Below are 57,671 nucleotides of genomic sequence, written 5' to 3' on the forward strand. Positions count from 1 at the left end.
CAGGCATGATTGCACCACCACCAATAAGGACGATGCCACCAGGTAAATCTAGAAGACGACCACGTTCCAAATCTTGTTTAACACGATCTAAAATATGACGGATACGAGCAGAAATGATCTCTGATAAATAACGTTCTGTCACTTCAACTGGCTCATCACTTCCGACTACATCAACATTTACAGTCTCAGTCACGCTAGCTTCTTCTATATTGGCTTGCCCAAAATTAAATTTCAAGGCTTCGGCAATAGACATAGAGGTTTTCAAAACTTTTGAGATATCTTTGGTGATGTATTCACCACCTTCAGTATAAATGTTGGTATATTGAAGTTCTTGAGCTCTCATTGAAGCAACTGTAGTTTGTCCACCACCTAAGTCGATGACAGTTGCACCAAACTCTCTTTCGCCTTCATTTAATACTGATTTAGCCATGGCTAGTGGTAAAATAATAATGTTGTCCACTTTAATGCCAGCACGTTCAACTGTTTTACGAAGATTATGTAGAATAGTACTTGGACCAGTATAGATTAATCCACGCATTTCTAATCTAATTCCCATCATCCCACGTGGATCACGAATGCCTTGGAAACCATCAACAATAAATTCCTCTGGAACTAAAGAAATCACTTCACGCTCTGGGGTAATACTTTTTGTCAATGCTGATTTAACAACGCTATCAACATCTTCATCCTTGATTTCTTTTGACTCACTTGGTACAGGAATCATGCCTTGTGTAGGTTCAATTTGAAGAAGGTTTGCAGGTAAGCCAACATTGATTTTCTCAATGGTCATACCAGCCTTTTCTTCTGCTTGTTCAATAGCACTTTTAATTGCGGCTGCAGCTGCTTCTATATCAATAATTATTCCATCTTTTACGCCTGTACTAGGGACATTACTAACGCCAATAACATTCATTTCGCCTGAAATAAATTCTGCGACTAATACTTTTATTGAGCTAGTTCCTATATCCAAACCAGTAAAAAAGCCATTTCTAGCCATTCACTTGACCTCACTATCTTTCCAAACTTTTACTATTCTAAATACTGTCAAAAACAGAATTATTCAGTGAATATTATATCATAAAAAATCGTAAAATGTTATTATTTTACGATTTTTGTTATATAAACTTAATCTTTTTTGTCAATTTAATTTTCTCTATAAATAGCGATTTTTTAACCTATTTTTTAAGCTAAGAAAACCTTATTTATAGTCGATCAATCACTTTTTACTGATTATGTTGACCTTGTCCCAGAGTTTGACCAGCAGGAGCAGGCTGCTCTGTTGGATTTGCCGACTGAGCAGGGGTTTGAGCAGAGCTTGCTTGATTTTGAACTACTTCTTCTGTATTGGTTGCAGCTGCATTAGGATTAGCACTTTCTTGCTCAGTTTGATCCTCTTTTTTCTTCTCCTCTTTTTTAACAGGCTGTGCCTCAATTTCTGGGGTGGTTGAATAGATACCGACTTCCATATCCACAATAGACTTCCCTTCAAGTTGCTTCTTAATCTTTTGATAATAAGGCAACTTTTCTTCAATCTGGGACTGTGGAACACGAATGCTATTACCATCATGGAGTTCAATCATTAGCAAATCGCTTGTTGAAGCAGACTTGGTTGAAGAAACCGACTTGATGTTTTTTACTAAGGCATCTGGTAATTTGGTTAGTGATCTGACCAAATTCTGAACATCTTTTTCATTTTCTAAATTGATAATCAAATATGACTTTGGCAATTCCGCCTTCTTAACGATTGTTACTCGTCGCCCATTTTCAAGGATGGGCTGGAAGCCATCTTTAACCTGAGCATAGGCTATAATTTGAAATTCCTTAACATCAAATTGAAAACGATTAGGTAGGCTATAATGAATATTTACCTGCTTTATCCAGGGATTATTTGATTCAATGGCCTTTTCATAACGACTTTTAGAAAATAAAAGAGTGAAGAAATAGTCTGATTCTTTAATAGTGCTTTGATCAATCAACTGGGCCAAGCTTGTGTGGTCATTACCTTTTGAAGAATAAACCTTACTTTTACTGTAGGGTGTTAAGACAAAGATTGATAGAGTAAGTACGAGGACACTAACTACTAAGACAGGTAGGGCCTTGATAAAAGCTTTGTGTCTCTTGGTTTTTTCTTTTTTGACCTTAACTACTTTTAGAAGCTTTTCCTCCTGAGGACTTTCTTCTTCCTGGGCTGTCTGATCACTATCCTTGTCACTGTCACTATCCTTATCAACTTCATCCTTTTGGGACTGCAGTTCACTTCTTTTTTCAATCAGTAATTTTTCTTTTAGTTTTTTTTCTTCTTCCTCTTTGGCTTTTTTCTTTTCCAGAAACTCGATATTACGTTTCTGCCATTCCGTCAATACTATGGGTTTGTTGTCTTTTTCAGTTTCATTATTCTTATTTTTTGTCATTTATCCGCCCTTAATTTCTGAGTCAATATCAGTTCGTAATAAATCATAAAATAAATCAGGAGTTTTAACTTCTTTTGATTCAGTCATTGCTTTAATAAATGAGGACTTGTTTTCAAATAGGTAGTTGATTTCAGATAGCAGTTTCTCATAATTGAAATCAGCTTCTCTGATTTGTCTAGCATAATGATGCTGCTCAAAATAATCAGCATTTTCCAACTGATCTCCACGACTGGCATCCTTTCCAAGGGGAACAATCACATGGAGTTTTTTCATTGCCAAGAGTTCAAAAATGGTATTTGAGCCTCCTCTTGTGACAACTAAATCAGCCATATCCATAAGAGCTTGGTATTGATCTGTCACGTAATCAACACGGTACAGATTTTTCTCCAAGCAGTTCAGGCTAGAATCACCACTAATATTGATAATATTAAACGTGTCTCTTAAGGACTGATTGTCACTGACAAAATCATTAAAAACCTTGGCACCAGCTGAACCACCAATAAATAAAATGGTTTTAAATTCAGGATTAAAGTGTTCCTTGATTTGATTAATTTGTGCAATAGTGTTAGAACTAAGCTGTTTCTCATCAACTTTGGTGACAGCTCCCACATGCTTCATAAGAGCTGGCTGTTCTTTCTGATTAAAAGTGGTATACATTGTAGTCGCAAACTTTGAAGCAATCTTATTGGCAAGTCCCATGCTTAAATCAGACTCATGGACAAAAACAGGAAGGCCAAGTAGTTTAGCAGCTATTACCGGTGGAACTGAAACAAAACCGCCCTTTGAAAATAAGACCTTTGGACGAATTTTAAGAATCAGAACCAAAGATTGCAAGAGCCCTATTCCAACCTTAAAAATGTCTATAAGATTTTGCCAGGAAAAATAGCGTCTTAATTTACCTGTTTGAATACTGTGAAAAGAGACATCTAACTGTGATTTTTGGATTTCCTGAAATTCGATGCCCTTTTTATCACCTACATAATGCACTTCCCAACCGTCTTTTATAAAGAGCGGTATTAAAATCAGATTTAAAGTTATATGACCAACAGTCCCACCACCTGTAAAAAGAATTCGCTTAGTCATCAAGTTCTCCTTTTAAGTCTTGGAACGTCCTTAAAAATTCATCGCCACGTACTTCAAAGCTCTTGTACATGTCCCAGCTGGCATTTGCTGGACTCAATAAAATAGTATCTCCAGCTTCTGCGATAGAGTAAGCAATCCTTGTAGCCTCTGCAATATCATTAGCAGAAAGAAAAGAGACGTCAGCCTTCTTAGCTGCTCTTTTCATGCGTTCTGCGGATTGTCCCAAAATAACCATTTTTTTCAAGCCAATAAGATCTGGAACCAGTTCATCAAATTCATTGCCCCTATCTAAACCACCAGCTATAAGAATCACCTTATTCTTTTCAAATCCTGATAGAGCCTTTTGACAGGCCAGAATGTTAGTTGATTTACTGTCATTAAAAAATGTAATGCCATTAATTTTTCCAGCATTTTGCAAGCGATGTTTAACACCACCAAAGGCACTGAGGCTCTCTGCAATCAGACTATCTTCCACACCAGAAAGTTTAGCCACGATAATAGTAGCCAGTGCGTTTTCAATATTGTGGCTACCAGGAATACCGATCTGCTTTGCTTCCATGATATAGTGACCATTAAAATAGAGTTTGCCTTCTGATAGATAGGCACCATCTACTTCTTTTTCTCTTGAAAAATAAAGGACACGCGCCTTTGTCTTTAGAGCCAGTTCTGATGAAATTTCCTGATCAGCATTTAAAATTAAAAAATCAGCTTCTGTCATCTGCTTTTGGATATTCCATTTGGCCTGAACATAAGCTTCAAAGCTACCATGGTAATCAAGGTGGGTCGGCATTAGATTTGTAATAAGGGCAATATGTGGTTGGAATTCTCTGACACCCATCAATTGAAAGGATGATAACTCCATAACCAATTTATCATTCGCCTTTGCTTTCATCACCACATCAGAGGCTGGAAAGCCAATATTACCAGAAAGAAGGGCAGACTGACCCGCATGATTTAAGACATCAGCAATCATTGTAGTGGTTGTTGTCTTTCCATTTGAACCAGTAATGGCAATAATTGGAGCCTCTGAAACCAAGTAAGCCAGCTCTACTTCTGTTAAAATAGGCAATTTCTTTTCAATAGCTTTTTTAACCATTGGGTTACTATAGGGGATACCTGGGTTTTTAATAAGATATTGAAAGTCTTCATCTAATAATTCTAGAGGATGGCTGCCACAGATAACTTTGATGCCTTCTTCAAGTAAAGCTTGGGCAGCAGGGTTCTCCTCAAAGGTTTTACCGTCATTGACCGTCACAATAGCTCCAAGTCTCGCTAATAATTTCGCTGCCGCTTCACCTGATTTTGCTAAACCAAGGATTAAAACTTTTTTGTTTTTAAATGTCGCAATTTCTTTCATAAAGACCACTCTATCTATTCTAATTCCCTACTATTTTACCCTTAATTGCCTGCTTTTTCAAGATTTTATACATTTTGATGGCTTTTTGCTTACTGTCTTTTATTTCTTCTTTTGAAAAATAAACCTAAGAAATAAGCCTGGTTCCCCTGAACCAAGCTTATCATTAAACTATTATTTTTTAGGCATCCTGATAATATCTTTTAAGGCAAAATAAGCTAAAGAAATCATTGCAAGCCCAAGGAAAAATTCAGGTGGTGTGTTCATAATTCTGACAATACTCATTCCAGCCAGAACCATCAAAAGTGCCACCAGGGCCACCAACCCAATCATGCTAAGGGTGTTTTTAACGCTTGCCGGTGCCATAAAAAGATAATATGAAATAATAAGTATAGCAACAATTAAATAAAACAATACTATTCATCCTTTCTGGAAAGCACCTTTTTTCTCAACGCAAAAGGACTTTTAAAAAGGAATAACTTCTTAAAAATCCTTTTTGATTAAGAAAGCTTTTTTACACTTTATTCAGCTGATTTTTTCTTCTTATTAGCTTTATCACGAGCAGCCTTGTTCAAGATTTGTTTACGTAGACGGATAGATTCAGGTGTTACTTCCATGTACTCATCATCTGCTAAGAATTCTAAAGACTCTTCAAGTGTTAAAATACGTGGTGTTTTGATAACAGAAGTTTGGTCTTTGTTTGCTGAACGAACGTTGGTCATTTGTTTTGCAGTAGTGATGTTAACACCAAGGTCATTATCACGGGCATTTTCACCGACGATCATACCTTCATAAACCTCAGTACCTGGGTTTACAAAGATTGTTCCACGCTCTTCAATACGCATGATTGAGTATGTTGTAGCTTTACCTTGATCGATTGACACAAGAGCACCACGGTGACGTCCGCCGATTTCTCCACCAACAAGTGGTAGATATTGGTCGAAGGTATGGTTCATGATACCATATCCACGAGTCATTGAAAGGAATTCAGTGGAATATCCAATAAGTCCACGTGCAGGAATCAAGAAGATCAGGCGAGTTTGGCCATTACCAACCATTTGCATGTCTAACATGTCACCTTTACGTTCTGAAAGGGATTGGATGATAGCACCTTGGTATTCTTCAGGTGTATCAATTTGAACACGTTCAAATGGTTCACATTTGACACCATCAATTTCTTTAACGATAACCTCTGGACGTGACACTTGTAATTCATAACCTTCACGACGCATTGTTTCAATAAGGATGGACAAGTGCAACTCTCCACGACCTGAAACTGTCCATTTGTCTGGTGAATCAGTTGGGTCAACACGAAGTGAAACATCTGTTTGCAGCTCAGCTAAAAGACGTTCTTCAATCTTACGAGAAGTTACCCATTTACCTTCGCGACCTGCAAATGGTGAATTATTAACCAAGAAAGTCATTTGAAGGGTTGGCTCATCAATACGAAGAATTGGTAGTGGTTCAATAGCATCTGTCGGAGTGATTGTTTCTCCAACAAAGATATCTTCCATACCAGAAACAGCAATTAAATCACCTGCTTTTGCTTCTTGGATTTCTCTTCTTTCAAGTCCAAAGAAACCAAATAATTTAGTGACACGGAAGTTTTTGGTTGTTCCATCTAGTTTTGAAAGGGTAACACTGTCCCCAACTTTAACTGTTCCACGAAAGACACGACCAATACCAATACGACCAACGAAGTCATTATAGTCTAGTAGTGACACTTGAAATTGCAAAGGTTCTTCTGAATTATCAACTGGAGCTGGGATATGGTCAACGATGGTATCAAAAATAGGCACCATTGTGTGTTCTTGGTCAGCTGGATCGTCTGATAAAGAAGAGGTTCCGTTGATAGCTGATGCATAGACAACTGGGAAATCTAATTGTTCATCGTCAGCTCCTAGTTCAATAAAGAGTTCTAAAACTTCATCAACGACTTCTGCTGGGCGTGCCGATGGTTTATCAATTTTATTAACAACAACAATAGGAATAAGATTTTGTTCCAAAGCCTTTTTCAAAACAAAACGTGTTTGAGGCATGGTTCCTTCGTAGGCATCAACGACTAGCACAACACCATCAACCATTTTCATGATACGTTCAACTTCACCACCGAAGTCCACATGTCCAGGAGTGTCCATGATATTGATACGCGTATCATTGTATGCAACTGCCGTATTTTTAGCAAGGATAGTGATACCACGTTCTTTTTCAATATCGTTTGAATCCATCGCTCGTTCTTGAAGTTCTTTACGTTCATCAAGTGTATGTGATTGTTTTAAAAGTTCATCAACAAGTGTTGTTTTTCCGTGGTCAACGTGAGCGATGATGGCAACGTTACGGATATCTTTTCTAAATTGTGTCATTATTTCCTCTTGTAAGCTAATTATTTTTAACTAAACAAGTATAACAAACCACATTCGAAATGTCACGCATTTTTAGGAGACATCCCAAAATAAACGTTTTCAGAAACTGATCTTTAGCCCCTGACATACTTGCCTAAAGAAAAAAGAAACCAGCTTTTAACAAGTGATTTCTTTTGGTTTTTTAGCTACTATTTTGTTTTACCATCCCAAAAATCAAAGCCATCTCTCAAAAGATAAATGTCATTAAAACCAGCTTTTTTTAATTTTTTGACAGCACCGGGAGCAAAGCGTGTTTTTCCATTTTCATAAAGAAGAATTGCTTTATCCCTACGTAGAGAACTCATAGATGCTTCAAACTGCTGGTAGGGAAAATTTCTAGCCCCGAGAATATGTTTTTGGTGAAAGGCTGCTGGTTCTCTTAGATCAATAATCTGACTCTGAGGCATCATTTCTTTAAAGGTCTGATTATCAATTTGCTTTGCCATTTTCTTAAATGACAGGTATTTCCAAATATAATAAAGGATAAAAGCAATCAGTAAAATCCAACCAAGGATTGTTAAAGGTGACATATTATTCTCCTACTCCATTAATAAATTGTCTTGCCAAGCTAGCTGCACCTATTATGCCGGCATCATTTCCCAGTTGAGCGATTTTTATTTTTGTTGAATTTCGAACCTGAGGAAAGGTGAAGGTCATAAAGTATTTTTCAACACGTGAACGTAAGAATTCACCAGCTGCTGAAACCCCACCACCAATAACAAGGGAGTCTGGATTGAGAATGTTTGAAATATTAGCAGCAGCTAGACCTAAATAGAAGGAAACTTTCTCAACCACTGAATCTGCAAAGCTATCACCACTTTCTGCGGCTAAGAATATGTCCTTACTGCTTACGCTATCACCGTTATCAATGGCTGCTTTAATCTTAGAAACACCTTCATAGCTTTCTGCTAGAAGACGAGCTACTTTGACAACTCCTGTTGCTGAAGCCACTGTTTCTAGACAGCCCTGACTTCCACAGGTGCAAAGAAAGCCATTTTTAGGTTCAACAATCATGTGACCAATTTCGCCACCAGCACCTGCAACACCATGAATCAAGTTCCCGTCAGCGATGATACCACCACCAACTCCTGTTCCAAGTGTCATGAAAACAACATCTGGATTATTGTTCCCTGCACCAATCCAACCTTCGCCAAGCGCAGCCACATTGGCATCATTATCAATAGCAACTGGAATTCCAATTTCTTTTTCAATTAAAGAGCCGACTTCCTGGGTTCCTTTCCAGTTTAAATTAAAGGCTCCGGTAACCGTATTTGTGATGCGATTGACAGCTCCAGGAGAGCCCATACCGATCCCAACAAAATCCCTTTTCTCTAGACCGTAAAGTTGCAGACGATGTTTGATGGAAGCAATAATATCAGGTACGATGTGCTTACCCTCATCCAAGATGTTGGTATCTATAGCCCACTTTTCCTGTATTTCCCCTTCTAAAGTTAAGATGGCAAATTTAACAGTTGTACCACCCAGATCAATCCCCAATAATTTTTGAGTCATCCCTATGTCCTTCTTTTTCCAATTCTAGTCTATGTTCACGCCGTAAAATCAATTCTGCTTTCATATAATCAGTCTTTTCGATCAAACCATTATCATAGAGTTTTTCCAGTTCAATCTTCATTACCTCAATATCATAGAGGCGTTTGCCGATATAGATATAAATTCCAAAATTTTTTAACAACTGTTGCACATCATATAAGCTTTTCATACTTCCTGTATTTTAGCAAAAAAGCGACCTGATTTCAAGATAATTGTGCAATCGCTTTCTGAAAAAATAAAACTAAAAAAGCCTGGACGAAACCAGACTTTTTGCCTATTCAACTTCAGAAGCTGTGCCTAATTCGGCATTAATCATCCATATGGTTTTTTCAGTCTCTGTTTTGGCTGAAGTAAAGATGTCATTAGTTGGGTCATCTCCTTCTTCGGCAGTAACATCCAAGCCAACTTGGTAGAGCTGATCTAAGTAAGTATAAATCTCTTCCAAGCGTTTCAAATGTTCTTTCATTTTTTTATCAAAGGAACCAGGCTTTTCTTCCAAGTTAGAATGTTGATCAAATTCCTTTAAGGTAGAATAAGGAGCACCTCCAATTGTTATCAGTCTTTCACTCATAACATCTAAATCAGCATTCAAGCCGTCCATTAATTCATCCATTTTTGGATGAAGTGTAAAGAAACCAGGACCTCTCATATACCAATGTATTTGATGAACAATTGAAGCAGCTTTTGAGAGATCTGCAACAACTTGATTTAAGACAGCCTTTGTCTTTTTATATTTTGATTTATCAGATGTAGAAAGGGTATTTAAAATAGACTTCTGCAATTTAGTGATATCATCTTTAGCCATAATGTTTTACTCCTTTTCTCTAAAAATGGTTAAAACGTTAGAGGAATAAGGCTTTAAGCCTAAAACCACTTTCCTCTTACTAAACAAATTGTATCTCTATTAAAAAAAGTTTTCAATTATTTACTATGTTTTTCGAATAAAAAGATATGACTACTTTACTTATTTTTTTCCTAGGTGCTTCTCTTGGGTCTTTTATTGGCTTGGTTTGGAATAGATTCCCAGAAAAATCCATTGTTTTGCCAGCAAGTCATTGTGATCACTGTCTCAGACCCTTACGAATCCGAGATTTGATTCCCCTATTATCTCAGCTGGCAAATGCTTTTCGTTGTCCTTTTTGTCGGCAGAAAATTAGCCTTATCTATTTTGGGATTGAGCTTATTTGTGCTTGTATCACCTTATTAGCCTATCATCATTATTTAACTGGAACACAGCTTTTCCTACTGATGTTTTCACTCCTACTTAGTCTTTATGATTTAGACAGTCAATCATATCCTATCTTTTTGTGGTTTCTACTCAGTCTTCCCATGCTCTTTTTTTATCCCATTCACCTATCTACTCTTATCTTAGTCCTCTGTTCAGTTCTTTGTCATTGCTATCCATTGGGTATTGGTAGTGGGGACTTTTTATATTTTGCCACCTTATCCCTTGTTCTAAAAACAGAACAACTCCTATGGCTGATGCAAGTCAGCAGCCTCTTGGGAATACTATTTTGCCTGCTTTTTAAATGCAGAAAAATTCCCTTTTTGCCCTTTCTTAGCCTGACTTTTTTGGGACTTAGCCTCTATGAAAAACTAGCTGGCTTTTAGAGCTTTCTGTCAAAAAAAGATCAAGCTGACCACGGTAAAAATTGAATACGACCATTAGATACTAGCCTAGAGACTTTTCTTCCTTTAAAAATAAAAAAAGACTTGGTTCTCTATAAAACAGAGCCAAATCTATAAGAAACTTGCCTAAGAGTAAAAAGCTATTACCTTAAGTAATTATTTTCCATCATCCCTGCTTGGAGTTGGTACATTTTGTAATAGCTTCCCTCTTCTGCCAAGAGCTGCTCATGAGTTCCACTTTCCACAATTTTTCCCTTATCCAAAACATAGATACAATTTGCATCCTGTATGGTTGAGAGACGATGTGCAACAGCAATGGTTGTTCTGCCTTTTCTCATCTTTGCTAGAGAATTCTGAACAATCTGTTCAGTAGCAGAATCAATATTTGCAGTAGCTTCATCCAATATTAAAATCTTTGGCTGACTAGCAACTGTTCTAGCAAAAGCCAGAAGCTGTCTTTGCCCTGTTGAAAAGCTAGAGCCTCTCTCACTGACCTTGGCATCATATTTTTGAGCAAGCATTTCAATAAATTGGTCAGCGTCCACAAATTTTGCTGCCTCTTGAATATCTTGATCACTGATATCTTGATACATCCTGATATTAGAGGCAATGGTTCCATGGTATAAGAAAGGATCCTGTAGAACCAGGCCAATAGCTTGACGCAATTCTTTTTGAGAGTACTTTCTGATATCAATATCGTCTAATAAAACCTGTCCTTTTTGAAATTCATAAAAGCGCATCAAAACATTAATGATGGAGGACTTCCCCGAACCAGTTGAACCGACAAAGGCAATGGTCTCTCCTTTGTTAACTTTAAATGAAATATCATCCAGTATTTGATGCTTGCCATCATATGAAAAAGAAACATTCTTAAATTCTATCTTACCTTGACTGATCTGGATATCTACATTTTCTTGTTGAGGCTCATAGCCTTTTTCATCAATCAGTCTAAAGACTCTTCCTGCTGAAACCATTGAAGTCTGTAGTGTTGAAAAATTTTGGGTCACTTCAATTAAAGGATCAAAGAGACGGTTAACATACTGAATAAAAGCATACATCAAACCAGCAGTAAGTCCACTGTTTATCCCCTTAAAACCAAAATAGGTCATCAATAAAGCATAGGCTAAAAGTTTAAGTAAAGACATGGCTGGTCTTAAGAAAATACTATCTAAGGCTACTGATTTATTGGTGTAACGAACATAGTCCCCATTGATTTCTTCAAATTCTTTCTTTAGCCTCTCTTCTTGCCCAAAAGCCTGGATAATTATGATACCTTCAATACTCTCAGCCAGTTTTGAGTTAATATCACTGAGTAGGCTACGTGTTTTTGCTATAACCTCTACTGATTTCTTACGATACAGATTCACTAAAATAAAGATAAATGGTAAAAATAATGCGACCAGTCCAGTTAGCTTAGCATCAAGCATTAGCATTGTATAAAGGGTTACTGTAAAAATAAAGATTGCTGAAATAAAACTGGATAAGAGCCCTGAAAACATGTCACTAATAGCTTCTGTGTCATTGGTTATTCTGGATACTATTGCTCCGCCAGGAGTCTTATCAAAGTAAGACATTCCTTGCTTTTGCATATTCTCAAAGGCATCATAACGGATATCTCTGACAATGCTATAAGAGACCCTTGCAAAGAACAAATTTCCCAAATATTGGATAATACTTTGTAAAACATATAAGCCATAGTAGGCTATTAAAATAAGTGCTGCTGTTTGATTAACATTTGTCAAATAATGATCAATAAAATAGGAAGCAACTAAGGGAATAAAACTCTTAACAACTGTTGTCAAAAGTAATAAAGCTAAGGCTAAAAAGGTTAACCATTTATAGGGTTTTAGATAAGACATCAAACGCTTGAAAACTTGCCATTGGCTATTTTTATACATTTCCTTCAACCTCCATTTCCATTTGCTGTGAAATATAGGTCTTAGCATACCAACCACCGGCTTGGATAAGGTCTTCATGTCGACCTTTCTCAATAATCTTGCCATTTTCCAAAACTAGGATGAAATCAGCATGAACCACTGCACTCAAACGATGCGCCGTTATTATAGTCGTTTTATCTTGACGGGTTTCTTTGAGATTTTCAATAATGGCATGTTCGGTTTTTGCATCAACAGCTGAAAGGGAGTCGTCCAAAACTAGGATATCAGGATTTAAAATCATAGCCCTACTCATGGCAATACGTTGTTTTTGCCCACCAGAAAGGGAAACTCCTTTTTCACCGATGACGGTATCAAAGCCTTCTGGCATGTCCAATATATCTTGGTAAACCTGAGAAAGTTTGGTTGCTTCTTCTACCTGCTCTAAAGATAAATTGGGATTGCCAAATCGAACATTTTCTAAAATAGACGTTGCAAAGAGAAACTGATCCTGAGGGACATAGCCAATTAATTTTCTGAGATCTTCAAAACGATAGCTTTTTAAATCATGTCCATTCAGGGTAATGGTTCCGTCTTTAACATCGTATTCTCTTAGAAGCAATTTAATTAATGTGGTTTTCCCAGATCCTGTTTGTCCGACCAAACCTAGGGTTTGTCCTTTTTCTAAGTGAAAATAGATATCAGAAAGACTGATATTATCCTCATATCGGAAGGATTTTATGGCATAATCCAAGGGTCCATTCTCAACATTTTGAACCGGATTTTTGGGATTTTCAATATCTACTTTTTCATTTAGAAGCTTACTTATGCGCTCATAGGAAACTGATCCTCTTTGAATCACGTTAAATAGGAAGCCAACAGCCATTAAGGGCCAGACCAACATGTCTAAATAGGTAACAAAGGTCACAAGATTTCCTATAGTAACATTGTTGACCTTAATCATAAACGCCCCTACCAGTAGGGTTAAAACATAGGAAGAACCTATAAACAAGAGAACCAATGGATCAAACATCACGTCATAGGTCATTGTTTTTAGATTTTTTTGGAAGGTTCTTTGATTGGTCTCTTGGAAAGAAGCTAACTCTTTATGTTGGTAACCAAAAGATTTGGTCACCTTAATGCCTGAAACACTCTCTTGGACTTTATTGTTTAAGTCTGAGAAGGCCGCTTGGGATTGTCCAAAAGCCTGGTGGGTTTTTCTGCCTAAACGGCTGGTTGCATAAGCCATCAATGGCAAGGGAAGCACTGCAATTAGAGTCATTTGCCAGGAAATGGTGAAAAACATGGTTAGCAAGGTGACAATAGCTGTAATAGAAGCATCTACCGCAGACATCACACCACCACCAGCCAGACGTGTCAGAGAATTGATATCATTGGTCGTATGTGCCATTAAATCACCAGTTCGAAAGCGTTGGTAAAATGAGGGAGACATTTTTGTAAAATGGTCAAAGAGTCGAAAACGCATGATTCTTCCTAATCGATAGGAGGTTCCAAAGATACAAATGCGCCAAACATATCTTAAAAAGTACATGGCAAGAGCTGCTAGAACTAACCAAAATAGTTTGATAAGGAGTTGAGCTTTACTAAGATGTCCACTGGTAATGCCATCAATAACCATCCCCATTATTTTGGGTGGTATCAAATTCAAGAGGGCAACCAAGCTTAAAGAAAAAATACCTAGTAAGTATGGTCTTTTTTCCTGCCTGAAAAACCACCATAAGTTTCTTATAATTGTCATATTTTTCCTTTCCTATTTAATATTCTAATTTTGTAATCTTCTTATTCTAACAAAAATTCTCCCCAAAGGAGAGAATTTAGTGTCTTTTCAATATCTTTTTCACAAGAAAAAGGTAAGCAGAGTAGGCCAGTACTGCTCCCAAAGAATTGGTCCAAAGATCATCGATTTCAAAAACACGGTTGGCATCAATTAAGATATCTAAAAGAAGCTGAGTGACTTCAATGAAGGCACTGATAGAAAGTCCTAAATAAAAGCTTTTTTTATAGCCATGCCATTTGTCTGTTAGTAAATGAATCAAGCTAACCAAAGGAAACAGCAAGAAGATATTTAGGAGATTCTGGCAAAATATCCAAGTCATTGCATAGACTGAGTGAACCTCTTTTAATCCGACCAGTGAATTAAAGGGGACAAGTAGTAAACGTAGACGCCCTACAAATAATATATTTGGAGTCTCAACTCCCTTAAAAAAATGTGGACTGGGCGAAAAACACATGATCACAATGGCCAGTAGATATAAGACGGCCAGCAATTTTACAGCAATCAGTTGCCTTTTAGATAGGAATGCGGGATTAGTACACTTAAACATTACTTAGCCCGGTCCGATGCCGCTTTTTCCTTTTGGCGGTCTTTCTTCATAGTATTAGATCGCAATTGGCCACAGGCTGCATCAATATCTGTACCGTGTTCTTGACGGACAACACAGTTTACCCCATTTTTCTTCAAGACATCGTAAAAAGCATCAACACGCACCTTAGGACTACGGCTATACTGGTCATGTTCAGAAACAGGATTGTAAGGAATCAAATTAACATAGGACAATTTGCGGATATTTTTAGTTAGATCAGCCAGTTCCTGGGCTTGTTCTACGCCATCATTAACCTCATTTAACATGATGTATTCAAAGGTTACGCGACGGTTAGTGGTTTCGATATAGTATTCGATAGCAGCAAATAATTTTTCAAGCGGAAAAGATCTGTTTATCCGCATAATGCTTGATCGCAGTTCATTATTTGGAGCATGGAGGGAAACAGCTAGGTTGACCTGAACTCCTTCATTGGCAAATTCTCTTATTTTATGAGCCAAGCCAGAAGTTGAAACGGTGATATGACGGGCTCCTATAGCCAGTCCATTGTCGTCATTGATTGTCCGTAGAAATTTCATCACATTTTGATAGTTATCAAAGGGTTCGCCGATCCCCATAACCACAACATGGCTAACGCGTTCATCTTTTTGACGTTCATCAAAATACTTTTGAACAAGCATAATCTGCGCTGTGATTTCACCATTATTAAGATCACGCTGCTTTTTAATTAGTCCACTAGCACAGAAGGTACAGCCAATATTACAGCCCACCTGAGTTGTTACACAAACAGAATGTCCGTAATGTTGACGCATGAGTACCGTCTCAATGAGCATTCCATCTGGCAGTTCAAAGAGGTATTTGACTGTCCCATCAACAGATTCTTGAACAACTCTTTGCTTTAAAGGATTGACACAAAAATGGCTATCTAAGAGATTGATAAAGTCTTTGGGAATATTTGACATCTCCTCAAAGGTCTGCACACGCTTTTTATATAACCAGTCCCAAATTTGAGTTGCCCTAAATTTTTTCTGACCGTTTTCAATTGCCCACTGGATAAGTTCATCTCGCGTTAGGCTGTAAATGGATGGTTTCATGGATTAGAATCCTTCTTTCTGATAATAAAGTGATCATTTTTAGCTTTGCTCACTTGTTCCTTACTAGCTCTATTTTTCTTTGGCCGTGATTTGCTTGTATTTTGACGTTTTTTACTGGTAAAATGATTGTTTTCTGGGTTTTTATCACTTTGTTTTGATTTAGCATTTGGCCTTTTTTTCTGCGTCTGCTTAGCTTGCGACTTTCTTTTGTCGGAAGCTTGATGGCTTTTCTTTCGTCTACCTACTTTTTCTATTTCAAACTTAATCTCTTTAGGATTTTCATTTTCCAAAACAAAATAGGCACAGCCGAAATTACAGAATTCTTTGATATAGTCATCTAAACGAGAAATACGATTTGACTTTTTGATGTCATTAGCATCCTTGTAAAAGCCCTTTAAGCGTAATTGTTCATTGCCCCAATCTCCCACAATATAATCATATTTCAGTAAAATCTCGGTAAAACGTTGGCCAAAGGCAGTGGCATTAAAGGCATCTTTATCATTTTCTAATAGGGTGAACTCAATCTGGTCACTTTTGACATGATTATCAAAATGAACAAATTCTGGGCCAGGAAACTTATTATAGTTATACATTTCTGGTGAAATTTCTTTTTTCATCGGACTCCTTTCATTTCATTATTTCAATGTTTTTAAGATATAGTCTTCAACAAGTTCTCTGAGTAAATCTGGAAATAAGAGGGTCACTTTCTTATTTTTAATACTTGGAAAATAAGAGGCAAAATAGTATTGATCAACTAGCACCAAGCTTACTTTTTCCGATTTACCCATAACTTTATTATTATACACTATTTTTTCATTTTTGTATGTAAAACCACTGCTACAAATTCGTCCAAATCGTTTTCCTCTAAACCCCATTCCTCTGATTTCCTGTTTCTCAAGGAGGCTTGCCTGGCTGAAAATGTCCTGACAGATTTCTTCAAGTTCTGCCTGTGTCACTTCTAATCTGGCAAGACGCATTTGGTGGGGAAGGCTGCTCTGCAATTGTCTAGCATCCACAATTTTTCCAAATGGTTGAACAAGGAGACCAGAATTGATGATGGAAAGGTCTGCACTGGCATAGTCTTTCATAGCATCCATAAGGAGCTCAAGTGATTCTTCTTGGTTTAGGGATTGGTCTAAAGTCACGATCTGATGCTGGCTCAGCTTCTTTTGTCCCTCTAGTATCAGATTATCAACAAAAGTCTGATCATAAGCCTTGCTTGGCATATGAGATGTTTCATGAGCAATGATTTTCATCTCTTTTAACTTGTGGTCTTCCAAACGGATAGTTATCTCCCCGACATAGTGCCCATATTTGCCTGCTGCTGCTAAATAGGTTCCATTCAAAGAGGCACCTTCTTCAAAGACATGGTGGGTATGAGAACCAATGATCAAGTCTAGACCATCTATCTCTTCGGTAATTTTTTCATCTAGGCGAATTCCTAAGTGGCTTAACAAAATCTTGACATCAGCCTGGGCTACTTGGGGTATCTGCATGTCTCTTTTTAAAACTTCTATGGGGTCATCAATTTGCCAACCATTGGGGATATAGGTCTTATAATAAGGAAAAGTATAAGCCAGAAAGGCAATTTTCGTTCCCTCCTTAGTCATGTAGATATCATAAGGCTTTGCCCAGCTAGGACAAGCCCCTTGGTCATAAAAGTTACCTATGACTAGCTTAAAGTCTGCTTCTTTATAGACTTGATTGAGATCTTCTTTCCTTAGACCAATCCCTTCATTGTTTCCTATGGTGGCATAATCTATGCCTAATTGATTCATTAAAAGAATATTGGCCTGTCCCTTAGTCACATCTGATAGGGGATGACTGCGGTCAATATTATCTCCAAGATCTACTTTAATGACTTCAGACTGACTTTGAGAGAATTGTGAAAAGAACCGTTCTATTTTTGGAAAGGCTTCAAAATGAGAATGCAAGTCATTAAGATGGAGTAAGCTTATTTCTTCTATCATTGAATCCCCTTCCAGTCATTTGACATATGCTTATTAACTTCTTGGTCAGCAGTCCCATTATATCATTTTATAAGGCTGAATTCCCTCTTTGCAATTCCAAATTAAATTAGCTCTTCAAGGATTGCAAAATAATAGAAGTGAGTAAACAAGCTCCTATAAACATAAGTTTTTTAGCCTACTTTAAATACTAAGCTTGAAAGCACATAAAAAAGGCTGAAGCCAACTTGCTTCAACCTTCTCTTAAAGTTTACCAATTGTATTTATCAACATTATCCTTTGTAACAAGGTAGATAGGTGAAACGGTTTCCTTTTTAACTTTCTTACCTTGATAGTAGTCTATTGCTGCCTGGATAGAAATTTCTCCCATTTTTGCTGGTTGTTGGGCAATGGTTGCTGTGATTGTTCCATTTTTAATAGCAGTATGGGCATCTGGTTGACCATCAATACCAACAATAAGAACATCCTTAAGTCCAGCAGATTTAACAGCTTGGGCTGCTCCTAAAGCCATTTCATCATTTTGAGCAAAGATAACTTGAACGTCTTTATGTCCTTGAATCATATTTTGTGCTGTATTCAAAGCTTTTGCACGATCAAAATTAGCAGATTGGCTTGATAAAATTGTTAGTTTTTCTTTAGCAACCTTATTAAATCCATTTCCGCGATCAACTGTTGCAGATGCACCAGGTACGCCTGAAAGTTCAAAAGTTTTTGCCTTTTTACCTGCTTTTTCAAGAGCAAAGTCTGCTGCCATCTTACCAGCTTCAACATTGTCTGATGCTACGGTGGTTAGAACATCGCCACCCTCACTACCACGATCAATTAAAATGACTGGAATATCTGCAGAATTAGCAGCTTTTATAGATGTAACAATGGCTTTTGAATCCACAGGATTGATAAGAATAGCATCAACTTTTTGGCTGATGAAATTTTGAATATCATCTGCCTGACGAGCAGCGTCATCTTGGGCGTCAGCAAGCTTTAAGCTGACTTTTTTGTCTTTGGCAAAGCTGTCTATCCCATCTTTCATAGCAACAAAATAAGGATTATTAGTGGTCGAAATAGAAACCCCTAATTTCAAATCTTTGGCTGCTTTTTTACTGACTTCTTTTGAAGAAGAAGTTCCTGAATTGCCTAAGCCCGTTTTTCCACAAGCACCTAGAATCATCACCATTGTCATCACTAAGGCCATAAAGCCAAGCCTTCTTAAATTCTTCATTTTAACACTCCTTATGTTATGAATTTTTTATGTTTTAAAAACCTTAAAACCAATTATGTTTTTTCTACTTTCAAGCGATCTAGCAAGACAGCTATTAGGATAACAATACCCTTGACCACCTGTTGCCAAAAGGCTGAAACACCAATAATATTTAAACCATTATTAAGGACACCAATTATGAGAGCCCCAATAAGTGTTCCAAGTATGCGACCTTTCCCTCCTGAAAGGGAGGTTCCTCCTAAGACAACTGCTGCTATAGCGTCCATCTCATAGGCACTACCAGCTGTGGGTTGCGCTGAACTCAGACGTGATGTGATAATTAAACCTGATACAGCAGCCATCATCCCTGAAATAGTATAAATGATAATCTTAACTTTATTTAATTTAACACCTGCGATATAAGCAGCCTTTTCATTGCCACCTAGAGCATAAACAGTTTTCCCAAAGGCTGTCTTATGTAGTAAGACATAGAGTATAAGAAAGGTAATAAACATTAAAATAACTGGGAAGGGAATACCTAAAATGTAGCCTTGCCCTAAAAATTGAAAGAGAAAGCTATCTGATAATCCCTTGGTTATAGGATTCCCATTTGAATAAACCAGGGTTGCTCCCCGAAAAATCGTCATAGTTGCTAGGGTAACAATGAATGGTGCTAGTTTTCCATAAGAAATGAAAAGCCCGTTCAACATTCCCAAGATACCACCTAATAGCACTGCTAGTAAAATGGCCAGACCAACCGGCATACCACTTGCAATCATACCAGCAGTTAGAGCACTAGATAGAGCCAAAATAGATCCCACAGATAGGTCAATTCCACCGGTCAAAATGACAAAGGTCATTCCAAAGGCTATAAAGCCATTAGCTGTTACTTGTAATAATAAATTTAACAAGTTGTTTGTTGTTAAAAAGTTAGGATTGATTAGTGTTATAACAATCATTAACCCTACTAAAGCCACCAGAGTGGTTAACTCCGATATGTATTTCATCACTTTTTTCACCTTACTTACCTCCTGTAGCCAAATGCATAATACTTTCCTGACTAGCTTGGTGCCGCTCTAACTGCCCTGCAATTTTCCCTTCGTGCATGACAATAATACGATCACTCACTCCCAATACTTCTGGTAGGTCAGAAGAAACCATAATAATAGGAACACCACGATCAGCTAATTCATTCATTAATTGATAGATTTCACGTTTAGCACCAACATCTACTCCTCTGGTTGGTTCATCTAAGATCAATACCTTGGGTGCAATGCCAATCCATTTAGCCAGAACAACTTTTTGTTGGTTACCTCCAGAAAGATTGCCAACAGGTAGATTAGGTTTTGCACTTTTTATTCTTAGGCGATCAATCAATTGATTCACAAAGATCGTGCTGGTTTTTTCATCGTAAATCCATTTTTTAACGAAATCATTAACACTCGGCAGGGTCATATTATCCTTGACTGAAGAATCTAGAATAAGCCCCTCGTCTTTTCGGTCTTCTGTTAAAAAGCCAACCCCTTGTTTAATAGCCTCCGCTGGATTTGATAGTTTGATTTCTTTTCCATCAATTTTAATCTGACCAGATAGCTTGCGGTCTAAGCCAAAAATGGCACGCATGACCTCTGTTCGGCCAGCTCCCATTAGACCAGAAAATCCTAAAATTTCACCCTTTCTAACCTGGAAGGAAATATCTGTGAAGCCTTCTCCACTAAGATTTTCAACCTCAAAGGCAATGGGGCCAATTTCTGAGGCTTTTTCAGGATAAAAATCTTTTAGTTCTCTACCAACCATCATTTTGACCAGTTCATGAGGATTGGTAGAACTGGTTTCTCTGGTATCTACCACAATGCCATCACGCATAACTGTTACCAGATCCGTAATTCTAAAAATTTCTTCCATACGATGTGAGATATAAATAATTCCCACACCTTCACTCTTTAAGGAAGCAATAACACGAAAGAGATTTTCAGTTTCTCTGTCTGTCAAGGCAGCCGTAGGCTCATCCATAATAAGAAGGGAAACCTTAGACAACAAGCTTTTTGCAATCTCGATCATCTGTTGCTGACCAACGGATAGGTGCCCAATGGTCTGATTAAGTGGTATGGAAACACCAAGACGTTTAAAGGCTTGCTCAGCCTTTTTCACCATGGCTTTTTGATCAAGTAAACCAAAGCGATTTTTGATTTCTCTACCCAGAAAAAGATTTTCTAGGACAGTCATTTCAGACCAGGTATTCATTTCTTGGTGAATGAAACTGATCCCAAATTCTTCTGCCTTCTGAGGATTGGAAAAGGTCATTTCCTTTCCATCTATGTAGATCTTTCCTGAAGTGGCCGGAAATAAACCTGTCAAAATGTTCATTAAGGTTGATTTCCCAGCACCATTTTCTCCCATTAAGGCATGGATTTGACCGGACTCAATAAGCAGGTCTATCTTTTCTAAAACCTTATTTTTCCCAAAAGATTTGGAAATATCTCTCATGTCAATTTTCATGATCAAAAGACCTTTCTAAATGATTACTCCTGATTGCAATATCACATTGGAATAGGGTGTGTTTTCTCCTGTTCTAATAACTGCCTTAACGTTCTTGTTAAGCTCCTTTAATTCTTCATGGCTCAGATACTCTACTTGCACATGACTATCCAGCTTAGCTAAAAGTTGCTCTAACTGTTGAGGATTCTTACTTTTAATTTCCTCAGCTAAGATAACTTTTTCCACAAGGATATTTTCCAAATAAATATCAACAACTTCTTGAAAACTTGGGCTACCAGCTTTTAAAGCTAAATCAATCTTTGGAGTTGTAGCTGGGACAGGTAGTCCTAGGTCACCAATACAGACTTGATCAGTATGTCCTAAGTCGTCAGCTAGTTTAGCTAGATTACTATTCAAAATTCCAGTTTTCTTCATAATGTTCGTTTTCCTTCATTTCTTTCAGACTAGGCATCCCACCTTGGGCACCAAATTTTTGAACGGATAAATGTGAAGCCAGAGTCGCAAATTTTAGGGCCTTATCAATGGACGCTTCTTTAGCTAGGGCTAAAGCCAAGGCACCATTAAAGGTATCACCTGCTCCTGTTGTATCAACCACCTTTGCTTTTATGGCCGCAATAGTCTTAATTTCTCTTCCATCACAGTAGACCGAGCCCTTACTGCCTAAGGTGACAATGATTTTGTTGGGATAGGTCTTTAGGACCTCTTCAAGACTTTGATCTGGGAATAAGTCCTGACACTCATGTTCATTTGGTGTAAAATAATCCACCAAGGCGATCATTTCATGATCTGTATCTCTAGCAGGGGCTGGATTATAGAGTAATTTGATTTTCTTGTCTTTACAATACTCAGCAATTATTTTGTTGGCTTCATGGGGAATTTCATTTTGAAGAATGACTAAATCAGCCTGACTAATAAGCTCCCACTGGCTATCCCACTTTTCAGGATGAACCTCGCTGTTGGCACCAGGACAGTAAATAATGCGGTTATCATGATTATGAAGGGTTATCTGTGCAATGCCAGAAGATAATGGTACCGTTCCCACAAATTCTGTTTCAACCTTATTTGCCCTTAAATTATCTTTCAATAAAGAACCAAATGCATCTTCTCCTACAGTTCCTAACATAGATATCTGATCACCATCAGCAGATAAGCGACCGAGGGCAACGGCTTGATTAGCCCCTTTTCCTCCAGGAACCATGGAAAATTTATCCCCAAAAACAGTTTCACCTTCTTGGGCAATGCGGCTGGTTTCCATGACTAAATCCATTGAGATACTTCCAATAACAATAATTTTACTCATCTTTCCTCCTTATGGTTTCACGTTCAACATAGTGAACAGGTAATTTAATCCTTTTTTCTTCAATTGGCAAGTGATTAGCAATCTTATAGACTAATTCTGCAGCGTGGTGTCCCATCTGATAGGATGATTGGTGAATGGTGGACAGGGAAGGATAGATAAACTGACTCATCAAAATGTCATCATAACCAATAACTTGAACTTCTTCAGGGATTTTTCGCCCTCTTGCATGTAATTCATGAATATAGGCTATAGCATGAATGTCAGAAGGCGCTATAATACTGTCAATGTTTTGATAGAAGGCTAAATTTCTTTGAGCTTCAGCCTGTATGAGGTCAAAGTCAAAACTGTCACTATCAACTACTCTAAGTGTGACTTTCTCCTCTTTCAGATAGTTTAAACTGGCTTTGTAACGTTCTTTGATATTTGTCGCCATGTCCAGTGGGCCTTTGATGAGTAAGACTTCTTTTGCTCCTGCACGACAAATGATTTGCGCCGCTAGTTGACCTCCGTATTTATTATCTGAATAGACACCATACTTTGTTTCTTGATTGACACGATCCACCACCACTATTGGAATTTGTATTTCAGGATGCCTCTTGGTAAAATCGTGAGTCGTGATAATACCAGCAGCATTGCTTTGCAGCAATACCTTTAGGTATTCTTCCTCAAGTACTTCACTATCACCAATATTTCCTAGCATCACACTATAGCCCTTTTCTTTCAGGTAAATTTCTACCCCTCTAGCTAGTCTGGGGAAAAAGGGATTAGATATGTCAGGTAAAAGCAAGCCGACTAGTTGACTTTTCTTGGTTTTAAGAGACTGTGCAATAACATTTGGGCTATAATTTAAATTTTTGATAGCTTCTTTTATCTTTAAACGTGCAGCCTCTGAAACATATCCATTTTGAGAAATATAACGTGATACAGTTGATTTTGAAAGACCAGCTTGATCAGCAACTTCTTTAATAGTAGCCATTAAATATGTCCTCACTTCTAAATATGGAATCGGTCTCACAGTTATTGTAAACGTTTTCTTCTATCTTGTCAAGCTGCTAGAAGAGACTTTTTCTTATAAAAAAGAAAAAAGGCCTATCTTTAAAGAACCTTTCTTCCTTGTGGATTAAACAAGGAATACTTGCTAAGCTCTAAAAGATAAGCCATTTTTTTCTGCGCTGTCTAGTCTAAGTATTTTCCCTTTACTTTTAAAGCCTGACAGACCTCTTTTAAATTATCAACCGTTAAGACATTACAATCTTGCAAGTTTTTTTGACTAATCATTTTTAAATCAAGGGCCAGTTTAGCAGCCTTATTAGCTGTTTCGATCAGGCCAAAACAATCTTGGTAGTCGATTCCTGTTGATAAGACACCGTGTTTTGCCCAAACCACCAAGCGGTGCTCTCTGAGTTCTCTGGCTGTGTCCAGTCCTATTTGTCTGGTTCCGGGAACTTCCCATGGAAGAACAGCAATACCATCTGGAAATACCACTATGGATTCTGTTAAAACAGACCATAAATCTAGAGTCAGACTTTGACTAGTGACCTCATTAAGTAAGGAATAAAGCACTAAGTTAGTGGCATGATTGTGAACAACCACTCGGTGCTGCTCATTGACAGACAGTCTAGCCGAATGTGCCAGAATATGCATAAAAATTTCGCTGGTTGGGTTTTTACCGGAATTAAATCCTGCTAAGACCTGATAGCCCTTTTGGGTTAAGCGTATAATTCCAGAATCCACAGCTGCTTGGTTTTTCAACTGTCTAAAATGACTCCAAGAAGCGGAAATGAGCAAGTATTGATTTTGCATATTACCAGGAATTGGCATGAGTTCTACTTCCGGAGATTGTGGATAAAGCTTAAAGTCAGTATCTGCCAAATCTTCTTTTAGACTTGCGATTTCCTCTTCTCTTAGTCGATAGCTTACATTGCCACCATTATATTCATCCCAGCCTTGTTGCCACATATCATAAGTAATCTCAATAAGACCTTGAATGTAAGTTGGATAATTCATCTTTTCTCCTTTTTAACTGATACTCTTAAAAGCTGCCTTTCGCCTTGCAAAAGACTTTCTTCAATTAAACATTAGTAACTAATGAACGGTTTAACCTATTTCTTGAATAGCCTGATTGTATTTATTACGATCTTTTAGTAGCCAGATGTAGAGACCTAACCATAAAACAAATAGCAAGATAGAGAGTAAATCGCCCTTAAAAATAGTAGCAAGTAAATAACGAATATCTGGACCTTCAAAAGTTGACCAAGAAATCATTCCTTTTATCCCTTTATCTAGTGTTCCTGTTTCACGCGCCAATCGTGTCATGTATGGAGTGAAATAAGTGGCCCCGTATAAAAATAGAGGCGTTGAGATTAAACCGTGAATAATCATTCTTAAAACATTCCCATTGGTAAGCAGCAAGGCTCCAACTACAAAGGACAAATTAATAATGCCTGCAAAAGGAAGCACACTATTATGTGGCAAGGTAACTGCCCCAATAAGTAAGAATGGAATAGTAAAGATAACAGCCACCCAAAGCTCATTTCGCCCTCCTAGGATTGGCCAGTCCAGACCAATATAAACCTCTCTATCTTCGAAACGTTCACGCATAAATTCAGATACGGCCTCAGAAATTGGAGAAAGGGCTTGAGAGAATAGCTTAGACACCATAGGAAAAAGTGTTAAGGCAGTAGCTGCTTGAACTGCTAAGGTAAAAGCATACTTGACCCCATTTCCGGAAGATAAACCGAGTATAAAGCCAATAATAGCACCCATTACGGAGTTTTCACCAAAAACACCAATTTTATCTTTGAGGGTATCAGCATCAAATTGTTTATTTAGCAAGGGAACTTTCTTCAGTAATTCATCAATTGGATGCAGTAGGACAGCAATTAAACAAATAAAATGAGGTACTGTAACCCCTGGAATTCCAGTTAGTCGCTCCACTTCTGGTGCAAAGACATCTCCTAGTTTTAATTCTAAAACAATAACAATAGCTGCAGCAAGGAAGCCAAAGAGAACATTATTGGTAAAATAAGTCACAATCACTGCTGTGAAGATTTTATTCCAAATATTCCACAAATCCACATTTAAAGTTTTGGTCTGATTGGTCACTAACAGTAAGAAATTGATCCCCAATTGCAAAGGGAACATGAGAAAGGCATAAGGCCATGCCCAACTGATAGAAGCTGCCCCAGGCCATCCAATATCAACAGCTGGCAAAGAAATTCCAGTATGAGTGGTCAAGTCATTAGCTGCAGCACCCATACTAGTCATGATAAAGTTCACCAGTATGCCCATCCCTGTAAAGGCAACCCCCAAAGTTAAGGCTGCTGAGAAAGCATCCCTAAATTTCATTTTCATCAATAAGCCCACAATGAGCATCAAGAAAGGTACAAAAACAGCTGCTCCTAAATCTAATATGTACTGAATAACCGTCTTTAAGATATCCATAATCCTCTCCTTTTAACCCTTGATAAAATCAAGAATCTTATCCAGTTCTTGTTTTTGTCCCATACCTGTTAAAAAGGCGACACCATTAAAAACAGGAATGCCATAATCCTTTTTAGGTTTGACAATTGAGATGTATGCATCTGCTCCTTTAATATGATGATCCAATGATTTCATATCTACTGCTTCAATCTCACAGGGATGACCTTGTTCTTTTAACAAACGACTAACCTTTGATGCCACTGTTTGAGAAGTGGCAACGCCTGACCCACAAGCGACAATAATTTTTTTCATTTTAAATCCTCCTGATTTTTTTGATCCGCAAATAATTGATAAACAGCCATCTGGTCTTTTGTACTTTCTAGAGCTTGAATAAATGATTGATCCGAAAAGAGTGCCATTAGTTCAGACAATAGGCTCGTTTGTTCTTCCGGCTGTGAAATGCCTAAAACCATGACATAGTGGACATCCAGCAGCTCATCATCAGTTCCCATTTGAATAAAGGAAACTGGTCTTTCTAGACGATTGATAAAAATAAAAGGTTTTTTGACATGCTGGGCATAAGTATGAGGAATAGCAACTGCTATATTTTCAAGCTGTAAACCAGTTGGATATTCCTTTTCTCTAGAAACAATGGCCTCCTTAAAACTTTCTAAGACATAGTCTTTTTCAAGTAAATACTCTGAAAGACTAGCTAATAACTCTGATTGGTTCTGGGCATTGACATGAAGATTAATCAAATCTTTACCCACTAACCTTGGAATAATAGGACTCATATGGTCTCCTTTTTAATAATAAACTTCTTTAAATAAGGCTTCTTTAAAGCTATGGCTATCAGTTGCTGCCCACAGATCATCAATGTAAGCCTTACTATCTATTTTGGAATAGATACTTATTAATGCCTCCCGATACCATGCTACTTCTAAACTTTCAATGGCAATCAACATGATCACTTTGACATAGTGCATGTCCCACTTGATTGGCTTATCAAGAGTCATCATAATAAGCTGAGATTTACTCACCGTTTCAGGATTCGCATGGGGTAGGGCAATACCCGTATAAACACTAGTAGCACCTAAGTGCTCACGCTTAAAAATTGATTTTTGATAGGCTGGATTGTCTTGATTTTCGGAAGCTGATAAAGAAATGATATAATCTAAGCATTCTTTTTTAGACTTAAATGATTTCTTTAGAAAAATGCCATCACCTATCAGATGCTTAATGACGGATTCAATATAGGTCTTATGATCAGCTAGCTGGGTCAATAATTGGGTATTCCCTTGTGAAAAATTAGAATAGTAACGCTGAATCTGTTGCAGTTGTTGTGGCGTGATAATACTATTGACAAATATAAAAGGTAGTCCCATATCCGAAATATCCACAGAACTAATAATCAAGTCTTGATCGGTTAGAGCTAATCTGGCTAAATCTTCTTTATCTACAGCTTGAATACACTCGCTCAAGGGAATAACTTTTCGTAACTGTGCCATAATCAATTCTGAAGTGGCTAAATGATGGGGACAAATCACATAAATCTTCAAGGGCTTTAGTTTCCTTTGAATAGCTACTTCAAAATGAATGGTTAAAAAAGAAATTTCCGTAGCATTTAAATTGACCTGATAAGAGTTTGACAATTCTTTTGTGGCCAGCCAAACCAAGTGATATAAGACACTGTACTGGGTCTTAATGACTTCCGTCATCTGATTAGAAATCATCACCCGATGCTTTAAACGAAAGAGCATGGGTTGGATATGTACCAGCAACATCTTTTTTAGATGGTCATCATCGCTTAAATCCACACTAGTCAACCGGCTGACTTCAGTGATTAAGAAATGAACCTGTTCAATTAAATCTGGTTCAAAATGAGAATCATTTTTTATGTAACCAACGGCTAACAAGGCTGATAGGGTGGCTGAGATTTCTGTTTGGGGCAGACTTTCAGGAGATAGCTGATACAGATTGGCTAAAAACTCTGTTGCTAAAAATGAAACTTCATAACTTTGAAGGTTTTCAGTAGCCAAATCCTCAACCTGATTGAGTAACTTGCCTTGTTTAAACCTGAGAAAAGCTATGGTGGCATCAAGAATAAAATAGCATTTATAAACATCACTAATCTCGAAATAATACTGCTGGGTGTAATGGGTCAGAGTTGATACGATATTGTGCAAATCATCGGCTAAGAAAAAACGTTCTAATATAGGTAAAGACAGTTCTTCCTGGTCCTTCAAAATGCGATCACTGATAGCCTGTCTTAAAAAGGTTCGAATATTGGACTCCTTACCCTTTAGACAAACCTTTCCTTCCGACCTATCTAAGACGATATCAAAAGGTTTAGCAGAATCTGCCAACTTTTCCAAGTCACGTTTAACCGAAGCTTCACTGACGAAATATTCCAAGGCAAAATCAAACAGTTGAATATTACCTGAACCGAACCCTAATTCTCGAATCACTTCTAGTTCGCGGTAATCCGTTGACATCCTATAATCTGCTTCGCTATGATAATCAGCACTGTGCAGAAATTGAGTGATTTTTTGTCGTTCATTATCAGAAATGACTAGAATCATTCCCAAGTGAGGCTTACGCTCAACAGCAACTTCAAAATTCGCTAAAAACTGATTTAGATGGTCAATATCCTTATAGATAGTTTTGGTAGACACAGAAAAGAGCTGTGCATAATCATTTGCTGTTCTATAATCCGTCTGACTCAGTAAATCCCTTAATAAAGTCTTTTGCCTACTATTCATGACATCTCCTAGCTTTGTAACCCCTTACAATAGTTAGTATAGCTTTTTTTAAAAAACATAAAAGTCAAAAAACTTCCAAAATAATCTGGAAGTCTTGATATCTCTTTAGAAAAAGGTTAGTTTGCTTATTTTTGAAGATAGGCAATAGCCTCTTGCACTGTCTTAACAGGAACAATCTTCATTTTTGTTTTGAGTTTTTTAGCAGCTTCTTTTGCTTCTTGATAGTTACTAAGAGCCTTTGGATTGGACTTTTTGACTTTTTTGTCTACTGGATTATTAGGAACAAAGAAGATCTCTGCACCAGCTTCAGCCGCAGCTACCACCTTTAGTCCAGCTCCGCCAATCTCTCCAACCTTACCATCTTGGGCAATAGTTCCTGTCCCAGCTATCTTGCGGCCTTTTCTTAGATCCTCCTTATTAATCTGATCTAAGATATCTAGGGTAAACATAAGACCAGCACTTGGTCCGCCAACACCTTCTGTACTAAATTCTATCTTCTGGTCGGTATGAACCTTGGTATGATCCGTTAGGCCTATTCCAATACCATTTTTACCATTTGTCAGCTTAATAATTTTACCAGTTTTAGTCTTTTCTTTGCCATCTGAAATAAATTGAACCTGGACTTTGTCTCCTAGCTTTAAGCTAGATACATATTTAACCAGATCAGCCGAACTTTTAAAGTTCTTGCCATTGACACTGGTCACAGTGTCAGCGATATTAAGAACCCCTCTAAAACTTGAGTTCTTATTAACATTTAAAACATAAACTCCCAGATAATCTAAGGAAACTTCTTTTCCAGCCAATTTCAAGGCCTGATAGATAGCTCCATTTTGAGAGGTCTCCATATAAAACCTGTTGATACGTAGATAATCCGCATCGCTATAGCCACCTGTGGTCGCTTCGGCAGAGGAAATCTCTGTAAAGGGTGTCATCCAAGCATAGAGTAACTGGGCTAGGGAGGCCCGACTTAGGCTCACAGCAACAAAGTTATAGGAACCCTTTGCCTTGTCTTCTTTATTGTTTACCTTAAGAACCGAACGAATATCGTAGGCTCCGCCTGGCATTTCAATGTAGTATGGCAGTGGAAAAAAGAGTGCCATGAGGATAGCAATGGTTAGGAGGATACTGATTATCCACCATTTTAATTTTTTAATAGTCTTCATTTATACGCTCCAATTGGTCAACTACTGATTGTGGGACTAAATCATCTATGGGTGAGTTAAAATGAATTAACTCCTTTATACGGCTAGAACTAAGGGGCCGAAAGACATTTCTAGCTATAAAATAGATGGTTTCAAGCTGTTCTTCTAAGCGATTGTTGAAATATTCCAGGTTTGACTCATATTCAAAATCTGTGGGATTTCTTAGACCACGAACCATGTGGGTGACACCAAGTTCTTTTGCCACGTCTACTGCCAACCTATCTTGGGCAGAGATTACTGTCACGTTAGGATAGTTTTTCAGAGCCTCTTTAAGAATTCTGATCCTTATCTCCAAATCAAAGAATCCCTTTTTTTCAGAATTACAAAAAACGCCAATATAAAGCTGATCAAAAAGCTTACTGGCACGGTCTATGATATCCACGTGCCCATTTGTGACAGGGTCAAAAGAGCCTGGATACAGTCCAATTTTATCTGACATACACAGTTACCTTACTAATTCCATAAATTTTTTCTTTCCAAATACCAAGACAGGCAATCTCTTCTGGCAAGTGAACTTTCTTATCTGTTTCACAAACAAGCATCACTTCGGGGCCAAGTAGGCCTTTTGCGTCAAGAGCCTCAACAGTGGCCACAATTTCTTCTTGAGCATAGGGCGGATCTAAAAAGACCAAATCAAAAGTTTGATCCAGAAGCTCAATTGCTCTTTTAGCTTCCATTTTCAAGAGCTGAAAACGCTGTTCTGCCTTTGTCATCCTGATATTTTCTTGGATAATAGCTTGCGCTCCACGGTCTCTTTCGACCAGGACAGCTTGGCTCATTCCTCTAGAAACAGCTTCAATAGAGAGCCCTCCTGAGCCTGCAAATAAATCTAAAACCCGACCCCCATCAAAGTAAGGGCCAATCATATTGAACATGGCTCCTCGAACCTTGTCCGAAGTAGGCCTGGTTGTTTTTCCCTGGAGGGTCTTTAAGGGCCTCCCACCAAATTCACCTGATACAATTCTCATAATTTTTATTATAACAGAATTATAAGACTATCCAAGCTTTTACACCGCTATTTTAGAATTTTTCTCCTAAAACAAGGCAAAGTTCTAAAGAGAATCTGCTCTGACCTGAAGACTACTAATTGAGCCGTTCAAAAGCAAGCATTCCCTATCTTTGAACTAAAGCACTTTATTGACAGTACTTTAATAAAGTAAGCAAAAAGACCAGGTAGTCATTTACCTGGTCTTTTTGAAGAAAAAGTCTTTTTTGATACCTTCCTTAGGTGCTGTCGGACAGGTTAAACAGTCAGGGAAGTGACTGTTTAAGAAAACCAAAGAATTCCATACCTAACTTTCGAGCCTAAGGTCTGGCAAGTTCCAGGTGTCTAGAATGCCTATATTAAAGACATTCTAGACACTTTCAGAACGGCGAAGATATTGTTAATCGGCTCGCGGTTGCTCGTAGAAATAGGAAATCCATTGATAGCCTGCAAAGCTTCTGAGCTTATTGGTCTAGGTAAATAGGGTTTGTCTACAGTCTGAGACTAGGTAGATGACTGCCTGTTTTTTCAAAAAGAATAAGGAAAGGTGTGACTTATTGTGCTTTTTCTTAATTTTTTTCTGTAGTAGGGCTTATCTTCGTAAGCTCTGAAACCTTGACATTGACACTGACAATATAGCTTTCTAAGTCAGCATCATAAGTTTCTTTTCCCAATTTTTCATCAATCTGATGTTCTAAGCTAACCAGTTCAGTTTCTAGTGCCTTAACCTTATCAAGATCTTCTGTCTTAAAGATCTTGTCTTTTACCTTGAGCCGAGCAGCCTTAGAAGCTTCTTGAGCCTTATAGGCATCCTCTTTAAGGCTTGCGGATTTTTGAAGATTTGCGGCCAGAAGGTCGAGTTGTTGACTAAGCTCTGTCACCTTTTCTTGCGACAAGTCGGCACTCTTTAATTGAGAACTGATCTCTGTAATTTGTTTATTATAGTCACTGATAACTGTTTTGCTTAAAGCCTTGGTATGATCCTCACCAACCTTTTTGGCATTGGCTAAGGAATGATCAAAAGTAGAAACATCCATAGCAGTACCAAGAATTTGAAGCTCAACCACATAAGGAGGATTTTTAGGGTTAACCGAACCTTTGATGTCAAATCTCCAGTAGCGTCCTAGAGCATCATCAAGTTTACCTTCAATAATAGCTCCTGCTTCATTAACAGAGGCAACTGTACGCCATTGACTATCATCATTTGAAATGGCTTCTTGTTCTTCCTTCGTTTTACTGCTTAAATCTACAGAAGAATCCTTTAAAACTTGTAAACTGGCTGAAGCCACATTATAATCTTTTGCAGAATAACGATTTTTTAAGACTTCGGCATTATAGAGTCGCCAGTAGTTAGCATTAACAAGTTTGCCTAAATCTAAAACAAAATGACTTTGTGGGTTCCAATCAAAATAGTAAGTTGAACGATCATCATCAATTGCTCGAGTCACCATTTCTTTATTTCCATATAGAACATCAGCCCCTTTTGCTAGGTTGGTGCGCATGCTTGGTCCATTACCAATAACAGCAGTCATTTTATGTATGAGTTCTTTACTAGCATTGTAAACCTTGATCTGACGAGTACTATCCTTATCAGTTTTAATGACCTTATCTTGAGATTCACTTAAAGTGTCATCCACTTGCTCAACTGTAAATTTATCATAAGAAACCACAAATTGATCATAAGTATAGTCAGCAGCAATAAGCTTTTGACCAGCCAATTCTTTCTGCTTGAACTCTTCAAATTCTTGACTGTCCTTGATTAAAGTTGCTGCCTTAGTAACTGTCCCTAGAACATATTCTTTAAAGATGTCATGGTCTTTCCCATCTGCTGCCAGCTTTACATTCTTACTTGCATATTCCTTTGGGTAGTAGCCCACTGGTTTTTGCCCTGAAAAAGCCTTATCTGCGTCAGATTTGGCACCATTTTGAGAAACTGTGGTAAGAATCTGAGTTAGCAAAGCTTCTTCGCCAAGCAAATCCATACGATTCTTAGAAATATCAAAAGACTTCAAAGCTGTCAAATGTGGCACATCTAATTGTGTCAAACTTTCTAGCTGACTATCTTTGAGCTTTAAACTTTCAAGTGAGGTCATGCCACTCAAGTCAAGCTGGCCTGATTTCAAAATACTTTTGGGCAAGTCCTTTGAACTAAGGGCTTTTAACTGGGTCAAACCCTGCAATTTAAGCTTTCCCAACTGCTTCAATTGGCTTAAGCCAGACAAGTCTTTGATGGCAGGATCATTGAGGATTAAGGTTCCATCATATAAAGCCAAGTCTCCCCGAAATTTCCCCACCTGTTCTTTAACAGCTTTCAACAAAGCAGGATCTTTAAAATCCTTTTCATTTATCTCATTATAAGCTTTGTCAGAGATCATCAGATCTTTCAAAGCCTTAGAAACCTTATATTCAGACTTCACAACCTTGTCAGTAGGATGTTCTATTCCTGGATTACTATCCAAAGATTTTGGTTGGTGAGCAACCCCATCCCGGTCAATGGCATAGGAGAAAATACCAGCCTTCACCCCACCTGTTTTAGGTTGCCATTTAGCATAACGCTCTGCACGCGTTCCTTCAATACGACTACCCTTATCTGGATCAGCAGGATCATAATCATTGATATCATGCCAAATGTTACCCTGACCAGCATTTTCTTCGTAGAAGGTAAAGCCAATCATATACTGGCTAGGGGAAATATAATTTTTAAATTCTTCCCAATCAGAATCTAATTCTCGTTCTCCCTGCATACCATAAAACTGCCTTAAAACCAGGTCTGTTGACGGAGCAACCTCTTGGAAAAGAGGATTCCTAGAAGGTTTAAGAGTTGTATCCATGATAAGCAATTTACTCTTATCTGTACCTGACTTTCCTATAAGCTTGGCTATTTCTTTGTAGACAACTAAAGCACGCTGAGCTTCTGGGCTGCCGGCATTATAGTCATGAGGTTCAATATCAATATCTAAGCCATCAACGCCTCTATCATAGACATATGTTTTCACAATATCTTGTGCTAAGAGACGATTTCCTTCTTCTGTATCACTATATTTATCAGCTTGATCTTTTGAAATACCAGCCTTTCCAACGAGAAAGTTAAAGCCTATAGTCTGAATAACAGCTGTTCCCTGCTTATGCAATTTAGGAATATAAGCGTTTTTCAAATCAGACCAAAATGGACTATTATCAGCTGTTTCATTATGGAAGACAAATACCATATCAACTTCTTTAGGAATGTCCTTCATGGTATTTTCAGGATGATGCTGTTTCCCGTCCTTACCAGTAGAAGAACTGTCATGCCAGGTACGGAAATAACCAGCATAGAGAGGACCTTTTTCTCCCCTTCTGATCTGCTCGACAAGGTGACTACCCTCCTGTGCTTTCTCTTCAGCAAAGACAATGTCTGGCTGCCAGTTACTAAAGCTTAATTGAGGGCTTGATTGAAGAGCAACTGCAATTAAGACCCCTGCACACACGCCGCCTAAGGCTCGTTTTACAACTAAACGCTTATCCATCACAATCTCCTTGGATTTTTAAGATATTATCTATGAAGAACTTTTTGTAAGCGCATTCATAAATAATTCGCCTTAAGTATAGCAGCAAAGATGTTTTTTGAAAAGAAACAAACTATAGGTTTTATAACACATATTTAATATTTTAAAGCTATATAAGACTAAAAATAAAGACCTGGGCTAAGAAACAGAGCCCCTGATTTGGAGATCAAAATAGCCTTGCAGTCAAGTTAGCAACAGAAAACTGTCAAGAAAGACAAAAAAAGAAAGGCAGATGTTAAGACCTTTCTTATCTATAAAATATTCTCAAATGTCTTGCAAACTTCTAATGGCCAGACTGAGGTTTGAACTTCACCAATATGTTTTTTTACGTAAGAGGAACATGGCCATCCATGATTGGCCAATCCCACCACCAATAGTAATAGGGAACTTTCCATCTAATAAAGACTGGTGCCAATCAAATTCTAGTCGCTCATAGGGCGATCTGACGTTTCAAGGCCTCCTGATCTACCTGAATTCCCATAGAAGATAATTCAAAGGCAGAGGCTAGTTGGTCATTCCAAACTAGGATATCCCCATTTAAACCACGATAGCCCTGACTTGTTTCACTTGTCCAGTCATCATAGTCAGGCGCTCTGCCATCATGAGTTTTACCATCTGCTAGATCACCGCCAATCCCAATCAAGAACACTGCTCCATGCTCCTTAGTAATAGCATTTTCTCCTTCTTTGGGGCTAAGATCGGGATATAATTTAACCAAATCTTCTGTATGGATAAAGGTGACCTTCTTAGGCAAGACAGCTTCAATGTCATAATACGCTTCTACTGCTAATTCTGTTAGTCGGATTACCTTATAGATAGTTTCCACTTTCCTAACTTATATAAAATATTAGAACCATTATACACCTATTCTGAAAAAAGATAAGAAAAGCTTTAAAATCAGGGAATTTCCTAAGTTCTTAATTGAACATTGGAAGTAGGTCTTATTAGAGATAAGAAAAAAGCCTTGGATAAAATCCAAAGCTCTTTTGATTAGTCACTGATAATTTGTGTTCCAGCGTCTGCTGAAAGAACATTATCAATGTTTTCAAGGGAAGTGATGATAGCTTTAGCATTTGGTTTGTTTTCAACAAAGGCAATAGCTGCTTCTACCTTAGGTAACATGCTTCCTGGTGCAAATTGGTTTTGGCCAATGTATTCTTTCATTTGAGATACAGTAACTTTTTCCAGTTTTTCTTGGTCTGGTTTGTTATAGTTAACAAAAACATTGTCAACACCAGTTAATACGATGAAAAGATCAGCATCAACAAGTTCTGAAAGGGTCTGGCTGGCAAAATCTTTGTCAATAACAGCTTCAACACCTGTAATTTCTTTAGTAGTAGGATCTTCAACCACAGGGACACCGCCGCCACCAGCGCTGACCACAACAACACCAGAATCAACTAGGCTTCTGATAACATTTGCTTCTTTGATACCAACAGGTTTTGGAGAAGGCACAACTTTACGCCATCCACGTCCTGCATCTTCTTTGAAGCTTGCTCCAGTTTCTTCCATTTGTTTTTTGGCCTCTTCTTCTGATAAGAAAGGTCCAATTGGTTTAGTTGGGTTTGTGAAAGCTTGGTCATCTTTATCAACAATAACTTGAGTCACAACTGCTGCCACTTCTTTTTCAATACCTTGAGCTTTTAATTCATTATCAAGGGCATTGACAAGCCAAAAACCAATACTTCCTTCAGTCATAGCCACACAAGTGTCTAAAGGCATTGCAGGATTTTTTTCTGAATCAGCTGCTGCTTGTTGTAAGAGTAAATTTCCAACCTGTGGTCCATTACCATGTGTTACGATAACTTCGTTACCATCTTTGATCAATTTTACAAGTGATTTAGATGTTGAGACTAAAGCTTCTTGTTGTGCTTTAGCTGATGCATCTGTAGAAAGAATAGCATTTCCTCCAAGGGCAACTACTATTTTTTGTTTTGACATATATCATTCTCCTTTTTTATCGCGTTAGTCGATAGATGGCCTCAGCATAGATATCCATTGCCTTATAAGCATCTTCTAAAACGATATTTTCATTTTCTTGATGTTCTGTTTGTACTGAATCTGGGAAAAGAGCTCCAAATGCCACACAGTTTGGCATTGTTCTTGCAAAGGTTGCTCCTCCAGAAGACATTGCTGGTCTTTGATCACCGGTTTTTTCACGGTAAACGTCCATCAATGTTGTCACCAACTCACTTTCAAGTGGGACATACAAAGGTGCTAAGTAGTCGAATTCTTTATAAGTTAATCCGTATTCCTTAGCTTTTGTGCTGAGTTCTTCAACTAATTTTTCTTTGTCGGCTAAAACTGGAATCCTAATATCTAGACGAATTTCAGTTAAGTCCTTGGTCATTGTTAGGCCGGCAACATTGAAACTTAAGATTCCTGAAGGTTCATCTTCAACTGGTCCAAAAATATTTAATGCTTTGCCATCTTCATCAATGACATTTGCTAGGAAATCAATGGTAGGGTCGTCAAAACATGTATTGAGTGCTTTTGCTAAACGTATCAAGGCATTGATCCCATGAGGGGCATCCTTGGCATGTTGAGCAAGACCATAAACAGTGATTTCATTATCTTTTAAAACATATTCAAAATCATTTTTTTCCAATTCTTTTTGAATATCTTCTAAATACTCACCTTGATAAGAAGCTCTGGCTGGAACGACATTATAGGCATTACCAACTTCGAGATTGAGCTTATCAGAACCTTTACCAACCAATTTGGCTTGTAATAACCCTTTTTCAGCATAAATAAGAGGAAAACTAGAATCTGGAGCGAAGCCATAAGTTGCTGTTTCTTCAACTTCATTATAACGATTCATACAACGCCATAATGTTTCTTCATCAGTCCCAAAAATGAAACGAATTTTTTTCTTAAATGTGACCCCAGCGTCAATCAAAGATTTGACTGCGTATAAGGCCATCATTGAAGGTCCTTTGTCATCTTGTGTACCACGTCCATATAAACGACCGTCTTTTTCCACACATTCAAAAGGATCTGTGTTCCAAAGGTTGCGATCACCTTCTGGGACAACATCTAAGTGACAAAGAATTGCTAGTACTTCTTTTTGATCTCCATAATCAGCATAACCATAATACCCTTTTGGATCTATATAAGTTTTAAATCCTAAACTTTCACAAATTCCAAGGGTTTTTTCTAAAACATTTTGAATAGCTTGTCCAAAAGGAGTACCATTTTCTCCCTCATTTAAAACTGAAGGATAAGAAACAATAGTTTTAATTGCTTCTACACAAGCTTCTTGATTTTGGCTTGTTATAAATTTTTCCATTTTCTTTCACCTCTAAACTAAAAACTAAGAGTTTAAATGAAGAATGTAGCAAGAAGTAATATTGCCAAGCTAATAACCATTACCATGACGATAAATTTAGCTACAAATTTCCACCATGTCGCAATATCAACTTTACCTAGAGCTAAAGCTCCCATAACGATTGCTGAAGTTGGTGAAATGATATTAAGAACTCCAGAGGCAGATTGGAAGGCTGTAATAACCAAGTGTGCAGGAACATTTGAGAAATGTCCCAAAGGTGCCATGATACCCATAGTTGCTCCAGCTAAACCTGAAGTTGATGGGATTAAGAATGACATTGGTAAGTAGAATAGGTAAGTTAAGAAAATAAAGACTTGTGATGAAAGACCTGAAAGTCCATGTTCCCCCCAGTTAAGGATGGTAGCTGTAATCATACCATTGTTCATGATAACTTGGATACCACGAGCAACCGCACAGATGATCGCAACCCCAAGTAGGTCAGCAGCACCTGCTAGGAATGATGAAATAAAGTCTTCTTCAGACATTCTGTAGACCATAGCTGCCAAAATACCCATCATAATAAAGAGCATTGTAATTTCTGGGAAATACCATTCTCCAAAAGGTATAGCTGTTTTACCAAAGACTGTACCAATCACAGGAAGTCCTGTGATCCATTTATTTAGTGCAGTGAAGAGCGTGATATTAAAGCGTTCCCATGGAACCAAACTCAAAATCATGATCAAAAATGTAATAACAAAAATCCAAAGTACTTTCGCTTGACGTTTTGTCATGTCTGAACCTTGATTTTCAAGTTTGAAATATTCACGGTGCTCATCTATCTTATCTGCTACTAATGATTTGCTTGGATCTTTTTCAACCTTAACAGCATAGCTATGAACATACCAGATTGCAAGGGCAACCAATACAAACCATTGAATCACACGCCAGATAATTCCATCTGCGATACTAACATTAGCTGCATCGGCAGCAACACCAGTTGCAAATGGGTTAATGGTTGAGGCCAGACAGCCAATCTGAGAACCAATCAATATAATTGAAACAGCAACAAGGGTATCAAAACCAACAGCAATCATAACAGGAATAAGGAGTGGATAGAAAGCCATTGTTTCTTCACCCATACCATAAGTTGTTCCACCAAGAGCAAAAATAGGAATCAAGATTGCAATAAGCATCTTTTCCCTACCTTTGTTCTTCTTAACAACTGAGGCAATCCCTTGGTCCAAGGCACCAGTCTTATTGACAACACCTAAGAAGCCACCAACCATTAAGATGAAGAATGAGACTTGGATAGCCCCATCAGTACCTTTAGCACCAAGCATCCCACGTACAGGAGCCATGAAAACATCATAAATCCCTTGTGGATTTGATTTTACAGCATGATAGGTACCGGAAATAACCGTTCCATCTTTTGTAGTATCATATGCTCCAGCAGGGATAAACCATGTCAATATTGCCATGATAGCAATAATGATAAAGAGTACTGTGTAGGAGGAAGGGAGTTTAAAACCCCGTTTTTTTTGTTCTTCCATTATATTTACCTCTGTAATTAAAATATAAAAAATCGTTCTGGTTCTGGTGATTGTTGCCAGCTCCAGAACGATCTTTAATAGTAGTTAAAGTTTCGTATTTAAATTATACTTTTGGAACGAATAGATTTCCTAAAGTTGCTGCCATAACTGCTTTGATGGTATGCATGCGGTTTTCAGCTTGATCAAAGTGACGAGCATATTTACTACGGAAGACTTCATCAGTAACTTCCATTTCTTTCACACCAAATTTTTCAGCAACATCTTTACCATATACTGTATTAGTATCGTGGAATGCTGGCAAGCAGTGTAAGAAGATTAGGTTGTCATTGTTAGCTTTTTTGATCAAGTCCATATTAACTTGATATGGTTGAAGCAATTCAACACGTTCTTTGAATTTGTCTTCTTCACCCATTGATACCCAAACGTCTGTATAGAAGACATCTGCGCCTTTAACAGCTTCATCTGCATCGTCAGTGATAAGGATATGAGCACCAGATTCTTTAGCAAATCCTTCAGCCATTTTCACAATATTTTCATCAGGGAAAAGTTCTTTTGGTGAGAAGATATGAACATTAACACCCATCAATGTACCAGCTACAAGAAGTGAGTTAGCAACGTTGTTACGGCCATCACCACAGTATACCAATGTAATGCCTTCAAGCTTACCAAAGTTTTCTTTAACAGTAAGGTAATCTGCAAGCATTTGTGTTGGATGCCATTCGTCAGTCAAACCATTCCAAACTGGAACACCTGAGTGTTCTGCAAGTTCTTCAACCATACGTTGACTGAATCCACGGAATTCAATTCCGTCAAACATGCGACCTAAAACTTTTGCAGTATCTTCAGTTGATTCTTTTTTACCAAGTTGGATATCATTTGCACCAAGATATTCAGGATGAGCTCCCAAATCAATTGCAGCTGTTGTAAATGCTGCACGAGTCCGTGTAGAAGTTTTTTCAAACAAGAGGGCAATGTTTTTACCTTCTAAATAGTGATGAGGAATACCGCGTTTTTTCAAATCTTTTAAGTGAGCTGAAAAATCGATAAGGTATTCAAATTCAGCGCGTGTGAAATCTTTTTCTGCTAGGAAACTACGTCCTTGGAATACTTGAGTCATTTATTATCTCCTTCGAGTTCTTATTTTGTTTTTTTATTGTAATGTATAGATAATAGGCTACAAATGCCCCTAATGCTGCAGACAAAGTCCAAAATAGCATTACTTTTCCCCTATCATTTTTTCCAATGATTGACAAGGTTCACCATCTTCTTCGTAAACCTCTCCTATCGGTTGATAACCAATACTTTCATAAAAAGTTTTGGCACTTAGTTCACTATGGATAATTATTTTGTAGTAGCCCTCACTTTCTGCATAATTTTCTAAGGCAGCGATGACTTGTGCGCCATATCCTTGACCCCGATATTCTCTTAAGGTGGCTACTCTACTTATTCTGGCTTCAGTATCAGTTTCGGGAAGGAAGCGCCCGGTTGAAACTGGCAAGTCACCATCATAAATGACAGAATAGAGTGTTCCTTTTTCATCATTCGTGTCAAATTCTTCAGCCATAACAATATTTCTTTCCAGTACAAAGACTGAATAACGAATAAATAGGCTGGCTGCTCTCTGAAAAGGTTGAGTCCCTACAAGTAATTTTACCATAAACTATTAGATATCTTCACGTTCAAATGGCATTGACATACAACGAGGTCCACCACGACCGCGAACTAATTCACTTCCATGGATTTTAACCAAACGTAATCCTTTAGATTCAAGGATAGCATTGGTAATTGTGTTACGGTTGTAAACAACTACGACACCTGGTGCGATAGTCAATGTATTTGAGCCATCATTCCATTGTTCACGTCCAGCAGCAACGATATTGTCACCACCACAACGAATCAATTCAACTTTTTCCACTCCAAGGTTTTCAGCTAGCAATTCTGCCAAGTCACCTTTTTCTTCATGGATTTTAAGAGCATCATTTTCGTAAGTTACAGAGTAAACACGAAGGTCGCCTTCAATTTCTGGGTGAATAGTGAATTTATCGTAGTCAACCATTGTAAATACAGTATCTAAGTGCATGAATTTACGGTTGTTAGCAAATTCGAAAGCCAATACTTTCTTGAAGCCAATGTTTTGTTTAAAGATGTTAACCAATAATTTTTCAATTGATGCAGCATCTGTACGTTGTGAAATACCTACAGCAAGTACATCTTTTGAAAGAACAAGTTCATCTCCACCTTCGATACGAGTGTTTTCGCTACGGTCATAAACCATAGGAACTTTTCCACCACCGTAAATTGGGTGATGTGTGAAAATGTACTTACCATATAATGTTTCACGGTTACGTGTTTCAGAGAACATGTGGTTAAGAGAAACACCTTCACCAATAGTCGCAAATGGATCACGAGTGAAATAAAGGTTAGGCATTGGGTCAATAGCAAATGGGTAATCAGATTCAACAAGATCAGTCAAGCCTTTAGCTTCAGCAGAAATTTCAGGAAGTTCTGCTTTTTGAATACCAGCCATAGTTTTGTCAATCAATTCTTGATTGTCTTTAATTCCCATTAAGAACTCACGAATAGCTACTTTTGTAGCACGTCCTCTGATATTAGCTTCTGAGATGTATTCGTCAATGAATTGTTCACGAACTTCATCATTAATTAATGATTCAGCAGCCAATTTTTCCAAGTAAAGAACTTCTACTCCTTCATTTCTCAACGCTTCTGCAAAAGCATCATGTTCTTTCTGAGCATCTTCTAGGAAAGGAATATCATCAAATAATAATCTTTCCAAGTAGTCTGGCATGAGGTTTTCAATTTCCTTACCAGGTCTGTGTAGCAATACTTTTTTGAGTTTGCCAATTTCAGAATAAACATGAATTGGTGATTGAGCAGTCATAAGAATTACCTCTTTCTAATTATAAGTACTGTGAATTCACGCGTCAAGGTTTTTTCAACCTTGCTTATAGTCATAGTTTACCTTTTCACTTAGAGAAAAAAAGGATATTTTTCACCACACAATTGTGTAATCGTTTACACTTTTATAGAGAAATTTTTATAAATATAAATCTGTATCCGTTTTCTTGTTGTATTTTTACATTTGAGCTAAAAAATTAATACTTATAAATTTTAAAATTCTTACACAAAAAGCAAAAAATCTTATCCTTTTTTGCTTTTTTCTAAATAGTATATTGTAAAAAGTAATTTCTGTCCAAGAAAGTCAGGTATTTCCCCTTTGAAGCCAGTTTCTTTTCTCTTTTTAAGACCTTCAAAACATGGCTAACAGTTTCTCTTGTGGTCCCACTCATATTAGCAATTTCTAAGGTTGTTAGTTGAAAAGGTAGACTATCATTTTCATCACCCATTTCAACTAGGAGTAAGGCTAGGGACTGGGTCACTCGAGCACTAGCGCTGGAAGTGATTAGGTTACGAGCCCTTAATTCATGCATTTCTAATAAGCGTGATAACTTACTGAATAAATGCAACATTTGTTTAGTATTTCCTAATGAATACTTTTCAAACAAATCAGTTGGTAAATAATAATAGCAGACATCGGTCATAGCAACGACAGAAAAATGATAGTAATCATCTGTGAATAAACCGCCATAAGGAAAAATGGTTCCATGACGAATAAAATCCGTATAAATGAATGTACCTGACTGATCTGTCTGTTCAATTTTAAAATAGCCTGAGGTGACTAAAAAAAGTTTATCACGTTTATCGCCCTCAAAAAAAAGAATATGGCCTTTTTGTACTTTACGACTTTCCATTTGACCAACGATCTTATCAAACTCTTCTATTGATAAATATTTGAAATCGTCTAGTTTCCTAAGGTATTGATAATCTTCTCTTTTAATCAAATTAAGCCTCCTTAATGAAATCTACACTTTATTTTACCATATTTCCACCTTTTTTGTAAGCGGTTATGGAAAAACTTTACAGCCCTATAGCTTTCTGATATACTCGAATAAATGTACAAGATTTATAGAAGGATGATTAAAGATGAACAAGAAAGAGACACGACATCAATTGATTAGGTCTTTAATTTCTGAGACCACCGTTCATACACAACAAGAATTACAAACCTTACTTCAAAGAAATGGTATTCACATCACTCAAGCCACACTTTCAAGGGACATGAAAGAGTTAAACCTTGTTAAAGTATCTAATGGCGAATCAACCCATTATGAAACACTAGCCATTTCACAGACCCGCTGGGAGCATCGCCTCAGGTTTTATATGGAAGATGCCCTTGTTATGCTACGGGTTGTCCAAAACCAAGTCGTTTTAAAAACCTTGCCTGGCTTGGCTCAGTCCTTTGGTTCCATTTTAGATGCCATGCAAATCCCAGAAATCGTTGCTACGGTCTGTGGTGATGATACCTGCTTGGTCATCTGTGAAGACAATGACTCGGCTAAAGCCTGTTATGAAACCTTAAGCCAGTACACCCCACCATTTTTCTTTAGTAATAAATAATAAAAGAGACTAGACTGAACTGCCTTCCACTTGGATTTTCTTGCCAAATAGGGGCGGTTCTTTTTCCTAGTCTCCTTTTAGTTTTGGAGAAAGACTTAGAGGTCAATCTGCCTATTTTCCTTACTTAAAATATACTTTTCTGTCTTGGCCCTTAGCTGCTCCTTGGCATGTTTTTCAATGAAATCTAGAGCTGCTTGCAAGCTGCTCTCCTTACTGTTATCAAGTAACTCAATAATCAAGAAGGCATTTTTAGTCTCTGGTCTGATCATGGTACGCTCGCCATCACGCCAATTGAGGCAACGGCAAACCGCACCCAGATCATCCTTATAGCACAATTCATTGGCCAAGGTAGGGCTATTTTTGTCATCACCGATTAGATAAAAGTCATCATTTCCATCTGTCAGGGTTAAGCGCAGATCACCGACAAAGCTATCCAAATCCTCAGCCCCTACTGGCAAGGCAAAGCGGAGACTTGCTGCATTGTAAATGTCCACAAGTGGGTTGATTGAAGGAATCTCGTACCCACTAGAAACCCGTTTTAAGAGAGCTTCTATACTGGAACGGGCTCCTTTTTTACTTTTGAATTTCTGGTAAGCCTTACGATAGGTTTGAATAACCTCATTATCACTAAAATTGTCCTCAGGCAAATGGTCTGCAACAAAGGAATGGCTGTCTTTTAGAAGCTTCTGGATTTCCTCTGATGATTCTGCTTGATTCTGGTAATCTTTAAGAAGAATCACTCCTAATTTAGCCTGGGGAAATAGATCCCAAAAACTTTGACTAGCAATAAATTTTGTCATTCTTGACCTCCTCTATCAAAAGACTCTATTGGGGTCTTTTAAAATATTCTTTTTCTTCTAAATAGGTGATTAATTGAGGACTCATCCTTCTTGGCCCTCTGACAGCTTGCACATTTTTTTCTTTCATGACTTCAAAAGGAATCTGCCAGTCATCATAATGCTCTAATAGGCGTAGCCGCATTAGTTTATGAATATTAGCCTTTTTTCGATAACCTTGATTGTCAATATCTGATTCCAGAACTAAGCAAGCATACCTAATAGCCCTTGTTGGGGCTGTAATATAAATAAAGAGGTAGTCTCCCTTTTTGATACTGGCTTTTTGTGTCCATAAAATAGTATCCTTAGCAGCAAATTCTGCATCAATATCATAATACTTAAGGTTAGCAGGAATAAGCCAATAATCAGGACCTTCTAATCGGGATAGTCCCGATGGACTGACCAATGCTCTGCTATTTTGAAAAAGAAGCCAGAGCTCATCATCAGTCAAGCTATCATCCAAGGTCACTGAAACCCAAGATTTTTTTGACATATGATAGGAAGGATAGATGCCCTTTTTCTCTAATAATCTAGGGAGATCCTTACTTTTGACTTTGACATTAACAATCTCAAATTCCTGATCTTTGTGCTCTGCTGGCAAGCCTTCTAATTTTTCACCCTTGAGTGGAAAGATAAGAGCATACCACTTCCCACAAACCCGATAAGATAAATAATCCGGCTGCTGCTCAAAAGGATGGTCTAAGGGATCATTGAAGTGCTCTTTCAGGAGCTTACTAAGCCGATTCATCTGGCTAGATCTAAAGGGAAGAAGGTCAAAACAAGCCTCTGCTATTTTTTCTAGAACCGCCTGATAGGCAGCTTGTACCTTATTAGCAAAGGCATTGCGACTGTCTTCAAGATTGATTAAAAGGTATTCTTCTTCTAAATCAAGATCAAAAACGCTGGCCTCTATCTGCCCATGCTTAGAGATGCTAAGATCAACCCTGAAATCATCAGCCATGATACATTCACTGTAGTTATAGGTTCCTTTGGAATCTACCTTAAAACCAAAATCTTTTAAGCTGTCCCATTTGACCTGTCTTTGTTTAAATACATCTGATAGGATGGTCATTATTCAATACTTCTCTTCTTTATTTTAATCATCATGCTCTCTCTTGACAAAACTTCTCATAATGAAAATGCAGATTATAGCCACCATACCTGTTACAATCAGTACCCATATCCAGATACTGTCTACCTTTGCAAAGGGTAATTTAACATTCATACCATAGAAGCTGGTCACCGTTGCCAGCATAGACAAACCAATGGATACGATGGTTAAGGTGGTTACATTATCATTTAAGTTATTACTAAGGACATTATTATAAGAGGACGCCAATTGTTCGAGAATTCTTGCATGGAGAGTACACATATTAGATAGCTGTTTGACTTCAATGATGGTGTCTCGCAATTGTTCTTTTTCTTCCTCATCACTAGACCTGTGACTTGGCAAGTCTTTTATATCTGCCAAGACATCACTGTTTTGCTCAGCCCCCATTAAGATGTGGACAGAGCCACTTTGTAAATTGGCTAGTTCCTTTAAATTTTCTTTATTGGGACGTTTTCTCAGATCTACTATCAACTCTTCTCTTTTTTGACTGATGTCCTCCATCAATTGAAAATAATCTTTGGTAAAAAGGGTCAATAATTGATATAAAATATGTCTAGCAGTCTTGTCAAGATCAAGGGAGTCTAGGACTTCTTCTAAAAGTCCTTCTGTCCTATTATTAGTTAGTATAAATAGTATATCATCAGCTAAGACAAAAGTCATAGGGGTAACCTTTAGTAGCTTGTCTTTTTGTAAGTGTTTGGAATCTAGGTCTAAAAGTTGAAAAACAAGAGTTAGAACTCCCCTTCTCTCCTCCACAAAAGAAGTTTCATTCTGATCAGATGCATATGCCATAATTTCTTGATCAAGGACTGTTCCCATGATTTTGTCCTTATCTTGAAGCCTGTCTAAATTATAGATTTGTAGCGGACCCAGCCTTTTTCCCTGAATATCTTTTTCTCCCATGAATCCATTTCTCCTCTGTGATAATATCTTAAGGATATTATTAGTTAATTTTAGGATTTAAACAAGTATTTAGCGTTTTCAAGAAGGATCCTAGAACTTTTATCTTCTCCCAAAATAGCTAGGAACTGCCATATATAAAAAAGCACTAGAAAACTGTACCAAGCCCAATTCTTAGACCTCCTGTCTAACTTTTAGCTTGCAGTTCAAACTAAGGCTTTTTTCTCTTTTTATTTTTTGCCCCAAGATCGGTAGAGTTCTTCAATAATTTTGGTTGTTAAGAGGGTGATCTCAGGTTTCATGATTGGACTTGTTATCTCACCTTCCAGAATCATCTGGCTGACATGATAGGCCTCCGAGTCAAAGTCACTCTCCATGGGAGCTTCAAGTAGTTTTCGACTCCCATCTTCTTCCTTACTCAGCGTTGCCATAGTGGTCTTCCAGAAAGAGGGAATCTCTAGCGTTCCTTTGGTTCCATAGATGCACATTTTATGGTCTAATTTCAATTTTGTTGTTAAAAAGATATCTGCAATGACACCATTTTTCAATTGTAAGATGATTTTAGACTGGCTGTCGCTTTGATCCTTAGGAAAGTTTGCCAAGCCACCAGCCTTCTCAATGGGAGAATCAAAGATGTACTGAAGATAGGAAAGGGCGTAAGGAGCCATGAAATGAACGGTTCCACCACCAGCAGACAGATCTCTGAACCAGGAAATATGATCAATATTGGGATAGGAGGTGACGGAGGAAACGGACACAATCTCTCCTAATTCACCAGAGGCAATGGTTTCCTTGATCAATCTAGTCATAGGAATAAAGACCGACTTTTGAGCTTCCATTAGGAAAAGGTCACGACGGTAGGCTAAATCAAAGAGTTCCCGTGCTTCGGCATAGGTTAGAGTAAAGGGCTTTTCGATCAGAACATGCTTTCCAGCTAAGAGGGACTTCTTGGCACAATTGTAGTGATCTTTATTGATTGTGGGCACATAGATGACATCAATGTCCTTATCTGTCAACATGGTTGTGAGACTACCATAGGCTCTTGGGATCTGATAGGTTTCAGCAAAGGCTTGGGCAGACTCGTAAGAGCGACTAGAAATAGCCACAACTTCACCATTTCCAGCTAAGCGTACCCCCTCAATAAACCTAGGTGCTACCTGAGCAGTAGACACCACACCGTACCTGACCTTTGCCATAAAAAACTCCCTTCCTCATCATCTCATCTTTATCCTATTATAACATCACAGGCTAAAAAATTCAGAAATGAGCTGTAAGATCAGCCTTAATCTCCCCCTATCTGCTCTGCCATTCCCTAAGGAGAAAAAGGACAAGAAAGTCATGTTTTTCCTTTCAGCAAGTCATAAATAGCGACTCCTTTTTATTAGTCTGTTATAATAAATGAAAAGATTCTAATCAAAAAATATGACTACCCCCTTAATTTAAAGTGCTTTTTACACATTTATAATCAGTCTAAGACCATAAAAAGAGTGACCTTCTTCTAGGTGATTCTTCACTTTGATGTCATTTGTCAATTTTCCTTCATTAATATAAGTGTTGGTTCGCTCATCAATTTTGCTAAAAAGGAGATTAATAGCTTTAAGCTTGTATCATTACATTTTAAAAACTCTATTTAATGAAGACAGCTAAAAATGACATTTACTTCTATTTGATTTCACTCTGTTCAAAGGAGGTGACATAAGATCTCATATTAATTTGTTCTACTTACCTGTCAACTCATTGCTAACAAGAACCTTTTAGCCACCCTCTTGCAGGGAGTTTTGACTTGTCAACTGTAAGATAGTGCCAAGAGGCCTGACTATAATTGTGTTTAAATCCAGCAATTTTCACTCTACTACAGCTCAGCTGTTTTAATATACCCCTAGAAACATCTGCCATCAGCTCAGTGACTAATAATTATTTGACAATTCAAATAATATTATCCTACAAACTTTTTTTAGACTTGAGCAGAGCTCTTATGATTCTGAGAGTAAGCTCTAATAGTCACATTTCTCATAATATCTCAATTCCCCTCACCTTTTAGTTGCAATATCTAATAATTGACAAGCATTTTTAAATAGCTTAAGACTACAATCAGAGTATGTCTCTTCATTTTTGTGACCGCTACCTTACCCACAACTCAAGTACCAATCTTAATAACAATTTTCAGAAAATTTTTTATTTTTATAGCGCTGAAAAAACTTATGCTTTGAAAGCAATTTCACAATTTTCGAAATTGTCAATGCCCATTTTAAATTATTTATTGTACTTTTATTTAAATTTTGATTTCATTTGTTGTAATGCCTTTACTTTCCTCTTGTATAGCGCTACAATTTAGTTGTTAAATCGGTTTACTAGCTAAAATAAAGGAGTATTTTTATGGCTAAAAAGAAGTTTCCCTCTCATTATTTCTTCTATTCTACTTTACTTTTGAGCACTTTTATACTATCTCATAGCCGAGAGGTTTTTGCGGAGGAGACACCTCCTTCACAGATTCCCTCAGTACAAACAGAAGTCGCATAAACTGTGAAAGACTCTCCAACTATGGAAAGTTCAAACTCAACGTTACCAACCGACCAGACTGACCTAGCAGCAGCAAGTCCTAAACCTGCTGACAATGATCGTCTGGACACACTTCAAGAGGATACCTCTTCATAAACTTCCACTTCTCCTTCTCTTAACCCCAATGAAGAACAGGAAAATAATTCATTGACAAAAGAAAACTCTAAGATGACACCTAATGATAAAAATCCAATGAAAGAAGAGAATAATCTGGTTACAAATGGTGATTTCTCACTTGTTAAAACTCCTGGAAATTCTCCATGGACAAATAGCAGAGCTGCCGACTCTTGGAATGTTTATATTGACAAAAACCAAACCAAAAATCCTACTCCCACTATTGAAGTCAGAACCGATGGTAAGCTTTGTATAGACAATAGTCAAGATTTTCGTGGAGCAGTCACACAAAAGGTCAAGATTGACCCTAATCAAAAGTACGAAATCAGCTTTGACATTGAAACCCTTGATAAGTCCGGTCAGGCCTTCTTACGTATCTTAGAAGAAGATCCAAAAACAAGCCCTACCTCCAAACACATGTGGTTATCCCCAATGACCAGTGGAACAAGCAGCATGCACCAGCTTAGAAAGTTCTACAATCCTAGATTAGCTGCTCAAGAAGTAACTCTCGAGCTCTACTATGAACTGGGCAAGGGCAAGGTTATTTTTGATAACATCCACATGACTGCTGTAGGTCCCAAAGACCCCGACTACTCTACTCCTGTAGCTCACAAATTAGAAGATCAGATCACTATTCCCCTCACCAAAAAATATGTCTTTACCATGACGCAATATCATTACAACTTGGAAGACCCTAATTATGGAAGCATTGACAAAGGCATCTTCACACCTAAACAAATTGGTTCGACCAAAGTTATTGTCAAAGATGCTGCAAACAATACCATCAAAGAAATTCCTCTAACTATCCTTGAAGCTAGTAACGATAAATGGTCTCCTTTACTTGAGCAATGGGTCAAAGAAACAGTCGGAAACCAAACCTATAAGCCTGATTCTAAAAACATGCAAAAGCTCTTCAATTCTCTTGAAAACAAGACAAAAACGGCTGTGGAAAGCTATAATCATGAGCCTAACAGACAATTTCTTTGGGATGATTTAAAAAATTTTAAAAAGTCTGCCCAGCTAACCTCATCTTATCGCCGCTTAGAAGACATTGCCAAGCAGATTACCAATCCCCACTCTTCTTTTTATCATAATGAAAAAGCTGTCATTCTTGTAAAAGATGGCATAGAATGGCTTCACCACAACTTCTATAATCCAGAAAAAGATATTGAAGAATATGCCAACTGGTGGGATTACGAGATTGGTGTTCCACGCGCACTCTGTGGAAGCCTAGCCTTACTACGGGATTATTATACTGACCAGGAAATATTAAACTACACGAATGCTATTGAACACTTTGTTCCTGACAGTAACTATTTCAGAAAAACTCTGATAAATCCCTTTCCAGCTCTAGGCGGCAATCTAGTAGATATGGGACGGGTTAAAATCCTTTCTGCTCTTCTAAGAAAAGATGATAAACTCATGGAAAAAACGATCACTTCTCTTAACCAGCTCTTTCAAACAGTTACAAGCGGAAATGGTTTTTATAAAGATGGTTCTTATATCGACCACACTAACCTTGCTTATACCGGAGCTTATGGCAGTGTTTTAATTGATGGAATCAGCCAACTCCTACCTATTATCCAAAAAACAGCTTATGCCATTTCTTCAGATAAAGTAGATTTAATCTATTCTTGGGTTGATCACTCTTTTCTACCTTTAATCATTAAAGGTCAACTGGTGGACATGTCCCGTGGACGGTCAATCAGTCGAGAAAACATGACTTCACAGGCTGCTGCTATAGAAGTTTTTAGAGGACTGCTTCGTCTGTCCAACATGTCAAATGATAGCCGAAACTTAGAACTAAAAGCAAAAATTAAAAGTCTACTAAAAAGCGACTCTACCTATAATATTTACCAAGGCTGTTCAACCTACAAGGATATGGCTGACATAGAAAGTCTCCTAGCCGATACTAGTATTGCAGAAGTCGCACCTAAGACCTATCTGGCAAGCTTTAATGATATGGATAAGCTAGTTTACTTTAATGCCACCCATGACTTCGGCTTTGCCCTTTCCATGCATTCTGACAGAACACAAAATTATGAAGCCATGAATGATGAAAATACCCGAGGTTGGTATACAGGTGATGGCATGTTCTACCTGTACAACAATGATCTCAAGCATTATAATGAAAACTATTGGCCTACGGTCAATCCTTACAAACTTCCTGGAACAACTGAAAATGATAGTTTAAGAGAAGACGCGACGCAAGAATTATGTAAAAAATACCGTAATTCTAAAGAAGATGATAAAGTTAAAACTGGTCAGGTTACAAATACTTCAGACTTTGTCGGCTCTGTAAAACTGTCAGAAGAATTTGCTGCAGCTGCTATGACTTTTTCAAACTGGGATCGAAGCCTATCAGCTAAAAAGAGTTGGTCCATTTTTGATGATAAAATTGTTTTTCTTGGAACAGACGTTCAAAATTCCTCACAGACTGCAAACACAATCACTACAATAGAACAACGACGAATTGATCCGAACAATCCCTACACTCTTTATATCAATGGACAAAAGGTTGACTTAAGTAATGATCAACCCCAGCACTTCATTAATGTAAAAAGTATCTTCCTAGAATCAGAAAATAAGGCTAACAATATTGCCTATCTTTTCTTTAAGGAGGAGACCCTTGATATCCAAAAACAAGTACAAAGTGGAAGCTGGTATGACATTAATAAAACCGCTAGCAATAAGAACACTGTCAGCAACGGCTTTATTACAATCTCAAAAACACATACCACTGACAATAGAGACTATGCCTATATGCTCATTCCAAATAAGGATAGAGAAGCCTTTGATCAGCTCAGCCAGAATAATAGCATTCAATTGATCGAGAACAGTAAAGATATGCAGGTTAGCTATGATCAGGTTCATAAGATTTGGAGTATCATCAAATATGACAATCTTGAAAGAAAAGTTTCTGACCAGTTCACAGTTAAAGACCCTGGACTTTATATGATAGAAGAAAACCAAGATCACTATAGGACTGTTTATTATCAACCTAGTAGAAAAGAAAATGGGCAAGAACTCACCAATCAAATAACTGTTTAAGCCCGAACCCTATAAAAATCCTGACTTAAGCCATATAAAAAAGTCGCTAGATTATTAGCGACTCAGAAAGTAGACAAAGTGATGATTAAAAGAAATCATCACTTTTTATTTGCTTATTTCTCCTAGAAATCCTATCACAGGTAAAGAGATAGGCAAACAAAGAGAGTCAAGGACTTTTTTGAGCTGACTTTGAATCCTACTATGTTACAAATTTACAAAGTTGACTCTTTCCATTCAATCTCACAGTCAAAGATTTTTTGTTTTTCGCCCTGTCTAGCTCCTTCAATTTCATTGATTAATATTTCGGCTGCTTCCCTGCCTTCGTGGTAAGCCGGCTGAACAATCGTGGTCACGGTCGGTGAGGAAAAATTTGTCCATTCCAGGTTATCAAAGCCAACCAAGCCTATTTGGGGCATATCCAGCTCTAATTTTTTCATCACGCTAAAGACCATATGAAGAGCCCAGCAATTAGGGACAAAAACCAAGGTATTCTTTTTTCTGTTAATATTCTTCTTTAAGAATTCTTCTATGTTTTCCCTATCAGATTCATCTTGTTTGATGATCAGCTTCTTATAGGCGTAATCCTTTTCTGCCAAAGCATCTATAAAACCAGAGGCACGCTCAATACGTGTACTTAGAAGACTGGTATCTGCTGTAATCATGACAAAATCCCTATAGCCTCTTTCAATACAGCCCTGAACCATATCATAGACAGCATCATAGTTGTTTGTCTTAACCCAATTTGTCTTATGCTCGTAGAGTTGGCTATCAAAAAACACCATGTGCTTTTCTTTTTCCTTGATAATCCTTGAATATTTTCTAAAATTGGATGTTGGTTGAATAATAAAGCCATCTACCCCTAAATTTAGCATATTTTCAATATAGTGGTCTTCATTTTGTGAATCATAATTACTATTACCAATAATGACTTGATAATTCTTTTCCTTGGTAACAGTCTCAATACCTTTAACTATTTGATTTGAAAAAGCATTGGTAATATCACCAATTAAAACACCAATCAGATTAGTTCTCTTAGAATTCATGCTACGAGCTATAGCACTAGGCTTATAGCCTGTTTCTTCGATGACTTTTTCAATCCGTTGCCTTGTTTCCTTGGACATCTTTTCAAATTTATGATTGAGATAAAAGGATACCGTTGTCTTTGATGTTTGTGATAATTGGGCAATATCTGTAATCGTTACTTTCTTTGCCAAGATAAAATTCCCTTCCTATATCTACTTAAACCATTTTACTTACCCTTAGTATACCATAACTAAGACAGGCAGAAGTTCGTAAAGTCTTATCTTACTTAACTTTTTAAACGATAAAACTGATTTTCCTTGTAGTCGTAAACAACCACCTTACCTCGAAATTTAATCTGATCAATACAATATAATTTATCCCCTTTTAAAATATCTTTTGCTAGGATTCCTACTAAATAATGATACGCTTCTCCTCTTAATTCCCAGGCAAAACCATCAGTTACTAGCTTATTAGAGCCCGTCTGAATGAGTGGCATTGTCTTGACCTGGCAATCTTTATCAACAAGCAAAGTATAATCAAATAAAGAATCTTTAAAGGACCTTTCTTTAACTATTTTCTTGCTGGAACCCAATTGATTGTACTTTTTCGAGATAATGGTAGCAACTTCAGAAAAAGGGACTTCACTGATTAATCGAAGATCATTAATCCTTTGTTTCTCTACTCTAACCTTATCATCCAAGATAAATTGGGTTTGCAGCTGATGTTCCCCCTTACAAGTAAGGTCATCACAGATCAGTGTGATAGCTTCTGGTAAAGTAAGCACCATTCTTTGATGGCGAAAATTGATTCCTTCACTGATCTGCGTAGAATAAGAGCCTTCTATCAAAGAAATATCTGCCTCTTGCTTAAAATTAAGGGAATCAACCTTAGGGTACCTTTCATACTGCCAAGAATCCTTGATCTCTTCAAGAGCAAAGTCCCTTAGAAAGCAGGTCGAATGACTCTTAGAACTTTTTAGGAGATAACGGTAGTTTTCCTCCTTGTAGGTATAGCGCCCTGGATCTATAAAGATAGGCTCTCCCTTGTCATACAAACAAATACTATTTTGATCACTGTGACTATGGGCACTGCCCAGAGAACCACATTTAAAAAAGAGGAACCTTCGGTCATCATGGCAGCAGACATGTCCACTTGAGTCAAAATGGTAACTTTCCTTTTCAATCCTATTTACTGGCAAAGATTCAAAAATCTCTGAACCTTTTTTCCCAAAATACATTAGGGATTCGATGTCTAGATTTTTAAAAGACTTGGCCTTTAAAGAGCTTGACCTGAAATAGATGGCAGATAGGGTCAGGATATCTCTGGTATCACTGACATCACTATCACCTAAAGCAATCTGACAATGGTCTGGACCTGTCATCAAAGAGATATAAGCAGCCATTTTTTTCAAAGTGTCTTCTAGGAGTTCTCTATATTCTGGTGCAAAAATAGCAAGTTCTAACAAGGCCTTATAGACCTGCACATGATACATGATGGATTGTTCATACTGCGTTCCGTCTTCAAGGATCTGAAGCCTTAGTTGTTGGATCAGCTCTGCCTGGGCAAAGGCTTTGATTTCAGGAAAATCCAACTTGTCTTCATAGTAATAAAAAGTAGCCAGCATAGCTGTTGTTTGTAAAATTCCCCAGTTACTGAGGCTATATTTATCTAAATAATTTTGATAGAGAAACAGGAATTGTCTCCTTATAGCAGCAAGGATTTTATCTTCTTCCTCAACTGTGATAGCCTTAAAATGCCTTAAATAAAGCAAGATCTTTAACCAGGTAAAAGTTCTGATCCCGGTGTCCAAAGTCCTAGAATATAATGAATTCACTTCAAGGACAGGGTGCTTATCAATCCAATCATTTATAAAATACTTGATTTTCGCTAAATACTTGCTATCTTTTTCCAGCAGATAAAGCACTAAAAACTTAAAAAGATAAGTTTGACGATTGAGCATAAAGTTCCATTCAGGATCGTCTGTAGCTTGCTTGTCCCAGTCCAACTTGTCTAAATGATGAGGAATAAAGCTAGGTTCCATATCCCAATTGTCATTGAAAACAAAGGTATGTTCCATCATCATATCAACTGTCTCTTTTAGCTTTAAATAGGTTTCTTTTTCATTTTTAAGAATATAGTCCCTGCAAAAATCATCATCAAAATGGACAAAAAATTCCCTTATTCTTTCTTCTCTTATTTTTCCCATGCTGCCTCTAAACTCTTCTTTCTTAAGCTTAAAAAGGATCAACCTTTAGGTCAATCCTTTTTTCATTCTCATTAAGCAAGGATACCTAACCAACTGCCAATAATACCAATAACAACTGTTAAAACAACTAATTGATAAGTTGACCATTTTCTCTTTTTGATCAAGTAAAACATGAGTAAGGTATATAAAACAGGTAAGAGTCCTGGTGTTATCTTATCAAGCATACCTTGGACTGTTACAATTTTTTGGGATGCATTTGTCACCTTGTCTGGTGCAAAAGTATAGGGGATAGTCAATTTCACCTGAGTTGCTGTCAAGCTTGAAATGACTGTTACCCCAATGATATTAGCAGCACGAGAGATAACTGTCATTTGTTCACTTAGTTTATCAATAAAGCTTGTTCCTAATTTGTAGCCATACAGACCAGTCGCTAGCTTAATTCCTGTTAGAATAATGTTCATAGCAAGGAAGAATAAGATAGGACCAAGAACCAGACCATCTGAAGCTAGAGATGCAGCTATGGTTGAAAATAAAGGCGCCAAACAGAATTGTGATAGGGAATCTCCGATACCTGCCAAAGGTCCCATGAGAGCCATTTTAAAACCACGTATTTCTTCTTCTGGACGATCATTGTCCAACATAGCTAAATGAAGACTGGTCACAAAAGGTAGGAAATGCGGATTGGTATTATAAAACTCAACATTTTCTTCCAGAGCTGTGCTTAAAGCTTTCTTGTCATCACCATAATATTTTTTAAGGGCTGGATAGATGACATTGGCATATCCTAAACCTTGGTAATTACTATAGTTAAAGCCATTTTGCAAATAAAAGGCACGTAGAGCAGTTTTTGTATAGTCACTCTTTACTAATTTATTAGATCCAGTCATCGCGGTCATCTCCTTCAGTTTTAGTCTCAGCTTCTACTTTGGCTGGCTTCCTAAACATATCAATCAAAGCAAATATGGTTGCAATTAGAGCCACACCAATGGTTGGGATACCAGCTACTGAAGAGCTTGATACCGCAGTCAACAAACCATCACCATTGGCAGTTGGTGTTAATACTGGAAGTCCGAAATAAACTGCCAAAACATAACCTAAAATAATGTAGGGAATCAATTCTTTCTTGGCCATTACTGATAAAATCATGGCAAAACCGATTGCTGGCAACATTTTACCAGCCAGAGTGAGACCATTTAATAAAACCGGTGGAATCATTGCAAATAAGTTGGTTAGAGTTTCCATTGAGAGGGCACCCACTAGACCTAAAAGAAAACCAACAAGAGCAAAGGCCCAGATTGTTCCATTAGCTGCCATTTTAAATTTCCTTATATCGCCATTTTTCAAGGCTTTCTTGGCAGTTTCTGGTGCACCGGCAAAGGCTGTATAGGTTGCTGTTTGTAAAAATTGAATACCGACTGCAATTGGTGTTGATAGAGCTAGAGCAGCTTCAGGTGTGATCTTGTCTTTTGCTGCTACAGTTGTGATGGCCATCAAAGTACCAAATATCCCAGGTCCGATAGGATTAGGAGGAACAGTGCCGCCAGCACCCACACCAAATCCCATGTAGGCTAACTCTGAGATTGCCCCGACCGCAAGAGCTGTTGAGATATCTCCCAAAATGACCCCTACCCCTAAGGATAGGACGATACATCTATTGGTGTATAAGCCCAATAACATACCACTGAAACAAAAAGCTGTCCACAAGCCTATTAAAATAGCTTGAATTAAACTGATAGTCATAAATTTCTCCTTGTCATAATGAGATTAGATTTTTTCTAAAATATTTACCTGAGCTGCTCCGTCGTTTCCGCTAGGAGTTGTTTTCGTATTAAAGGTCACCTGATACTTCTGATTCATGATTCTCAAGGCTTCTTTATCTTCTTTTCCTAAAAAAATGGACCGTGTGATCTGTTCCTTACCACTGGCATTATGAATATTACCAATATTAATTTCTTT

At 37.6% G+C, this 57,671-nt stretch carries 51 protein-coding genes and 1 pseudogene (2 of these 52 cut by a window edge); 4 read left to right on the forward strand and 48 right to left on the reverse strand.

Going from position 1 to position 57,671, the window contains the following annotated elements; genetic code table 11:
• The 10 genes from ftsA to HBN42_RS03305 all read right to left on the reverse strand — a co-directional run.
• Positions 1-997 carry the 5' portion of a cell division protein FtsA gene (gene ftsA, locus HBN42_RS03260; RefSeq protein ID WP_165993642.1) on the reverse strand. The gene continues 371 nt to the left of window position 1, outside the view, so 997 of the gene's 1,368 nt are visible here — the first part of the coding sequence; it begins with the start codon at positions 995-997; its stop codon lies off the left edge, out of view.
• A 226-nt stretch (positions 998-1,223) separates the two neighbouring features.
• Positions 1,224-2,411, reverse strand: coding sequence for a cell division protein FtsQ/DivIB (locus HBN42_RS03265; RefSeq protein ID WP_165993643.1), 1,188 nt, complete (start codon positions 2,409-2,411; stop codon positions 1,224-1,226).
• The gene (locus HBN42_RS03270) at positions 2,412-3,494 is read right to left on the reverse strand and encodes a UDP-N-acetylglucosamine--N-acetylmuramyl-(pentapeptide) pyrophosphoryl-undecaprenol N-acetylglucosamine transferase (RefSeq protein ID WP_165993644.1); all 1,083 of its coding nucleotides are present in this window, start codon (positions 3,492-3,494) and stop codon (positions 2,412-2,414) included.
• Positions 3,487-4,851: a UDP-N-acetylmuramoyl-L-alanine--D-glutamate ligase gene (murD, locus tag HBN42_RS03275; RefSeq protein WP_165993645.1), complete on the reverse strand. Its 1,365-nt coding sequence runs from the start codon at positions 4,849-4,851 to the stop codon at positions 3,487-3,489. The genes HBN42_RS03270 and murD overlap by 8 nt, the downstream gene beginning before the upstream one ends.
• Positions 4,852-5,022: 171 nt before the next feature.
• On the reverse strand, positions 5,023-5,262 hold the full coding sequence (locus tag HBN42_RS03280; protein ID WP_165993646.1) for a DUF3165 family protein: 240 nt from the start codon (positions 5,260-5,262) through the stop codon (positions 5,023-5,025).
• 107 nt (positions 5,263-5,369) lie between these two features.
• Positions 5,370-7,211 carry a translational GTPase TypA gene (gene typA, locus HBN42_RS03285; protein WP_165993647.1) on the reverse strand — a complete coding sequence of 614 codons (1,842 nt, stop codon included), beginning with the start codon at positions 7,209-7,211 and terminating at the stop codon, positions 5,370-5,372.
• A 188-nt stretch (positions 7,212-7,399) separates the two neighbouring features.
• A complete protein-coding gene (locus tag HBN42_RS03290) occupies positions 7,400-7,780 on the reverse strand; it encodes a rhodanese-like domain-containing protein (RefSeq protein ID WP_165993648.1) in 381 nt (126 codons plus the stop codon).
• Position 7,781: 1 nt separating this feature from the next.
• The gene (locus HBN42_RS03295; protein WP_165993649.1) at positions 7,782-8,762 is read right to left on the reverse strand and encodes an ROK family glucokinase; all 981 of its coding nucleotides are present in this window, start codon (positions 8,760-8,762) and stop codon (positions 7,782-7,784) included.
• A complete protein-coding gene (locus HBN42_RS03300; RefSeq protein WP_165993650.1) occupies positions 8,737-8,970 on the reverse strand; it encodes a YqgQ family protein in 234 nt (77 codons plus the stop codon). Before HBN42_RS03300 ends, HBN42_RS03295 begins: the two co-directional genes overlap by 26 nt.
• Positions 8,971-9,075: 105 nt before the next feature.
• On the reverse strand, positions 9,076-9,606 hold the full coding sequence (locus HBN42_RS03305) for a Dps family protein (protein WP_165993651.1): 531 nt from the start codon (positions 9,604-9,606) through the stop codon (positions 9,076-9,078).
• A gap of 146 nt (positions 9,607-9,752) precedes the next feature.
• Here HBN42_RS03305 and HBN42_RS03310 point away from each other — a divergent pair, with 146 nt between their 5' ends.
• Complete coding sequence (locus tag HBN42_RS03310) at positions 9,753-10,412, forward strand: prepilin peptidase (RefSeq protein ID WP_165993652.1); 660 nt, start codon at positions 9,753-9,755, stop codon at positions 10,410-10,412.
• Between the two features lie 161 nt (positions 10,413-10,573).
• Here HBN42_RS03310 and HBN42_RS03315 read toward each other — a convergent pair whose 3' ends face one another.
• From HBN42_RS03315 to HBN42_RS03455, 29 genes and pseudogenes are all read right to left on the reverse strand, one after another.
• Positions 10,574-12,328 (reverse strand): ABC transporter ATP-binding protein, encoded by a 1,755-nt coding sequence (locus tag HBN42_RS03315; RefSeq protein WP_165993653.1) that lies wholly within the window; start codon positions 12,326-12,328, stop codon positions 10,574-10,576.
• The gene (locus HBN42_RS03320; RefSeq protein ID WP_165993654.1) at positions 12,321-14,063 is read right to left on the reverse strand and encodes an ABC transporter ATP-binding protein; all 1,743 of its coding nucleotides are present in this window, start codon (positions 14,061-14,063) and stop codon (positions 12,321-12,323) included. Before HBN42_RS03320 ends, HBN42_RS03315 begins: the two co-directional genes overlap by 8 nt.
• 76 nt (positions 14,064-14,139) lie before the next feature.
• On the reverse strand, positions 14,140-14,649 hold the full coding sequence (locus tag HBN42_RS03325) for a VanZ family protein (protein ID WP_165993655.1): 510 nt from the start codon (positions 14,647-14,649) through the stop codon (positions 14,140-14,142).
• Entirely contained in the window at positions 14,649-15,740 is a 1,092-nt protein-coding gene (gene rlmN, locus HBN42_RS03330; protein WP_165993656.1) for a dual-specificity RNA methyltransferase RlmN, read from the reverse strand. Before rlmN ends, HBN42_RS03325 begins: the two co-directional genes overlap by 1 nt.
• Positions 15,737-16,357 (reverse strand): YutD family protein, encoded by a 621-nt coding sequence (locus HBN42_RS03335; RefSeq protein ID WP_165993657.1) that lies wholly within the window; start codon positions 16,355-16,357, stop codon positions 15,737-15,739. Before HBN42_RS03335 ends, rlmN begins: the two co-directional genes overlap by 4 nt.
• Positions 16,358-16,375: 18 nt before the next feature.
• Entirely contained in the window at positions 16,376-17,710 is a 1,335-nt protein-coding gene (locus tag HBN42_RS03340; protein ID WP_165993658.1) for a bifunctional metallophosphatase/5'-nucleotidase, read from the reverse strand.
• 247 nt (positions 17,711-17,957) lie between these two features.
• The gene (locus HBN42_RS03345) at positions 17,958-18,926 is read right to left on the reverse strand and encodes a substrate-binding domain-containing protein (protein WP_165993659.1); all 969 of its coding nucleotides are present in this window, start codon (positions 18,924-18,926) and stop codon (positions 17,958-17,960) included.
• Positions 18,927-18,979: 53 nt separating this feature from the next.
• Positions 18,980-19,924, reverse strand: a complete 945-nt coding sequence (locus tag HBN42_RS03350) for an ABC transporter permease subunit (RefSeq protein WP_165993660.1) — start codon at positions 19,922-19,924, stop codon at positions 18,980-18,982.
• 1 nt (position 19,925) lies between these two features.
• Positions 19,926-21,404 carry a sugar ABC transporter ATP-binding protein gene (locus tag HBN42_RS03355; protein WP_165993661.1) on the reverse strand — a complete coding sequence of 493 codons (1,479 nt, stop codon included), beginning with the start codon at positions 21,402-21,404 and terminating at the stop codon, positions 19,926-19,928.
• Positions 21,405-21,419: 15 nt separating this feature from the next.
• Positions 21,420-21,818 (reverse strand): D-ribose pyranase, encoded by a 399-nt coding sequence (gene rbsD / locus HBN42_RS03360; protein WP_165993662.1) that lies wholly within the window; start codon positions 21,816-21,818, stop codon positions 21,420-21,422.
• Positions 21,793-22,704, reverse strand: a complete 912-nt coding sequence (gene rbsK / locus HBN42_RS03365) for a ribokinase (RefSeq protein ID WP_165993663.1) — start codon at positions 22,702-22,704, stop codon at positions 21,793-21,795. Before rbsK ends, rbsD begins: the two co-directional genes overlap by 26 nt.
• Complete coding sequence (locus HBN42_RS03370; protein ID WP_165993664.1) at positions 22,697-23,680, reverse strand: LacI family DNA-binding transcriptional regulator; 984 nt, start codon at positions 23,678-23,680, stop codon at positions 22,697-22,699. The genes rbsK and HBN42_RS03370 overlap by 8 nt, the downstream gene beginning before the upstream one ends.
• 200 nt (positions 23,681-23,880) lie before the next feature.
• Positions 23,881-24,711, reverse strand: coding sequence for a rhamnulose-1-phosphate aldolase (gene rhaD, locus HBN42_RS03375; RefSeq protein ID WP_165993665.1), 831 nt, complete (start codon positions 24,709-24,711; stop codon positions 23,881-23,883).
• 90 nt (positions 24,712-24,801) lie between these two features.
• A complete protein-coding gene (locus HBN42_RS03380; RefSeq protein ID WP_165993666.1) occupies positions 24,802-26,148 on the reverse strand; it encodes a PTS galactitol transporter subunit IIC in 1,347 nt (448 codons plus the stop codon).
• 12 nt (positions 26,149-26,160) lie between these two features.
• The gene (locus HBN42_RS03385) at positions 26,161-26,439 is read right to left on the reverse strand and encodes a PTS sugar transporter subunit IIB (protein ID WP_165993667.1); all 279 of its coding nucleotides are present in this window, start codon (positions 26,437-26,439) and stop codon (positions 26,161-26,163) included.
• On the reverse strand, positions 26,436-26,912 hold the full coding sequence (locus HBN42_RS03390) for a PTS sugar transporter subunit IIA (RefSeq protein WP_165993766.1): 477 nt from the start codon (positions 26,910-26,912) through the stop codon (positions 26,436-26,438). Before HBN42_RS03390 ends, HBN42_RS03385 begins: the two co-directional genes overlap by 4 nt.
• Positions 26,913-26,933: 21 nt before the next feature.
• The gene (locus HBN42_RS03395; protein WP_165993668.1) at positions 26,934-28,889 is read right to left on the reverse strand and encodes a BglG family transcription antiterminator; all 1,956 of its coding nucleotides are present in this window, start codon (positions 28,887-28,889) and stop codon (positions 26,934-26,936) included.
• Between the two features lie 125 nt (positions 28,890-29,014).
• Positions 29,015-30,052, reverse strand: a complete 1,038-nt coding sequence (locus HBN42_RS03400; RefSeq protein WP_165993669.1) for a SepM family pheromone-processing serine protease — start codon at positions 30,050-30,052, stop codon at positions 29,015-29,017.
• On the reverse strand, positions 30,039-30,530 hold the full coding sequence (coaD, locus tag HBN42_RS03405; RefSeq protein ID WP_165993670.1) for a pantetheine-phosphate adenylyltransferase: 492 nt from the start codon (positions 30,528-30,530) through the stop codon (positions 30,039-30,041). Before coaD ends, HBN42_RS03400 begins: the two co-directional genes overlap by 14 nt.
• A complete protein-coding gene (gene rsmD, locus HBN42_RS03410) occupies positions 30,520-31,059 on the reverse strand; it encodes a 16S rRNA (guanine(966)-N(2))-methyltransferase RsmD (protein WP_165993671.1) in 540 nt (179 codons plus the stop codon). Before rsmD ends, coaD begins: the two co-directional genes overlap by 11 nt.
• 586 nt (positions 31,060-31,645) lie before the next feature.
• Entirely contained in the window at positions 31,646-34,582 is a 2,937-nt protein-coding gene (locus tag HBN42_RS03415; RefSeq protein WP_165993672.1) for an EndoS/ChiA family endoglycosidase, read from the reverse strand.
• Between the two features lie 290 nt (positions 34,583-34,872).
• A pseudogene (gene asnA / locus HBN42_RS03420) lies at positions 34,873-35,447 on the reverse strand (aspartate--ammonia ligase); the annotation flags it as partial.
• 164 nt (positions 35,448-35,611) lie between these two features.
• Positions 35,612-36,562: a carbamate kinase gene (gene arcC / locus HBN42_RS03425; RefSeq protein WP_165993673.1), complete on the reverse strand. Its 951-nt coding sequence runs from the start codon at positions 36,560-36,562 to the stop codon at positions 35,612-35,614.
• Positions 36,563-36,578: 16 nt separating this feature from the next.
• Positions 36,579-37,910 carry a dipeptidase gene (locus HBN42_RS03430; protein WP_165993674.1) on the reverse strand — a complete coding sequence of 444 codons (1,332 nt, stop codon included), beginning with the start codon at positions 37,908-37,910 and terminating at the stop codon, positions 36,579-36,581.
• A gap of 32 nt (positions 37,911-37,942) precedes the next feature.
• Positions 37,943-39,439 carry a YfcC family protein gene (locus HBN42_RS03435; RefSeq protein ID WP_165993675.1) on the reverse strand — a complete coding sequence of 499 codons (1,497 nt, stop codon included), beginning with the start codon at positions 39,437-39,439 and terminating at the stop codon, positions 37,943-37,945.
• A 103-nt stretch (positions 39,440-39,542) separates the two neighbouring features.
• Positions 39,543-40,556 carry an ornithine carbamoyltransferase gene (gene argF, locus HBN42_RS03440; protein ID WP_165993676.1) on the reverse strand — a complete coding sequence of 338 codons (1,014 nt, stop codon included), beginning with the start codon at positions 40,554-40,556 and terminating at the stop codon, positions 39,543-39,545.
• A 99-nt stretch (positions 40,557-40,655) separates the two neighbouring features.
• Positions 40,656-41,096 carry a GNAT family N-acetyltransferase gene (locus HBN42_RS03445; RefSeq protein WP_165993677.1) on the reverse strand — a complete coding sequence of 147 codons (441 nt, stop codon included), beginning with the start codon at positions 41,094-41,096 and terminating at the stop codon, positions 40,656-40,658.
• Between the two features lie 6 nt (positions 41,097-41,102).
• Positions 41,103-42,338: an arginine deiminase gene (gene arcA, locus HBN42_RS03450; RefSeq protein ID WP_165993678.1), complete on the reverse strand. Its 1,236-nt coding sequence runs from the start codon at positions 42,336-42,338 to the stop codon at positions 41,103-41,105.
• A 280-nt stretch (positions 42,339-42,618) separates the two neighbouring features.
• Complete coding sequence (locus HBN42_RS03455; protein ID WP_165993679.1) at positions 42,619-43,299, reverse strand: Crp/Fnr family transcriptional regulator; 681 nt, start codon at positions 43,297-43,299, stop codon at positions 42,619-42,621.
• 142 nt (positions 43,300-43,441) lie between these two features.
• Between HBN42_RS03455 and HBN42_RS03460 the strand changes: the two genes are divergently transcribed.
• Positions 43,442-43,915 (forward strand): arginine repressor, encoded by a 474-nt coding sequence (locus HBN42_RS03460; RefSeq protein WP_165993680.1) that lies wholly within the window; start codon positions 43,442-43,444, stop codon positions 43,913-43,915.
• 95 nt (positions 43,916-44,010) lie between these two features.
• On the opposite strand, the gene HBN42_RS03465 is transcribed toward HBN42_RS03460, so the two are convergent.
• The 4 genes from HBN42_RS03465 to HBN42_RS03480 all read right to left on the reverse strand — a co-directional run bounded on the left by HBN42_RS03465 (position 44,011) and on the right by HBN42_RS03480 (position 47,958).
• Positions 44,011-44,715 carry a B3/B4 domain-containing protein gene (locus tag HBN42_RS03465; RefSeq protein WP_165993681.1) on the reverse strand — a complete coding sequence of 235 codons (705 nt, stop codon included), beginning with the start codon at positions 44,713-44,715 and terminating at the stop codon, positions 44,011-44,013.
• A gap of 25 nt (positions 44,716-44,740) precedes the next feature.
• The gene (locus HBN42_RS03470) at positions 44,741-45,823 is read right to left on the reverse strand and encodes an MmcQ/YjbR family DNA-binding protein (RefSeq protein WP_165993682.1); all 1,083 of its coding nucleotides are present in this window, start codon (positions 45,821-45,823) and stop codon (positions 44,741-44,743) included.
• Positions 45,824-45,847: 24 nt separating this feature from the next.
• Entirely contained in the window at positions 45,848-46,765 is a 918-nt protein-coding gene (locus HBN42_RS03475) for a magnesium transporter CorA family protein (RefSeq protein WP_165993683.1), read from the reverse strand.
• 227 nt (positions 46,766-46,992) lie between these two features.
• On the reverse strand, positions 46,993-47,958 hold the full coding sequence (locus HBN42_RS03480; RefSeq protein ID WP_165993684.1) for a Gfo/Idh/MocA family protein: 966 nt from the start codon (positions 47,956-47,958) through the stop codon (positions 46,993-46,995).
• Between the two features lie 1,327 nt (positions 47,959-49,285).
• Here HBN42_RS03480 and HBN42_RS10190 point away from each other — a divergent pair.
• Positions 49,286-49,417, forward strand: a complete 132-nt coding sequence (locus tag HBN42_RS10190) for a hypothetical protein (RefSeq protein WP_268895579.1) — start codon at positions 49,286-49,288, stop codon at positions 49,415-49,417.
• 51 nt (positions 49,418-49,468) lie between these two features.
• Complete coding sequence (locus tag HBN42_RS03485) at positions 49,469-52,486, forward strand: polysaccharide lyase 8 family protein (protein WP_165993685.1); 3,018 nt, start codon at positions 49,469-49,471, stop codon at positions 52,484-52,486.
• A 212-nt stretch (positions 52,487-52,698) separates the two neighbouring features.
• Here the strand turns inward: HBN42_RS03485 and HBN42_RS03490 are convergent, their stop codons facing one another.
• The 5 genes from HBN42_RS03490 to HBN42_RS03510 form a co-directional block, all read right to left on the reverse strand.
• Entirely contained in the window at positions 52,699-53,700 is a 1,002-nt protein-coding gene (locus HBN42_RS03490) for a LacI family DNA-binding transcriptional regulator (protein WP_165993686.1), read from the reverse strand.
• A gap of 95 nt (positions 53,701-53,795) precedes the next feature.
• Positions 53,796-55,715, reverse strand: coding sequence for a heparinase II/III domain-containing protein (locus HBN42_RS03495; RefSeq protein ID WP_165993687.1), 1,920 nt, complete (start codon positions 55,713-55,715; stop codon positions 53,796-53,798).
• Between the two features lie 71 nt (positions 55,716-55,786).
• Complete coding sequence (locus HBN42_RS03500) at positions 55,787-56,602, reverse strand: PTS system mannose/fructose/sorbose family transporter subunit IID (protein ID WP_165993688.1); 816 nt, start codon at positions 56,600-56,602, stop codon at positions 55,787-55,789.
• Entirely contained in the window at positions 56,589-57,455 is an 867-nt protein-coding gene (locus HBN42_RS03505; RefSeq protein WP_165993689.1) for a PTS mannose/fructose/sorbose/N-acetylgalactosamine transporter subunit IIC, read from the reverse strand. The genes HBN42_RS03500 and HBN42_RS03505 overlap by 14 nt, the downstream gene beginning before the upstream one ends.
• A gap of 24 nt (positions 57,456-57,479) precedes the next feature.
• Positions 57,480-57,671, reverse strand: the 3' end of a protein-coding gene (locus HBN42_RS03510; RefSeq protein WP_165993690.1) for a PTS sugar transporter subunit IIB. Its footprint extends 300 nt past the window's final position; 192 of the gene's 492 nt are visible here — the last part of the coding sequence; its start codon lies off the right edge, out of view; it ends in the stop codon at positions 57,480-57,482.

The sequence above is a fragment of the Streptococcus catagoni genome (assembly GCF_011421425.1).
Classification (GTDB): Bacteria; Bacillota; Bacilli; order Lactobacillales; family Streptococcaceae; genus Streptococcus; species Streptococcus catagoni.

Coding starts and splice junctions, on each gene's coding strand:
- HBN42_RS03265 (WP_165993643.1), bottom strand. CDS start 2,411: ATGACAAAAAATAAGAATAATGAAACTGAAAAAGACAACAAACCCATA.
- HBN42_RS03270 (WP_165993644.1), bottom strand. CDS start 3,494: ATGACTAAGCGAATTCTTTTTACAGGTGGTGGGACTGTTGGTCATATA.
- murD (WP_165993645.1), bottom strand. CDS start 4,851: ATGAAAGAAATTGCGACATTTAAAAACAAAAAAGTTTTAATCCTTGGT.
- typA (WP_165993647.1), bottom strand. CDS start 7,211: ATGACACAATTTAGAAAAGATATCCGTAACGTTGCCATCATCGCTCAC.
- HBN42_RS03290 (WP_165993648.1), bottom strand. CDS start 7,780: ATGTCACCTTTAACAATCCTTGGTTGGATTTTACTGATTGCTTTTATC.
- HBN42_RS03295 (WP_165993649.1), bottom strand. CDS start 8,762: ATGACTCAAAAATTATTGGGGATTGATCTGGGTGGTACAACTGTTAAA.
- HBN42_RS03300 (WP_165993650.1), bottom strand. CDS start 8,970: ATGAAAAGCTTATATGATGTGCAACAGTTGTTAAAAAATTTTGGAATT.
- HBN42_RS03305 (WP_165993651.1), bottom strand. CDS start 9,606: ATGGCTAAAGATGATATCACTAAATTGCAGAAGTCTATTTTAAATACC.
- HBN42_RS03310 (WP_165993652.1), top strand. CDS start 9,753: ATGACTACTTTACTTATTTTTTTCCTAGGTGCTTCTCTTGGGTCTTTT.
- HBN42_RS03315 (WP_165993653.1), bottom strand. CDS start 12,328: ATGTATAAAAATAGCCAATGGCAAGTTTTCAAGCGTTTGATGTCTTAT.
- HBN42_RS03320 (WP_165993654.1), bottom strand. CDS start 14,063: ATGACAATTATAAGAAACTTATGGTGGTTTTTCAGGCAGGAAAAAAGA.
- HBN42_RS03325 (WP_165993655.1), bottom strand. CDS start 14,649: ATGTTTAAGTGTACTAATCCCGCATTCCTATCTAAAAGGCAACTGATT.
- rlmN (WP_165993656.1), bottom strand. CDS start 15,740: ATGAAACCATCCATTTACAGCCTAACGCGAGATGAACTTATCCAGTGG.
- HBN42_RS03335 (WP_165993657.1), bottom strand. CDS start 16,357: ATGAAAAAAGAAATTTCACCAGAAATGTATAACTATAATAAGTTTCCT.
- HBN42_RS03340 (WP_165993658.1), bottom strand. CDS start 17,710: ATGATAGAAGAAATAAGCTTACTCCATCTTAATGACTTGCATTCTCAT.
- HBN42_RS03345 (WP_165993659.1), bottom strand. CDS start 18,926: ATGAAGAATTTAAGAAGGCTTGGCTTTATGGCCTTAGTGATGACAATG.
- HBN42_RS03355 (WP_165993661.1), bottom strand. CDS start 21,404: ATGAAAATTGACATGAGAGATATTTCCAAATCTTTTGGGAAAAATAAG.
- rbsD (WP_165993662.1), bottom strand. CDS start 21,818: ATGAAGAAAACTGGAATTTTGAATAGTAATCTAGCTAAACTAGCTGAC.
- rbsK (WP_165993663.1), bottom strand. CDS start 22,704: ATGAGTAAAATTATTGTTATTGGAAGTATCTCAATGGATTTAGTCATG.
- HBN42_RS03370 (WP_165993664.1), bottom strand. CDS start 23,680: ATGGCTACTATTAAAGAAGTTGCTGATCAAGCTGGTCTTTCAAAATCA.
- rhaD (WP_165993665.1), bottom strand. CDS start 24,711: ATGAATTATCCAACTTACATTCAAGGTCTTATTGAGATTACTTATGAT.
- HBN42_RS03380 (WP_165993666.1), bottom strand. CDS start 26,148: ATGGATATCTTAAAGACGGTTATTCAGTACATATTAGATTTAGGAGCA.
- HBN42_RS03385 (WP_165993667.1), bottom strand. CDS start 26,439: ATGAAAAAAATTATTGTCGCTTGTGGGTCAGGCGTTGCCACTTCTCAA.
- HBN42_RS03395 (WP_165993668.1), bottom strand. CDS start 28,889: ATGAATAGTAGGCAAAAGACTTTATTAAGGGATTTACTGAGTCAGACG.
- HBN42_RS03400 (WP_165993669.1), bottom strand. CDS start 30,052: ATGAAGACTATTAAAAAATTAAAATGGTGGATAATCAGTATCCTCCTA.
- coaD (WP_165993670.1), bottom strand. CDS start 30,530: ATGTCAGATAAAATTGGACTGTATCCAGGCTCTTTTGACCCTGTCACA.
- rsmD (WP_165993671.1), bottom strand. CDS start 31,059: ATGAGAATTGTATCAGGTGAATTTGGTGGGAGGCCCTTAAAGACCCTC.
- HBN42_RS03415 (WP_165993672.1), bottom strand. CDS start 34,582: ATGGATAAGCGTTTAGTTGTAAAACGAGCCTTAGGCGGCGTGTGTGCA.
- arcC (WP_165993673.1), bottom strand. CDS start 36,562: ATGTCAAAACAAAAAATAGTAGTTGCCCTTGGAGGAAATGCTATTCTT.
- HBN42_RS03430 (WP_165993674.1), bottom strand. CDS start 37,910: ATGGAAAAATTTATAACAAGCCAAAATCAAGAAGCTTGTGTAGAAGCA.
- HBN42_RS03435 (WP_165993675.1), bottom strand. CDS start 39,439: ATGGAAGAACAAAAAAAACGGGGTTTTAAACTCCCTTCCTCCTACACA.
- argF (WP_165993676.1), bottom strand. CDS start 40,556: ATGACTCAAGTATTCCAAGGACGTAGTTTCCTAGCAGAAAAAGATTTC.
- HBN42_RS03445 (WP_165993677.1), bottom strand. CDS start 41,096: ATGGTAAAATTACTTGTAGGGACTCAACCTTTTCAGAGAGCAGCCAGC.
- arcA (WP_165993678.1), bottom strand. CDS start 42,338: ATGACTGCTCAATCACCAATTCATGTTTATTCTGAAATTGGCAAACTC.
- HBN42_RS03460 (WP_165993680.1), top strand. CDS start 43,442: ATGAACAAGAAAGAGACACGACATCAATTGATTAGGTCTTTAATTTCT.
- HBN42_RS03465 (WP_165993681.1), bottom strand. CDS start 44,715: ATGACAAAATTTATTGCTAGTCAAAGTTTTTGGGATCTATTTCCCCAG.
- HBN42_RS03470 (WP_165993682.1), bottom strand. CDS start 45,823: ATGACCATCCTATCAGATGTATTTAAACAAAGACAGGTCAAATGGGAC.
- HBN42_RS03475 (WP_165993683.1), bottom strand. CDS start 46,765: ATGGGAGAAAAAGATATTCAGGGAAAAAGGCTGGGTCCGCTACAAATC.
- HBN42_RS03480 (WP_165993684.1), bottom strand. CDS start 47,958: ATGGCAAAGGTCAGGTACGGTGTGGTGTCTACTGCTCAGGTAGCACCT.
- HBN42_RS03495 (WP_165993687.1), bottom strand. CDS start 55,715: ATGGGAAAAATAAGAGAAGAAAGAATAAGGGAATTTTTTGTCCATTTT.
- HBN42_RS03500 (WP_165993688.1), bottom strand. CDS start 56,602: ATGACTGGATCTAATAAATTAGTAAAGAGTGACTATACAAAAACTGCT.
- HBN42_RS03505 (WP_165993689.1), bottom strand. CDS start 57,455: ATGACTATCAGTTTAATTCAAGCTATTTTAATAGGCTTGTGGACAGCT.